Genomic DNA, 57,671 nt, shown 5'->3' with positions numbered 1-57,671 from the left:
GGAGGAATCTCTTTAGTATAAAGTGTGAATTATTGAATCTTATTCACAGATTTAATAATTGCCTTATTCTTGCAATTCTCGATTTCTATTTCAAATTCTCCAGATTCTAACTCTTCAGAAATGAAATAGACCTTACAACGCGCTCTCTTAGTATCACTTTTGCCGAAATCTACGTTTCCGTCCTTTAATATGGTGGTAACTGCGGAAGTATCTAGATTGTTATTGGAGAAATAAGTAAGAGCATTTTCAGAAAATACACGATCTTTATTTCTTATGTTTTTAAGGGTTCTGGCGTTTGGGGAGTAGTCACAAGAAGCTTTTTTACCTCCTAGAAAAAACATGAGCATACCAATACCCATGATTAGACCCACAGAGAAAAACCCTAGTCTTTGAATAAAATTCATAAATTAAAATATAAGTAAATTGATATCACGGTAAGAAAGATCAAACCAGTCTGCAATAGATTTATTGGTTAAAATTCCGTGGTAAAAGTACAATCCATTTCGCAAACCTTTGTCATATCTCAAAGTATTTTCAAGACCGCCTTGTTCTGCAATATGTAAAAGATATGGTGTGAAAATATTACTTATAGAAACAGAAGCCGTTCTGGCATATCTAGATGGGATATTGGGCACGCAATAGTGGATAACACCGTGTTTTTTAAAGATAGGTTTATCGTGGGTAGTGACCTCACTAGTTTCCACACAACCCCCCATATCTATACTAACATCGATAATAATAGAACCATTTTTCATAGTCTGTACCATTTCATCAGAAATTAAGATAGGAGAACGATTCTTTCCTCTAACAGCACCAATAAGCACATCGCATCTTCTTAAGGCTTTTGATAAGTTTTTTGGCTGAATTGTAGACGTGTAAAGGGTTCGTCCAATATTTGTTTGAATATTTCTTAACCTGGTAAGGCTGCTATCAAAAACTTTTACATTTGCTCCCAGTCCAACTGCAGAACGTGCAGCAAATTCCCCTACAGTTCCTGCACCTAAAATCACAACTTCTACAGGTGGAACTCCACTAATGTTTCCAAACATTAAACCGTTTCCTTCAGAATAATTGCTCATTATTTCTGAAGCAATTAAAACAGAAGCCGTTCCTGCAATCTCACTTAAGGCTCTAACTGCGGGATATGACCCATCTTCGTCTTTAATAAATTCGAATCCAAGTGCGGTAATTCTTTTAGTTGCTAGTTTTTGAAAATATTCTTTGCACTGAGTCTTTAATTGCAATGCAGAAATTATAGTAGTTTGCGGATTAATCATTCCCAGTTCCTCGCTAGATGGTGGCTCTACTTTAAGAATAGTAGGGCAGGAGAATACTTTTTTAGTGTCTTTTGTAACCTCTGCACCGGCGTCAGAATAGTCTTTATCACTAAATCTTGCCCATTTCCCGGCATTAGACTCGATAATTACTCTGTGGCCATGTGCGGTAATAGCCGCTACAGCATCTGGAGTTAAACACACCCTTTTTTCTTGATAAGAGGTTTCTCTGGGGATGCCAATAAATAGCTCTCCTTTATGCTTGTAAATTTCCAGGGTTTCCTCCTGCGGAATTAATTGTTCTTTGGTAAATGGAGATGGTTTGTCTATCATGCCTTTAGTTGTACAAAAGATTCAAATTACAACATTTTTGGGCAAATAAAGAAGTGTTATTTAATTAAAGTTTACGGTAGTAATCTTCAGTTGGTTCTGGTCTAAAATTAAAACCTTGATTCCTTATAGTATCTACTTCCTTCTGTTCATTGGTGGACATCGATTTAGTAAAAACAGAAACATCAGTCTCATTTAATTCACTAAGGTCAATCCCGTATATTCTGTCAAATATTTGAATTCTAACTAAATAGACTATTATTAAAATTCCAATAAAAAAAGGAGCTAAATATATTAGTCCATCAGTATCCATGAAAAATTGACTATCTAAGTAAACATCATCATAAACAATAATAACCAGTTGATATAAATACATTATAATCGGTACTAGTATGGAATGATACCACCAATGTTTGCAAGTAAAAAACCAAATAAACAGCAAAAACAAAGGAGTGATTTTACCTAGATAAGTCCAAGCAGCCGTAAGTACATCTTCGTAATACTTACTTTCGTATGTAAAAAAAGAATTTTCCCAAACGGGACCGTTTGGGAAAATTTCATATAAATAAAATATATATGGCGAAAAGGCTATTGATAGAGCTATTATACTACCCAGCAGAAGGAACCCTGATGAGCCTTTTATCAACTGCGGTTTTTTGTATTGCGTCATTATTATCGTTTTCTGTAGTTGAAGTTACAAAAAAAGTTGCTCCAAAAATGGCTGCGGCGAATAAGATAGCTTTGATTTTCATAAGTATAGGTTTTAAAGTTAGTTTCGTATTGATTTCTGAAACAAACCTATAACATTATAATATGCTAATATTAAACGCCTTAATCGTATCTTTGCACCTTTTTTCGAGGCAAAAATAGCCTGTATTTTCGACTATTTTACTTGTCAAAAATAAGCTAAAAATCATCATCTTCCGCTGAATTACGAAAAATATAAAATCCCACCTTTCAAATGGGCTCATTTTGTATTATTTTTCTTACACCGCTATTTGCGTAGGCATTTGACGTTTTATTAAAATCATTAACAAAAATTTAACATTCTCGTCCCTTCATTTAGGGTCAAAACTTCCAATTTTTGAACATCCTCATCTAATAATTTTTCTATTTTTTGAGGCCATTCAATAAATTTCCAGGTATCGAGATTCAAATAATCTTCAATACCCATGTCTAAAGCTTCCATTTCATCTTCAATTCTATAAAAATCGAAATGGAAGATCTTCCCTTCATCTGTTTGATATTCGTTAACTAGCGAGAAAGTAGGGCTGGATGCCAAGTCTGACGCACCAAGGGCTTTTACAAGCGCTTTAATAAGAGTAGTTTTCCCTGCTCCCATATCCCCATAAAATAAAAGCGTTTTGCTTTTTACTTCGGAAAGTATTTGCACAGCAATTCTATCAATTTCTGATAGCTCGTAGGTTAACGTCATTCAAAATTAGATTTAAGGCTCTGTAAAGATATGTAATTTATTATTACCTAGGCAATAAGACCACAAACGGGATGATCATTTCCTCCATAGAAACCCCTCCATGTTGGTAGGTATTTCTAAAATAATTAACATAATAATTATAATTATTTGGATAGGCAAAAAAGGAGTCTCCTTTCGCAAATATGAAAGAACTGCTCATATTAATGGTGGGTAAGTGAATTTTCTTTGGATCTTTTGCAGCCAAAACATCCTTATTCTCATAAGTAAGACTTTTTCCTGTCTTATATCTTAGGTTTAAGCTGGTGTTTTTATCTCCTATTACTTTAGATGGTGTCTTTACATTGATAGTTCCGTGATCTGTAGTTAAGATCAGTTTGAAACCTAATTGTTGCGCTTGTTGAATGATTTCCAGCAATGGAGAGTTCTTGAACCAACTTTGTGTTAAGGATCTATAAGATTTATCGTTAGAAGCCAATTCCTTGATAACTTCCATTTCTGTTTTGGAATGCGAAAGCATATCCACAAAATTATAAACAACTACAGTTAGATCGTTCTCTTTTTGAGTTTTGAAATTTTCTACCAAACGTTTTCCGGCCTTCAGACTGGAAATTTTATGGTATTCATATTTTATATCTAATCTTAATCTTTTTAATTGAGCCTCTAAGAACTCTGCTTCAAACATATTCTTTCCACCATCCTCTGTATCATTAAGCCAATATTGAGGAAATTGCTTTTCCATTTCACTTGGCATTAAACCGCTAAAAATGGCATTTCTTGCATATTGTGTGGCGGTGGGAAGTATGCTGTAAAAGGTTGATTCTTGATCTTTTTTATAATAGTTATTAATAGTTGGTTCAAATGCTTTCCATTGATCATACCTCATATTATCTATTACTATAAGTAAGGTGGGCTGTTTTTTACTGATCTCGGGAACTATTTTTTCCTTAAATAGTCTATGAGACATAATTGGCGCATCAGCATTTTCTTCGAACCAATCTGGATAATTTTTATCTACAAACTTGCAAAACTGATTGTTGGCTTCTAGCTTTTGAGATTCTAAGATCTCGAACATACCGCTATCTTCAATAGTTTCTAATTCCAATTCCCAATAAATAAGTCGCTGATATAATTCTGCCCATCCTTCAAAAGAATTAACATCATTCATATCCATCGAGATCTTACGAAATTCTTGCTGATAGTTAGAAGTTGTCTTTTCAGTAATTAGTCTGGAGTGATCTAAATTCTTCTTCAAACTTAAAAGAATCTGATTTGGATTTACAGGTTTTATAAGGTAGTCGGCTATTTTAGAACCTATAGCTTCTTCCATTATATATTCCTCTTCACTTTTAGTGATCATTACAATAGGCATGTCTGCACGCTTTTCCTTTATTTCAGATAAAGTTTCCAATCCTGTTAATCCAGGCATGTTCTCATCTAAAAAAACAATGTCGAAATTCTGAGTGTCTATTTGTTCAATCGCTTCAGTACCACTTCTACAAGTAGTTACTTCATAATTTTTAGATTCTAAAAAGATAATGTGTGGCTTAAGCATGTCGATTTCATCGTCTGCCCAAAGTATTTTTATTTTATTCATTTAAATTGAATTTATAGGAAAACACAGCTTAATAAATTTGCTGTTTTCTTGCTATTAGTTATCACGTGTCCATTTTGGACATCATATATGTATCTTTGTTATAATTCTAAAGGATTTTAAGCTTGACCAAAAGAACAAAACTCAAAATATTTAACGATCCAATTTACGGTTTTATTACTATTCCATCGGAACGTATCTTTAAGATTATTGCACATCCTTATTTTCAAAGATTACGCCGTATTTCACAAATGGGAATGTCTTATTTAGTTTACCCTGGAGCACATCACACAAGATTTCATCATGCCTTAGGTGGTTTGCATTTAATGCAACAAGCAATAGAGATTCTTCGTTTTAAGGGGATTGAGATCAATGCTGAAGAAGAAGAAGGCTTACAAATAGCTATTTTATTACATGATATTGGGCACGGACCTTTCTCTCATGCAATGGAGCATAGCATTGTAGAAGGTATTTCTCATGAGTGTATTTCCCTCTTATTTATGGAGGAAATGAATACCGAATTTAACCAAAGTTTAACTTTAGCAATCGATATTTTTAAAGGTAGCTATTCTAGAAAATTCATGAATCAGTTAGTATCCAGTCAATTAGATATGGATAGGTTGGATTATTTGAAGCGTGATAGCTTTTATACTGGAGTGCCCGAAGGAAATATTAACAGTGAGCGAATTATTACCATGTTAAATGTGGTAGATGATCATTTAGTGATTGAAGAAAAGGGGATTTATTCTGTAGAAAAATTCTTGGTTGCAAGAAGGCTAATGTACTGGCAAGTTTATCTTCATAAGACGGGTGTTGCTGCAGAACAGCTATTAATAAGAGTATTAAAGAGAGCTAAGGAGTTAATTGAACGTGGAGAAAACTTAACTAGTAGCCCAGCTTTATCATATTTCTTACATAATAAAGTAACTTTAGACAAGTTTGATTCAGATACATTAGGAACATTTGCTAAGTTGGATGATTACGATATTATTTCAGCAATGAAAGAATGGATGGAATATGACGATTTTGTGCTGAGTAATTTATGTAAGATGTTACTTAATAGAGATCTGCTGAAAGTGAAGTTGAAAAAGAAAAAGATCAATCCAGAGAAGCTCAAGAAGTATGCGCTGCCACTTCAGAAGAAATATTCTATAACCGAAGAAGAAGCGAATTATTTTGTGTTTAGTGGTGAGATTTCCAATGTTGCTTATTCAAGTGAAAATGACAAAATTCAGATATTACATAGAAATGGAAAGATCAGTGATGTGGCTAAAGCTTCAGACCAATTAAACTTGGTTGCACTATCTACAGAAGTAACTAAATATTATATCTGTTATCCTAAGACCATACGTTAACAATTTTTTTTACTTTTGCGAGAATGAAATTTACTGCATTACAAATAGCCGAGTTATTAAATGGTACTGTTGATGGGGATCCCGAAACAGAAGTTGATAGGTTGGCAAAAATTGAAGAAGGTACAGAAGGTTCGCTTACTTTTTTAAGCAACCCTAAGTATACCTCTTACATATATTCTACTAATGCTTCTATAGCAATAGTTAGTGATGAGTTTAGCATAGATCAAGAAATCGAGACTACTTTAATTAGAGTTAAAGATCCATATAAAGCCTTTTCTACCTTGCTTGAATATTATAATCAGGTGAAATTGAATAAAACAGGAATAGAACAACCTAATTTTATTGCAGCGTCTTCAACTTTTGGGGAGAATATCTATTTAGGAGCCTTTACATATATAGGTGAGAATGTAAAAATTGGAGATGATGTAAAAATTTATCCAAACACATATATAGGAGATAATGTTACTATAGGAGATAATACAGTCATCTTTCCAGGAGTTAAGATCTATTCAGAAACCACTATTGGGAAATTCTGTGTGATCCATGCCGGAGTTGTAGTTGGTGCAGATGGTTTTGGCTTTAGCCCTAGTGATGATGGGGAGTATCATAAAGTACCGCAAATAGGAAATGTAATTGTAGAGGATAATGTAGACATTGGAGCAGGCACAACTATAGATAGAGCGACATTAGGCTCTACTATTATACGAAGTGGTGTAAAACTGGATAATCAAATTCAAATTGCTCATAATGTAGAAATAGGATATAACACTGCAATTGCCGCACAAACGGGGATTGCTGGTTCAACAAAAATCGGTAAAAATTGTTTGATCGGTGGGCAAGTTGGTTTTGCAGGTCATTTAACAATTGGAGATAGAGTTAAAATTCAGGCACAGTCTGGAATAGGAAGAAATATAGCAGATGATGAAGTAATTCAAGGATCGCCAGCGTTTGGATATGGAGATTTCAATAAATCTTACGTTCACTTCAAGAATCTTCCGAAAATAGTTAATAGATTAAATAAAATAGAAAAAAAAATATAGAATGGGTGAAATCCTTTCAAAACAGCAAACCATAAAGAATGAGATCTCTTTAAAAGGGGTCGGACTTCATACTGGTAAAGAAGTTACACTTACCTTTAAACCTGCAGCTGAAAACACCGGGTATGTTTTTAAGAGAATGGATCTGGAAAACCAACCTACAATTGAAGCAGATGTTGCTTATGTTGTAAATACACAGCGTGGTACCAATCTTGAAAAAGATGGAATAACTATACAAACTTCAGAACATGTGCTTGCAGCTTGTGTAGGTCTAGAAATAGATAATGTTATTATGGAGCTCAATGCATCTGAACCTCCAATAATGGATGGCTCTTCCAAATTTTTTGTAGAAGCACTTGAGGAAGCAGGAATAGTAGCCCAGGAAGCGGAACGAGATGAATTTGTTGTAAATGAGGTTATTTGTTATAAAGATGATGTAACTGGGAGTGAATTAATTATAATGCCATCAGAAACTTATCAAGTGACTACGATGGTTGATTTTGGAACCAAAGTTCTGGGAACCCAAAATGCTACTCTAAATAAATTATCCGATTTTAAATCTGAAATAGCAGATGCACGTACTTTCAGTTTTTTACATGAAATTGAAACATTATTAGAGCATGGCCTTATTAAAGGAGGAGATCTAAATAATGCTATCGTTTATGTAGATAAAGAATTGAGTCCAGCTACAATGGCTAAACTGAGAACTGCCTTTAAAAAGGACAACATTTCAGTAAAACCAAACGGAATTCTGGATAACCTTACCTTACATTATCCAAATGAAGCGGCTAGACATAAATTACTGGATGTTCTTGGAGATCTTGCTTTAATTGGTACTCGAATTAGAGGGAAGGTAATTGCTACAAAACCTGGGCATGAGGTAAATACTCAGTTTGCTAAGAAATTAGCTAGAATTATTAAGACAGAGCGCAGAAATAATGTGCCAAAAATAGATTTTGATAAGGCACCTTTGATGGATGTAAATGACATCATGAATATTTTGCCGCACCGCCCACCATTTTTGTTAGTAGATAAAATTTATTCCCTTACACCAACCTGTGTAATTGGAATGAAAAATGTTACGATGAATGAGCCTTTTTTTGTTGGTCATTTCCCAGGGAAACCAGTAATGCCAGGGGTATTACAAGTGGAAGCAATGGCACAAACGGGAGGGATCTTAGCTTTGAAATCTGTTCCAGATCCAGAAAATTATCTTACATTTTTTATGAAAATCGATAATGTAAAATTTAAGCAGCAAGTAGTTCCGGGAGATACATTGATCTTTAAATTAGAATTATTGGCTCCAATAAGAAGAGGAATTTGCCAAATGCAAGGATATGCCTATGTAAATGGGAAATTAGTAACTGAAGCTATTTTGATGGCTCAAATTGTAAAAAATAAATAAGTCACTATGAATCAGCCTTTAGCTTACGTACATCCTGGAGCAAAAATCGCGAAAAATGTTGTTATAGAGCCTTTTACTACTATTCATAATAATGTGGTGATAGGAGAAGGAACCTGGATAGGTTCTAATGTAACCATTATGGAAGGTGCTAGAATCGGGAAGAATTGCAGTATTTTTCCGGGAGCAGTAATTTCTGCAGTACCTCAGGATAAGAAATTTAATGACGAGGAAACCACAACAGAGATAGGGGATAATACCACTATACGAGAATGTGTGACAATTAACCGTGGGACTAAAGATAGAATGAAGACCGTGGTTGGTAAGAACTGTTGGATCATGGCTTATTGCCATATCGCACATGATTGTATTGTAGGTGATAACTGTATCTTTTCAAACAATAGTACATTGGCAGGTCACATTAATGTTGGAGACTATGTGATATTAGCAGGAATGGCTGCAATACAACAATATGTTAGCATTGGGAACCATGCCTTTGTAACTGGAGGATCTATGGTAAGAAAAGATGTGCCGCCTTTTGTAAAGGCCGGACGCGAACCTCTTTCTTATGTAGGGATAAACTCTATAGGGCTTAGACGCCGTGGTTTTAATGTTGAAAAAATAAGAGAGATACAAGATATTTACAGGATATTGTATCAGAAAAATTATAATAATTCTCAAGCAGTTGCTATAATTGAAGCAGAGATGCAAGCAACAGCAGAACGTGACGAGATCTTGGAATTTATCAAGAATTCTCAACGTGGGATTATGAAAGGATATTTTAGTTCAAATTAAATTATAAAATAATGGCAAGTACAAGTGATATTAGAAATGGGTTATGTATCCGTTATAATCATGACATCTATAAGGTAATAGAGTTTTTACACGTTAAACCAGGAAAAGGACCTGCTTTTGTTAGAACTAAATTAAAAAGTGTAACCTCTGGAAAGGTTTTGGATAATACTTTTTCTGCAGGACATAAAATTGAAGACGTACGAGTAGAAACTCATAAGTTCCAGTTTTTATATCACGATGGGGAATTTTTTCACTTCATGAACGTTGAAGATTATACGCAAATTCGGCTATTGGAAAATGCTTTAGACATGCCAAAACTTCTTAAAGAAGGTGAAGTTGTTACGGTATTAATAAATACTGAAGATAATATGCCTCTTACTGTAGATATGCCTGCAAGTGTTATTCTTGAAGTTACACATACAGAACCTGGAGTTAAAGGAAATACTGCAACAAATGCATCGAAGCCTGCAACTGTAGAAACTGGTGCAGAGGTAAATGTCCCACTTTTTATTAATGAAGGAGATAAGATAAAAATTGAAACAGATAAAGGAACCTACAAAGAGCGAGTAAAGGAATAATTTTATTATATTATCATTATAACTGATTAAAGTTAGGAGCATTTATAATTTATGTTCCTAACTTTTGTTTTTTAATGAATATCGCTTAAGTTTGGTCTACTTTACAATAACTTAATTGTTTCAATTATAATATGAAATTTCCCCAGAAGCATACGCTTCAGCAAATAGCTACAATTATCTCTTCTACTTATAAAGGTGAGCCTGATTTTCCCGTTTTAGGAATGAATGAGATCCATGTAGTTACAGAAGGTGATATCGTTTTTGTAGATCACCCAAAATATTACGACAAGGCCTTAAATTCGGCTGCAACTATTATTTTAATAAATAAAGAAGTGGAATGTCCTCAAGGAAAAGCACTTCTTATTTCAGAAGATCCCTTCAGAGATTTTAATAAGTTAACCCAATATTTCAAACCTTTTGAAAAAGCCGATTCTAAGATTGCAGATTCTGCACTAATTGGAGAAAACACAATTATTCAACCAAATGTTTTTATTGGTAATAATGTGAAAATTGGAGATAATTGTGTGATCCATTCTAATGTATGTATATACGATAATGCCATTATAGGAAATAATGTAATTATACACGCAGGTACGGTTTTGGGAGCTGATGCTTTCTATTTTAAAAAGAGACCCAGCGGATATGATAAATTGCTTTCCGGTGGGAGAGTGGTAATAGATCATGATGTAGAAATTGGAGCATTGTGCACTATAGATAAAGGAGTTTCTGGTGATACTTTTATTGGAGCTGGAACTAAATTAGATAACCAGGTTCAAATTGGGCACGATACCATAATTGGTAAGAAATGCTTAATTGCTTCGCAAACAGGAATTGCAGGTTGTGTAATTGTTGAAGATGAAGTAAGTATTTGGGGACAAGTAGGAATAAGAAGCGATGTTACAATTAAAAAAGGCACAGTTTTGATGGCTCAATGTGGGGTTTCCAAGACTACTGAGGAAAACACAAGCTATTGGGGATCTCCAGCACAAGAATTTAGAACAAAATTAAGACAGATGGCAGCAGTAAAAATGCTACCCGGAATTATAGATAAATTAAAATAGCAATATATGGCTTCAAGCGAAAAACAACTTGTAGAATCATTTTATAATTCAGAATTTTATAAGGATCCTTCTCAAGTATCCAAGCATTTTCACCCTGATGCAGAGTTGTTTTGGAATAGCAGTGCAGGTTTCAATAAAATGAGCGTAAATGATCTAGAAGAGATTTGTAAAGAGATGGGCAAGTCTTTTGAATATATAAGGCCAGAAATAAGTCATTTATTACAAGATGATAAAATGGTTACCATTAGAATCACCTTTTTTACAAAAACCATTGAGAATCCAGATGAAGAAATTCCTATGACCCATATAGTGGCTATCTGGGAAATAAAAGATGGTAAAATGTATAAAGGATATCAAATGAGCCAACCGGCAGATGATTCACCAGATAACCTTGCTTCCTTTATGGCAATAAATTTATAAAAATATTTTAAGGTTTCTATTTAAAAACCTACTTTTGCAAAGCAAATGTAATTACACTTCAAAGGTATCGTTCTTATTAGGATTCTATCCAATCTGTTATTAATGTGTGGTAAAAGTGTGGGTTAATTAAGTAATATTATTATTACCAACACATAAATCTGGGTATAAAAAAACCCCCATAACTTAAATGGGGGTTAAATGGGTAATCAGCCCAGCAAATGAAAATTGAATAAGTTTAAGGCACTTACAAACCTATCTGGCTATATCTTATCAATTAGTAATTTAAGTTCAATACATTCATTGATAATATCAATGTTAGCCATTTGAACAATTTTTATTGACATGCATCATCAGTTGCATTTTGATTGAATCCTTATATTTCAATCCTGATGATAATTTCATTAGCCCATTAATGACTTTACATTTTTAAGAACTTCCAATAATTTTTGTACTTCATCTATTTTATCTTGGTCTGTAATTAAGCAGTTTCTTCATGTTTTAATTCTCCAATTTTTTCTAAGTCTGAACCTAGTGCACAAAGTATTTCTACACATACATCTGAACTATCATGAATTTCATTTATGCAAAAAACCAAATCGATAAGGCTGTACACTTGTATATCATTAGTAGTTATGTACTTTACGAATGCAACATCTAAATAATTAATAGTTGATTCATCTTCTACATATCTTCTCAGTGTTTCCTTAATCTCGAAGTTTTCAAAAATGATATCAGCTAACGGTGTAGATTGTTGTGTAACTTCATTTGGTGGGGTATAGTTATCTCCCAAAACTTCATCATCAGTGACCACAAATAGAGGTCGTAGTGGTGCTTCAATATCTTCATTGGATACCTGTAAAGTTTTGAGTCTCGGTTTAGAAATGCCAATATTATCTGGTGCCAAGACCTCAACATCTGTTACTTCAGATAGAGGTTTTTCGGTTGAGGTAATTTTAACATCTTCAACGGTCTTCACGTCTATGAAAGATTGTATATATTCACACAACACATCTAAATTTACACTTAAAAAGGTCTTACTGCCACCACCATTAGAGCCTTCACCCTTATAATTACTCTTATGGTCAGTTGAAATAAGTTCGAGCTCTTTTAGTTTACTTACTATATTAGCGACACTTCTCCTTGGATTTTTGCCAGATAAACCAATATCTCTAGCTATATTCTCATATCTCTTTTGAAAGACCTTCTTGTTTGATTCGAAACTAAGAACCAACTCTATTAACCTAATTTCAGTAGGGGTGAGGTTTCCAGTTCTTAAAATGGGATAGCTTTTGATGAAGTCATTTCCATGATTTTCTCTATTTAATCTTTCTAATTGTCCTATACTCATTGATTTAAATTAATTTATGTTCCAACCATATTTAAAACCTATTGATAACGTTTTAAATAGTTGTTATTTAATTATATAGACCAATTTATTACACTTTTAAAGTTGCAACAAGTTTCTAATATAAAGTTTTGTTAAGCTGAAATGAGTATATATATCTTTACTTATAGATAGGTCATCAAATACTGATTTCCTAAGTAATGATTTAATTACCTACTAGGTCATTAAAAAATGTTTTACTAGGTCATGATTAAGTTATCCCAGTATTAGAGTAAATTTATTAGAGTAAAAAAATTAGAGTAAAAGAATTAAAGAATAAATATATATTAATAAAAAAACATATCAGGAAAATTCAAAATCAAATACTTTATTTGAATTTCTATTATTTATTTTCTTTGCTTACTTTCTTTAATTTTTTTAAAACCAAGATTACCTCAACATCACCGATAGGTGTTTCCTATTTTTAAGTTATAATTTTGAAGAAACATTAAACTCAAAACCCAAAGGGTTTAACCTATCTGAAGAAGATGTTTTTTAATTCTAGGATACATCAACATCACCGCTAGGTATTTGTTTTTTAATTCTAAGATAACTTCAACCCCCGAAGGGTTACAGTGATTTGAGGTAGTTATTTTTTTTAAAATAAGATACATCAACATCACCGCTAGGTGTTTGTTTTTTAATTCTAAGATAACTTCAACCCCCGAAGGGTTACAATGATTTGAGGTAGTTATTTTTTTTTAAAATAAGATACATCAACATCACCGCTAGGTCTTTATTTTTAAATAATAAGATACTTCAATCCCCGAAGGGTTATAATTGTTGAGATATCTCAATTTTTATTAAACAACAATAATCTTCAATGCCCCGAAGGGTTTGGATAGCACCAAAATTTTAATTCATAAGTTACATCAACCCCGAAGGGATAAGATGGTTTTGGTTTATTATCTATTCTCAATCGCACCGCTAGGTGTAACTCAATGCATTTGCCCCCCGTTGCGCTCACCCCCCCAGATGGGGATTAACTTACTATATAAATCACACATAGATTCAAAATAGGCTTCTATTTGATATCATTATAGCTCACTTCATTAGATTCTGGTATAAGTTGTTATCTTCACATAAAATAGGCTATTAGAAAGCCTTATTTGACTTATATGATTAACCTTAGTAATTCCTAATTAAATGAAAATCATAAGTAGCCATAAAATCAAATGTTGTATGATAACTGAGGCTAAAAACAGATATATTGATTTGATATACTCCATTTCAATTTGAATATTGTGGTAAGAAACAAACACGCATATCCTTAACCTATCAGGCGTGTTAGGTGCATTAACATCAAGATGCTATTACTAGCATTTTATGGCTATTTATGTGTACTATTGACTCGACATTAGACAGGTGAGAAGACCCCCCCACTCCCTGTTTTGCTAAAAGTATTTTATGCACCTCAACGCCAGTATTTAAAAGAGCTGAGGTATTTATTCTTATATATAAGAACTAACAAAAAACACGACCATGTAAACATGATGACGTTAAAAAAAATATTTTATAAATTTTCGAAGTATCTATTTGAGGCTATGTTGGTATTAAAAAATAATAATTATGAGAATGACCATGTTGAAATTAGTATGACATAGTATTCATATTGGTGGAATTTGGGTCGAGCACAATTGTCGGCTTAATGTTTATTTCTTGGTCTCTAAAATATAACTTTTCACCCAATTGCCCGCTATTTGCGCTGAACCGATGTTATATACAGATTTTTTTATTTGGGAGTTTTAGTATTAAAACTTTTCTGCTACAATTATTCCACCATATAATTTCACAAGATGTTTGAATGCCTTTGTTAAGCGTGGACGTAACCCTTCACTATCAATAGACTTCTGGAACATCAATTGATAAGTTGATGTATACTTAGTTTCTCCTGAGATTATGCTCTCATCTTTAATCTCAACTGCATTATTTCTTAATTTCAAGTACATTGATACGTTATCAGTTTTCTCTTTAAAAGTTACTTGCATTAAATTTTTAAGAGGGATAGATATTTTATGGTTTAGATGTCCTCCAACATTATGTATTAATTCTTCATCAATTATAATACTTGTAGCATCAAAATTTACCTTGTAGTTGAAAGCAGTTTCATTATCATTATATGCATACAATTCAATCTTATCTTTTATCCAATCTTGAGTTTCTTTTTTTGTAGCATCTTGAGAAAATAAGAAGAATGGAACCATCAATAAAATAATTAAAAGCACAAAGTTTTTCATAATAGTTATTTTTTAGTAGAAATAAAATAAAATTTATATTTGATAGAGTCGGTTACTAACATACAACGGTCTTGGTTAAGGCAAGTGGCGTGGTGTAGGGACACGAACTTGTCGGCTTTGTTGTTTGTTTATTGGTCTCTAAAATAACACTTTTCACTCAATTGCCCGCTATTTGCGTTTTACCGATGTTGTGATTAGTGTTTTTACTAAATTAATCAATGCTGTTAAAGCCATTTAATAAATCATCTAGTTGTTTCCTTGTTGCATTTTGCGTAATTTCCTTCATACCTTGATTTACTTTATACTTAATATCGCTCTGGTCACTTTTTATATCAAATTCCCATTCATTCTCCAATTTTCCGAGCCTTCCATCTTGAGTCCACTCCACACGTACTTTGTTATTTCGTATTCTTCTTACTGCATATGTGCTTTTAGTGTTACTTTCGGGAAATTCCCAATAGAATTGCGCAAAATCCTCAGTTTCTTGAATTATTTGAGCTTCGTCAGAGTTTTCAAATTCTTGTAATAAAATTTTAAACTCTCCTCGTATTGCATTTTTAGACTTATTACTTGAAGATTTATTGTAGTCTTGAACAAAGTCAGCTATGATGTTTAATTTTCCTTGCTTTTGCTGGTTAGTCCAATAATACTTTTTTGTATTGTTTAAATATTCTTGCATTTTATCAAATGCAAAATATACAGTCTTTTCAAAATCTTTCCTAGAAATGAAAGATTCTCTCACCTTATAATTAAAAAAACGCCATTCTTTAATTTCAACTAAATACGAATTGTCTTTAGTGTCGTTTATGAAGATGTGGAAAAGGGAATGGATTTTTATGCGCCAGGTTTCTCCTCCAAATTTGTTTGAATCAGAATATTTTGAAATCATACTATAATTATTTTTAAATTTTAACCACAACGGTTTATATCGAATCAAATATACATTTTACTCGAGTATATTACGGGATAAACGTAGGTTTGATATTATTTAGAATGTGATATTTTGCAACCAACAACTTTATCAATCTTTTCGAGCTCGAGTAAAGTTAAAATATAAGATTGGTAGATTACATCAATGGTCGAAATGGAATAGTTAATAAAAAAGCATTTGTCTCTGGTAACATCTTAGATTCATATTCTACAATTTAGATTAACTATAAATTATGGTGTCGTTTATAGAGCATGCTTTAACGCTAGCACAATTATATAATTATATTCAACACAACTACTGGTGAATTATTGTGCCAAAAACAACTACCCTAAAATTAGTACAATTTAATAAATTATTATATATTTGTGTTGTAACTGCTAATAAATACCACGCACTATGAAAGCAAGATATGTAAGAATCAGCTCAGCAAGTCAGAATAAAGAAAGACAGCTAGTAAAAAACCACCCCAATGAAAAACTATTTATAGATGTTTGTAGTGGCTCAACACCATTCAATGAACGTACGGAGGGTAAGAATCTATTAGAAGAAGTTAGAGCTAACCAAATTAATTATCTGAGTGTTCATGCGGTAGATAGATTGGGTAGGAATCTGATAGACATACTAAATACCTTAAAGATACTAGATGATAATGGTGTAACTGTTAAGGTTGATAGTTTAGGTATTGAAAGTAGATTGGATAACAGCAAAAGCAACCCAGCGTTTGGTCTTATTACTACTGTGATGGGTCAGATAGCTGAGATGGAGCGTGCAACAATGTTGGAAAGACAGTCTGAAGGTATTGCAATAGCTAAGGCTAATGGTAAATATAATGGTCGGGTAAGAGGTTCTAATGAAGCTAGAGAAGAGTTCTTAGGTAAGTATCCTAATGTAATTAAAGAGCTCAAATCTGAGCTACCTCTAAGAAAGATAGCTAAACTATGTGATGTATCTTTGGGAACTGTACAGAAGGTAAAGAAATACTCTGAAGTCCTATAACACGACTCCTTACAACTTAGTACAACCCCAATTTGGGGTTTTTTTATTTATTGATGCTAGTAGGGTTTATGTAGGTTAGAACCTCATAAAAAGCTTATTCGTTTATTCAATTAGAAATCTATAACTTTCATTACCATCACCAGATTGGTTGGGTTGGATTATATGTATTTCATTTATTTTGGGTCTCAAATAAACTATAAGTAGGGTAGGGTAGAAACCATCTAGTGAGGTTAATGAATACGTGATATTTTCACCAGATGTATTAAAATTTCTAATCACACTTTTGATTCTTAATTGCTGAATATCGGTGCTGGTGCTATCAATGATGGTTTCTATTATTACAAGTTCCTCACTAATCTTAATTGTTCTATCAATTTTTTCAATTTGTTGGGTCTGGAAGTTTTCGGTATATGGTGTAGTGTAAGTGGTCTGGGAATACCCATCCAATGAAATGAGAATTGCAAATAATACTATGAGATGTTTCATTTACCTAATATAAGAAAACTTATCCTTTCTCAAATAAATTTCATTACTTCCATCAATACCAATACGGTCACCATTTGACCTAAGGTCTTCTTTAATGATATGACCTTCTTTTTTTATATCTATATCCCTCACTAACCTCTTAACTATAAGACTATCAACACCCAAAGTATATAAGTGTTCACTTATTCTATTTCTTATTAGTTGTTCCCATTCAAAATAATCACCAATCTGTGTGGTTTTCATTGCGTATACATATCCCTCATTATCTACAATAACAGACCAAAGCCAAATACTTACAATTTCTTTACTACCAGCAAATCTGGAAGCCATGAAATAATAATCTACCTCTATATTTTCAAGTGGGTTAGCAATTTCATTGCGTTCATTCTTTTTAATGGTGCTAAGTGCTCTAAATAGGGTCATAGCTATTGGGAATTATTCCAAACAAATATAGGAAACATTCCAAATTATTCTTTAGATTTTTCCTTTTTAAATTTTTGCTTTATCCATGAATAAGCATCTTTAGCCAATAAAGTAGAAAGTGTAATGAATACAGCACTAATGGCTGGTAGGATAAGTTCAGAAAACATAACTCAAATGTTTTAAATTATGGTTGTACCACCCCCCAATACTACCATAATTATACACTTGTGTTATAATGGTAAATTAATCCACTTATTTGAAGTGGGGGTGTTTTGATTTATAGATTTTCACTAAATATTGCTTCTTGCCCATTTTTCGACCAAATCAATCCTTTATAAATAGGTTATAGATTCGTTTAAAAAACGTTCAGTGCATTATTAATTATTTTAAATAATACTTATGCAATTTAAATATTAAAAGAAGTATAAATGTGGTGGGTGCTGAATTATTGTTAACAAAGTAATTAACAATGAGTGACTTATATAAATAAAAAACCCCATATAAGTTAATATATGAGGATTAGTAGTTGTATTGGATTTGAATTTATTATTGTGAGCAGTAATAGTACCCCGTTGAATTACTAAGGCTATCAATCTTCCTAAAGCTCTTATACATTTCTGGTGTAATTGTATCATAGGGTTTGGATTCAAACAATACCATTTGGTGTTGGGTCTTATCAATTGTGTTTAATTCATTGGGTTGATTACCTTCTGAGGTTCTAACAATAAAGATTAATAATAGAATGGCTGTGATTGCGATAGATGATTTAATAAGTGTTTTCATAATGTTGTTTGTTTAGATTTGCGTACCATCCAACATGAAAAAAGTCAAATTATCTTTAATTATTTATCATCACCTATAAAATCTGATAGGGTGGTTGATAGCTTACCAGCATTATTACCCAGTGTTTGTCTATATTTTTCCATTGTAACCAAATTTGAGTGGGTCAAATACTCTGATATCTCATGATTTGATGCACCACCATCTAGCATGAATTGCGTTGCTGTATGACGAGCCACGTGCGCTGTGAACTTCACTTTGATATCTAGCTTTTTTCTAATTGATTGCAATGCACCATAGTTTTTTGTTGCAGCATTTTTATATCGTTCAAATTCATCTTTATCCCAACCAATAAAATGGGTCAAATCATCAACCTTACCATGATTAAAGATAAATTCATCACCATTATTATTTATAATCATATCCAAAATATTATACATCATTTTATTGGTGTTGCTATCCAACAATTCATTAAATGATTCAGTTTGTTCTGGTGTGTTGGTTAGATATTTTCTATCATCAATTTTCATGATATCTTCCATTGACATGCCTTCATTATATAATTGAAATATTTCTTGTTTAGATAATTCTTTTTTTTCTGGTTGAGATTTACGCTTCTTTTTTTGGATATCATTCTTTGCGACCTTACTCATATATTCTTCAACCAGTTCAGGATAGTATAAAGCCATTTGAGGTATAAGAAGTTCCAACACATTAAATGGTATTTCTCGAAAAACCCTTGTACCATTTTTTGATGTAAAGAAATCGAACATAAAACCATTATCTGTATTAACCACATTGTGCCATTTCATATAGATAACATCTTTAACCCTGAATGCACCCCACAATTCAAATAACCACATCATTTGGGCATGTTTCCATTTGGGTTTGTTGATTGGTGCTTCATATCGTTTGAACCTATAAAATTCAGATTTAGTAAGACCTCTATTAACTTTTTTAACACTCTCTTTTTTGAATTTAAAGAATGGGTTCTTTGTGGTGCTGAACTTCAAATCTTCATCAGCAACACCATTATTATAGCAATTTTTTATTCTATCAAAATATTGATTAGCAGAACCAACACTACAATTCTCTAAAAAGTAATTATACATATCCTTAACCAATCGATTATTTATATCTTTAAACTGAATACCAATCAAATCATTAGCTTCTAAGAATAGCTTAAACTGTCTTATGGCATATTTATCATTTTCTTTGGTTGTAAGGTTTCTAATATCATTCATTTGGGTTTCAAAATACTTAACAAAATTATTTTGACCACCACTAATTGCTTTGTCTTTCTCTACTAGTATTTCTTTGGTGGTAAATCCTTTTAGCTCGGCTTCTAACTGAATCATTAAATCATGTATCTTTTGATTTATAACCCTGTGATTTGGTTCTGAAGTCTTAACCCAGTTTTTTTTATCGGTTGTACCCTTTTTATTCCAATTACTTTTGTTAATTTTGACCCCCTTAACAGAAGGTCTAGCTATTGGATGCTGACCACCATCATGTACATTAATAAAGATGGATATTTTGGTAGGTTGATTTTTTACTGGTCTTGCTTTTGGAGTGATTTCCATGTTAAAAATTTTGTGTGTTAATTGAAATAATTAAATGAAAAATGTGAGGTATAAAGGTAATGAATTTATTGCTACCGCACATTTAAAAAACATAAGTTACTGATTTACAAACAATTAAAAGCTTTGCTTTTTTGCAAAGCAAAAATTATAACAATTATGAGCGTTTTAGTCAATAAAGATTCAAAGATATTAGTTCAAGGTTTCACAGGGAGCGAAGGTACGTTTCATGCTGAACAAATGATAGAATATGGGACCAATGTTGTTGGAGGGGTAACTCCAGGAAAAGGGGGGCAATCTCATTTAAATAAGCCGGTTTTCAATACTGTTTCTCAAGCAGTAGAAGAGACTGGAGCAAATGTTTCCATAATTTTTGTACCACCTGCATTCGCTGCAGATGCTATAATGGAAGCTGCAGATGCTGGAATTGCAGTAATTATTACAATTACTGAAGGTATCCCGGTTGCAGATATGATCAAAGTAAGCAATTATATTAAAAATAAGCCTTGCAGACTTGTTGGACCTAACTGTCCTGGTGTAATCACTCCAGGAGAAGCAAAAGTTGGAATTATGCCAGGTTTTGTTTTCAAAAAAGGGAAAATTGGAATCGTTTCTAAATCTGGAACGCTTACTTATGAAGCTGCAGATCAGGTTGTAAAACAAGGTTTAGGAATCTCTACTGCAATTGGAATTGGTGGAGATCCAATTATAGGAACAACTACCAAAGATGCGGTAGAATTGTTGATGAATGATGATGAGACGGAATGTATCGTTATGATTGGAGAAATTGGTGGTCAATTGGAAGCTGATGCTGCTCAATGGATCAAGGCTAATGGAAACAGAAAACCAGTTATAGGGTTCATCGCAGGAGAAACTGCACCAGCAGGTCGTACAATGGGACATGCAGGAGCGATAGTTGGTGGAAGTGAAGATACAGCTCAAGCTAAAAAAGAAATACTTCGTGAAAACGGAATTCATGTTGTAGATTCACCAGCTGGAATTGGTAAAAAAGTAGCAGAAGTTCTTAATGCAGTGAATGCATAGTTAAGTAAATATCAATATATTTTAAAAAAACCTCTTAATTCCTCAGTAAATGAGTAATTTCAAGAGGTTTTTTTATTTTATTACTTTTTGGTTTTGTTATATTTGAATCAATTAACAAGGTAAGTTTTGTTAATGCTTGTAATCATTGATCTTTAAACCTTATTTTTTGAGAGTTTAGTGCACGATCTCTCAACAAACTCAAGAGGTGTAGGATTTAAACTATTTTGACAATCGGGGGATGCCTCCGGCAATTATAAAACCCTCAAGGAGGGATTAAAAAATTATATATGAAGTTATTAGAAGGTAAAAATGCTATCATCACCGGTGGTAGTAGAGGTATTGGGAAAGGTGTTGCTGAAGTATTTGCGAAGCACGGAGCAAATATAGCTTTCACTTATGCTTCGTCTGTTAATGCAGCTAATGAGTTGGAAAAGGAGTTAACTAGTCTAGGCGTAAAAGCTAAAGGTTATAAATCTAACGCAGCAAATTATGAAGAAGCTCAAGAGCTTATTAAAAATGTTGCCAAAGAATTTGGTGCGATAGATATCGTGATCAACAATGCAGGAATAACTAAGGATAATCTTCTTATGAGAATGACTGAAGAAGATTTTGATGCCGTGATAGATGTGAATTTAAAATCGGTGTTTAATATGACCAAAGCGGTGCAGCGTACTATGTTAAAGCAACGTTCAGGTAGCATAATAAATATGAGCTCTGTGGTTGGTGTTAAAGGAAATGCGGGACAATCTAATTATGCCGCTTCTAAGGCTGGTATAATTGGATTCTCTAAATCTATGGCCTTAGAATTAGGCTCTAGAAATATTAGAACAAATGTGATAGCACCAGGATTTATAGAAACTGAAATGACTGAAAAGCTGGATGAGAAAACAGTTCAAGGTTGGAGAGAGTCTATTCCATTAAAAAGAGGTGGAACCCCAGAAGATATCGCAAATGCATGTGTTTTTCTTGCAAGCGATTTAAGTAGTTATGTTACAGGACAAGTGATTCATGTAAATGGTGGGATGCTTACTTAGAAGATCTGCGGGATTGAAATAATCTCTCACTATGTTTGGGGAATTGATTTTTTAACGGTGAATTAGATTACTTAATTTGTATATCCGTAAAGTATCATAAAATAATAAACAACGTCATTCTGTCCAGACGATTCGGGAATTTTAGAATCTCATTACACTAAGAATCAATACAATAACTGAGACCCTGAAATAAATTCAGGGTGACGAAATAACTAGAGGACAAAAAACGGGTATAAAATAACTTATTTACTGAACTCAATTTTTATAAATGCCAATAGCAACAATTTTATATTTAACCCTAGCTGCAATTCTTGCGCTAGGGTTTGTTTTTTTTTCCTATTTCTTCAAAAATAAAAATCTGAGTAGACAAACCTATTTTCTTGGAGCAATACGCTTTATAAGTATTTTCACATTATTGGTATTACTTATAAATCCTAAAATTAAACAGACAGAATTTGAAACGGTAAAACCTAAATTGGTTCTTGCAATAGATGGATCTGAATCTATTGAGAATTTAGAAAAAAAAGACAGTCTTCAATCTTTGGTCAAGAGATTAAAAAAGAATGAAGCATTGAATGCACAGTTTGAAATTTCAGCATATAACTTTGGAGGTGATCTTGAGATTGCAACTAATGATAGCTTGAAGATCGATAGAAACAAGACAGATATTTATAATGCAATCGCTCAACTCAATAAGTTATACAAAGATAAGCCGACTGCGCTGGTTTTGTTTTCAGATGGAAATTCCACATATGGACAGGATTATGAATTCTTTGAGCTCAACGAAAATATTATTTTAAATTCGGTTGTAACAGGGGATACCGCAACTAATTTCGATCTTTCTATTAATGCTCTTAATATTAATAAATATGCATTTTTAAACAATCAATTTCCTGTAGAGATTTTTCTTAATTATTCTGGGAACGATGCTATAAAGACTAATTTTCAGTTAAAGGCAGGAAACAGTATTCTCTTTAGTAAAACCATAGATTTCGATAAAGAAAGTTCTTCAGAAATTATAAATACCACCTTAACCGCTAAACAACTTGGAACAATAATTTATGAAGCGAGCATTACTTCCTCTCAAAATGAAAAGAATGAAGTTAATAATAAAAGAAAGTTTGCGGTAGAAGTGATAGATGAAAGAACTAATATTCTTTTGCTCTCTGATATTTCCCATCCTGATCTTGGAGCACTTAAGAAATCTATCGAAAACAATAAGCAAAGGGAGGTAATGTTGAAGGATATAGATAATTTTAATATTTTGAAATTAAATGATTATCAATTAGTTATACTCTATCAGCCAAATAATAAGTTTAATTCAGTTTATAAAGAATTAGATAAGCGAAAAATTAATCGTTTTATCATTACAGGCACCAAAACAGATTGGGGTTTCCTGAATAAAGTCCAACAATATGTAATCAAAAACACTTCAAATCAAACTCAAGACCTGTTTCCTATTTATAATGAAAACTTCCTTCAATACCAATTTGAAGATATTGGATTTGAGGATTTTCCTCCTATAGAAGACTCCTTTGGAACTTTAAATATAATTGCTGTAAATTCTAATACGCTCCTGTATCAAAAGATAGAAGGGATTGCCACTCTGCAACCACTATTGAGCATATTTGAAACAAACACTTTAAAAACAGGTGTACTGTTTGGCGAGAATTCTTGGAAATGGAGATTAGATAATTATAGAACAAGAGGAAGCTTTGAACTTATAGATGACTTTTGGGGCAAGTTTGTTCAGTATTTATCCTCAACTAAAAAGCGGGATCGGTTAACTTATGAATCGGAGCCTGTTTATTTGGAGAATTATGAAATAAAGATAACTGCACAGTTCTTTGATGAGAATTATATTTTTTCACCAGATGCGAATCTTAATATTTTCCTTAGAAAATTAGATTCTAATGAGACATTTGAAGCTCAGATGCTACCTAGCTCCAATTTTTATAAAGTAGATTTAGATGCGCTTAGTACTGGAGAATACGAATTCACAATTAAGGAAGAGGTGTCGGGAATACAGAAACAAGGGAGTTTTGAGGTTTTGGAATATAATGTAGAGCAGCAATTCTCGTCCGCAAATTTTGATAAAATGGAATTTCTGGCTAAGAACAATTCCGGACAAACCTATTTGTTAGGGGAGGAGCTAAAAATAATTCAAGACTTAGCACAGGACAAAGGCTTTGTTTCAGTGCAAAAGAGCCGTGAAAAAAACGTACCTTTGATAAAATGGAAATTTTTATTGATTCTATTAGTGTTAAGTCTTAGCACCGAGTGGTTTACAAGAAAATATTTCGGTTTAATTTAATAATCACAAAAAATAAGTTTATGGATAAATTACCTAAAATTGGCTTACCAATTTTAATTTTAGTTGTTATTTTAATTATTATCATCGCAAAATCTACAGTTACCATAGATTCTGGTGCAGCTGGAGTTTTGTATAAAACCTTTGATGATGGAGTTGTTACCTCTGAGCCACCATTGGGTGAAGGATTTCACGTAGTAGCACCTTGGAACAAAGTAATTGTTTATGAAGTAAGGCAACAAGCTTTAGAAGAAAAAATGCAAGTTCTTTCTTCTAATGGGTTGGAAATAAAGCTAGACGTATCGGTTTGGTATGAGCCTTTATATGCAGATCTAGGATCTTTACACCAAGAAAAAGGGGAAATGTATGTTGCAAGGGTATTACAACCTGCAGTTAGATCTGCTGCTAGAGCAGTAGTGGGAAGATATATTCCAGAACAATTATATGCTAGTAAAAGAGAAGCAATTCAGAGAGAGATTTTGGAAGAAACCAGAATTCTACTGAAAAATCAATATGTTCAGGTAAATGAAGTTTTGGTAAGGGATGTTTCTCTTCCACAAAACATTAAGGAAGCAATTGAAAGAAAGTTGAGACAAGAGCAAGAATCTTTAGAATATGAATTTAGATTAACCAAAGCTACTCAAGAGGCACAACGTCAAAAAATTGATGCTGAGGGTAAAGCTAAAGCCAATGAAATTCTTAGTGCTTCGTTGAACGATAAGATTTTAAGAGAAAAAGGAATTCAGGCAACTGTAGAGCTATCTAAATCACCGAATGCGAAAGTAGTAGTGATTGGATCTGGTGAGGGTGGAATGCCTTTGATTCTTGGAAATAACTAAAAATCGATTATTCAAGTCATAAAATTTTCGAAACGTGTTTTAGTTTCTAAAAAAATGTACTAGATTTGCTTTAATTATGAGAACAATTCAGCTACATCATCATCATTTTCACTACTCCGTTTTGGCGAGGTGATTTTGATATGTAGTAAATTTAACATATTTAAAAACCCGTTTGAGCGATCGAACGGGTTTTTTGTTTCCTGTTCGGTTTTCAAAATCAAGAACCACGGGGCTAGCCCACGAGGTATGACTTGGAAATACTTTTAAAATTCGAGGAATCCCGAATCATCGGGACGGGGAATTAAACCCTCAATGAGGGATTAAAATTTAAGAAATTAAAAAGATGAGTAAAGAAAAACTAAGAATTGCAATTCAAAAGGCAGGAAGATTAAACGAGGATTCCCTTAAAATACTTAAGGATGCCGGGATCTCTATAGATAACGGAAAAGAACAACTAAAAGCGACCGCTTCCAATTTTCCATTAGAGGTGTTATACCTTCGTAATGGAGATATTCCACAATACCTTAGAGATGGGGTAGTAGATATCGCATTTTTAGGAGAAAACGTTTTGGAAGAAAAAGGGGAAGATATTATTCATTCACTAAAACTGGGATTCTCAAAATGTAAAGTTTCCATTGCTGTTCCAAAATCAGCTAAGTATAATGGACTAGAAGATCTTGACGGCAAGAGAATTGCGACTTCCTATCCAAATACCTTGAATTCATTTCTGAAGAAAAAAGGCATCACTGCCGATCTTCATATAATTAATGGTTCGGTGGAAATTGCCCCTAATATTGGTTTGGCAGATGCTATTTGTGATATTGTGTCTAGCGGAAATACTTTATTTAAGAACAATTTGAAGGAAGTGGAAGTGATGATGAAGAGTGAAGCTATTCTAGCGGTTGCTCCAAATATTTCTGAAGATAGAAGAGAGATCTTAAACAAACTGGAATTCAGGTTAAAATCTGTACTAAATGCTAGAACTTCAAAATATATCCTTTTGAATGCCCCAGATGATAAATTAGAGGAAATTATCGATTTATTACCAGGTATGCGAAGTCCTACAGTACTTCCATTGGCAGAAAAAGGCTGGAGTTCTATTCATACCGTAATTCAGGAAAATAGATTCTGGGAGATCATACATGAGCTAAAAGAGCTAGGAGCAGAAGGAATTCTAGTTGCACCAATAGAAAAAATGGTTTTATAATTTAACTCTGGAGATTATGAATAAAATATATAAGCCAAAGCAAGAATTTTGGCAAGCTTTACTGAAAAGGCCAACCCAAACCCTGGAAGATATAGAGTTAACAGTAAACGAGATTTTTTCTGAAGTAAGAGCAAAAGGAGATGTTGCTGTGGTAAAGTATACCGATATTTTTGATGGTATAAAATTAGATGATTTTAAAGTTTCTACTGAAGAAATTGAGAATGCTAATAATTCTGTGTCTGAAGAATTGAAGAATGCAATACAACTAGCAAAATCTAATATTGAAAAATTCCACGAAGCCCAAAAAACACCGAAAGTAGAAGTAACTACTTCTAAAGGAGTAGATTGCTGGCAGGAGAAACGTCCTATTCAAAAGGTGGGGCTTTATATTCCTGGAGGAAGCGCACCATTGTTTTCGACTATTCTAATGCTCGCAACCCCTGCTAACATTGCTGGTTGCAAGGAGATTGTATTATGTACCCCACCAAATAATAATGGAGAGATCAATCCGGTTATTCTCTATACTGCTGCACTTTGCGGAATAAGTAAAATTTTTAAGATCGGTGGGATTCAAGCTATTGCAGCTCTTACCTTTGGGACAGCGACTGTACCCAAAGTTTATAAGATATTTGGTCCTGGGAATCAATTTGTGACAGTAGCAAAGCAATTAGCTACAAAGTTCCATGTTGCGATAGATATGCCAGCTGGGCCTTCTGAATTACTTGTGGTGGCAGATAATACTGCCGATGCAGCTTTTGTTGCATCAGATCTTCTTAGCCAGGCAGAACATGGTTCAGATAGTCAGGTGATCCTTATCTCGACTTCGGAAAAAATGATTGAAGCCGTGGAGCGAGAAGTGGAACTTCAGCTAGAGGAATTACCAAGAAAAGAAATGGCTCAAAGATCTATTGCTAATTCTAAACTCATCTATTTAGAGAATAAAGAATTAGCGATGGAAATTATAAATGAGTACGGTCCAGAACATTTAATTATATGCACTACAGATAATGATTTTTATGTAGATAATATCGCAAACGCTGGATCCGTATTTATTGGTAATTATACGCCAGAAAGTGCAGGAGATTATGCTTCTGGAACTAACCATACGTTGCCTACCAATGGTTTCGCAAAACAATACAGCGGTGTAAATCTGGATAGCTTTATGAAGAGTATGACTTTCCAGAAGATATCGGAAGAAGGCATCAAGAATATTGGTCCGGCAATAGAGATCATGGCAGAGGCAGAGGGGCTTCAGGCTCATAAAAATGCAGTAAGTCTGCGATTGAAGAAATTGAATGAAAACAAGATGAAATCTGTTTAACGATGGAGAAAATTATAGATATTAATAAGTTAGTGAGACCTAACGTATTGGCTTTAAAAGCCTATTCTTCAGCTAGAGATGAATATACCTCTATAGGATCAAAAATGATCTTTTTAGATGCGAATGAAAACCCCAACGAAACAGGGGTTAACAGATATCCAGACCCACAGCAGAGGAAACTAAAAGCTAAGTTATCTGAGATCAAGAATATCTCTACTAAAAATATTTTATTAGGAAATGGTAGCGATGAAGTTCTAGACCTTATTTACAGGGCTTTCTGTGAACCAGCATTAGATAACGTAATTACATTGCCTCCAACTTACGGCATGTACAATGTTTTAGCTGGGATCAATAATATAGAAAGTAGAGAAGTTTTATTGACAGAAGATTTTGAGCCAAATATTGAAGGGATCTTTAAGAAAGTAGATAATAATACAAAATTGATCTTTTTATGCTCTCCAAATAATCCGACAGGAAACTCTTTCAGTAGAGATAAAATCACTGAAATATTAGAGAAATTTGAAGGCCTTGTGGTTTTAGATGAAGCCTATATTGATTTTTCTGAACAAGTTAGTTGGATTGAAGAATTGGATAAATATCCTAATTTGATCATTACCCAAACACTTTCAAAAGCCTATGGGATGGCAGGAATTAGATTGGGAATCTGTTATGCTTCAGAAGAAATTATTACAATCCTAAATAAGATAAAGCCGCCTTATAACGTAAATGAATTAACTCAGAATAGAGCTCACTACCGACTTCAAAACATTTCAGAAGTAAATAGTGAAATAGCTGATATAGTGTATGAAAGAGGCGTGTTATCTAAAGCTTTACTTGAAGTTAAATTTATCGAAAAAATTTACAGATCTGATGCTAATTTCGTTTTAGTGAAAGTAGATGATGCTTTAAAAAGATATGATCAACTTTTAGATAAAGGTGTGGTAATTAGGAACCGAACTAATCAACCACTTTGTGAAAATACATTGCGTTTAACGGTAGGCACCAAAGAAGAAAATTTGAAATTAATTAAGGTTTTAAAAAGTTTAGATTGAACTAAGGTATTTCGAGGATTGTAATTATTATGATACTTGAGAGGAGATTGATTAATCTAAATTAAGAAGAGAAAAACATGAAAAAAATACTTTTTATAGATCGGGATGGCACACTTATTCATGAGCCAGAAGATTATCAGATAGACAATTTAGAGAAATTAGAATTCTATCCGCAGGCATTATTCTATTTATCCAAAATAGCAAAGGAGCTGGATTATGAATTGGTAATGGTCACTAATCAAGATGGTTTAGGAACCGATGCATATCCGGAAACTGCTTTTTGGCCAATTCAGAATTTCGTTTTAAAAACGTTTTCGAATGAAGGAGTTGTTTTTAATGAAGTTCTCATGGATAGAACCTTTGCGAAGGATAATTCTCCAACCAGAAAACCCAATACTGGTTTATTGGAAGAAAATTATCTAAATAATGAAGCCTATGATCTTGCCGGATCTTATATGATTGGAGACCGAATGACAGATATGGAATTTGCCTTAAATTTTGGTGGAAAAGGTATTTTTATTGATACTCATGAGGAGCTTGCAAAAGATGAGTTGAAAAATAGTCAGGAAGAAATTGATAATTCGATTGCCATTAGAACTTCCAGTTGGGAAAAGATCTATGAATTTTTAAAGCTGAAAGAACGCTCTTCAGAAATCAACCGAAAAACCAATGAGACAGATATATTTATTCGTCTTAATTTAGATGGAACCGGAAAATCTGATATTTCTACTGGATTAGATTTCTTCGATCACATGCTAGATCAAATATCACGTCATGGCCAAATGGATCTGGAGATAAAAGTGAAAGGTGATCTGGAAGTAGATGAGCACCATACCATAGAAGATACAGCCATTGCGCTTGGAGAAGCTTACCGTTTAGCACTGGGAAACAAACTCGGAATAGAACGTTATGGATTTTGCTTACCTATGGACGATTGCCTTGCACAGGCGGCTATAGACTTTGGAGGTAGGAACTGGTTAGTTTGGGATGCCGAATTCAAACGAGAAATGATAGGGAAAATGCCGACAGAGATGTTTCTTCATTTCTTCAAATCATTTACAGATGGTGCTAAAGCGAATTTGAATATCAAGGCAGAAGGCACCAACGAGCATCATAAGATAGAAGCAATTTTTAAAGCATTTGCTAAAGCTATCAAGATGGCAGTAAAAAGAGATACGGAAAAGATGATCCTTCCTTCAACAAAGGGGATGCTATAATATTTAATGGGTGAGAATCCTAGATTAAGTACTAAGAATGAAAATAGTAATTATAGATTACGGAGCAGGAAATATCCAAAGTATCAAATTTGCAATTCAACGTTTGGGTTTTGAAGCTGTTTTGAGTAGTAATGAAGCTGAAATTAAAGCTGCAAATAAAGTGATCTTTCCAGGAGTTGGCGAGGCGAGTAGTGCAATGCGAATGCTTAAGCAATCCAAATTGGATCTACTTATTCCTACTTTAAAGCAGCCAGTTTTGGGAATATGTTTGGGAATGCAATTGATGTGCACCAAAAGTGAAGAAGGTGATACTACCGGATTAGGCATTTTTGAGGCTCCGGTAATAAAATTCAATACTTCCGTTAAAGTTCCACAAATAGGATGGAATCAAATTTCTGAATTGAGCTCATCTTTATTCAAGAATATTAAGGAGTTGGAATATGTGTATTTGGTGCATAGCTATTACGTAGCCGAATGTGAACAAACAATAGCAACTTCAGAGTATGGGGTCAAATATAGCACAGCGCTGAAAAAAGATAATTTTTATGGAGTTCAGTTTCATCCTGAAAAAAGCAGTAATGCAGGAGAGCAAATTTTAAAGAATTTTTTAGAACTATAATTTAAAAGTATAATGAGAATTATTCCCGCAATAGATATTATAGACGGTAAATGCGTTAGACTCTCTAAAGGAGATTATAATACCAAAAAAATATATAATGAGAATCCACTTGAGGTTGCAAAGGAGTTTGAAGCCCATGGTATTAAATCTCTTCATCTTGTAGATTTGGATGGTGCAAAGTCTAGCCACATTGTAAATTATAAGGTTTTAGAGCAAATCGCTAAAAACACCAATCTTAAAATTGATTTTGGAGGTGGTCTGAAATCCAATAAAGATCTGGAAATCGCTTTTGAGTGCGGAGCACAGCAAATTACGGGAGGAAGTATCGCTGTGAAGAATAGAGATTTATTTCTTTCCTGGATAGAAAAATATGGAAGTGAGAAAATAATTTTAGGAGCAGATGCTAAAGATGAAAAAGTTGCTATTAGTGGCTGGTTGGAAGAATCTAAAGAGGAATTAGTCCCTTTTATAGATAATTATTTAAAAGATGGTTTGCAGTATGTGATTTGTACAGATATTTCTAAAGATGGAATGCTGGAAGGCCCTTCTTTTGATCTATATGAGAAGATACTAACGAAAACCTCTGGAAATGACAAGGCTATTAAATTGATCGCTTCCGGTGGTATTTCGACTTTTGATGAACTTCCAAGGCTTGCAGAAATGGGCTGTGAAGGAACCATTATAGGAAAAGCTATCTATGAGAACAAGATTAGTATGAAGCAACTAGAGGGCTTTATTTTGAATTACAAATAACTCAACACTATGTTAACTAAAAGAATAATTCCTTGTTTAGACATCAAAAATGGAAGAACTGTAAAAGGGATAAATTTCGTAGATCTTAGAGATGCAGGAGATCCAGTTGAATTGGCAGCAATTTATGCAGCATCTGGAGCAGATGAGTTGGTTTTCCTAGATATCTCTGCTACAGAAGAGCGAAGAAAAACCTTAGCTAATTTGGTTTTAAAAGTAGCTGAAAAAATCAATATTCCATTTACGGTTGGAGGTGGAATTTCCTCAGTAGAAGATGTTGATATTCTACTTCAAAACGGCGCAGATAAAGTATCCATTAATTCTTCCGCGGTTAAAGATCCTGATCTTATAAATAGATTAGCCGCTAAATTTGGCAGTCAGTGTATTACTGTTGCTATAGATGCCAAACTGATAGATGGCGAATGGATAGTGCATTTGGTAGGAGGGAAGGTTCCCACAGAGTTGAATTTATTCGAATGGGCTAAAGAAGTTGAAAAAAGAGGAGCTGGTGAAATTTTGTTTACCTCTATGAATAATGATGGCACCAAGAATGGTTTTGCAAATGAAGCCTTGGCAAGATTATCTACAGAATTAAATATTCCGATAATTGCTTCTGGTGGAGCCGGAAATATGCAGCATTTTTGTGATGCATTTATAAAAGGAAAGGCAGATGCCGCTTTGGCAGCGAGTGTTTTTCATTTTAAGGAGATTGAAATAAAGGATTTAAAAGAAGAATTAAAAAATAAAGGAATTCCAGTAAGGATCTAATCATTCTTCAGAAGAAAATATAAGACAATGGAAATAGATTTTAATAAAAATAACGATGGTTTAGTACCGGTAATCATTCAGGATAATTATACAAAAAATGTGTTGATGTTGGGGTATATGAATGAGGAAGCTTTTTTGAAAACCAATGAAATTAATAAAGTCACTTTTTATAGCAGAAGTAAAAACCGACTTTGGACTAAAGGAGAAGAAAGTGGAAATTTCTTAGAAGTAGTGAATATCAAGAATGACTGTGATAATGATACTCTGCTGATTTCTGTAATTCCACATGGTCCTACCTGTCATAAAGGAACAGATACTTGTTGGGGAGAAAATAATGATCAAAACTTTGGATTTCTTTCTGAGCTCGAAGGAATTATTGAAGACCGTAAGAAGAAAAGCGAGATAGCACCGGAGTTGAGAGCTAAAGAGGATGCTAGTTACGTGGTTTCCTTATTTGATGATGGCATGAATAAGATTGCACAAAAAGTGGGAGAGGAAGCTATAGAAACGGTTATTGAAGCAAAAGATGATAATGATGATCTTTTTTTGAATGAAAGTGCCGACTTACTTTTCCACTATATAATTTTACTAAAAGCCAAAGGTTTTGGTTTAAGCAATATTGTTGATGTGTTGGAAAAGAGACATGCTAAGAAGTGATTTTGCCTGTTACACTGAGCCTGTTGAACTTTGAGTGCTTCGACATGTACCATTGACGTAATTTTAAAATGTCATTCTGAAGGAGTACAACGAACTGAAGAATCTCAATGAAGTTTTAATATTCACTGAGATTCCTCCTTCGTCGGAATGACAATCAACTGTCATTCTGAAGGAGTACAACGACCTGAAGAATCTCAATGAAGTTCTAATATTCACTGAGATTCCTCCTTTGTCGCAATGACAAAAAAAACTGTCATTCTGAAGGAGTTCAACGAACTGAAGAATCTCAATAAAGTTCTAAATTTCATTGAGATTCCTCCTTCGTCGGAATGACAATCAACTGTCATTCTGAAGGAGTGCAACGAACTGAAGAATCTCATTAAAGTTCTAATTTTCACTGAGATTCCTCCTTTGTCGGAATGACAATCAACTGTCATTCTGAAGGAGTACAACGACCTGAAGAATCTCAATGAAGTTTTAATTTTCACTGAGATTCCTCCTTCGTCGGAATGACAATCAACTGTCATTCTGAAGGAGAGCAACGACCTGAAGAATCTCAATGAAGTTCCAATATTCACTGAGATTCCTCCTTTGTTGGAATGACAAAAAAAACTGTCATTCTGAAGGAGTGCAACGACCTGAAGAATCTCAATGAAGTTCTAAATTTTCATTGAGTTTCCTCTCCCGATAGCTATCTGGACGGAATGACAATAGGCAAAAACAAAGTGTTTTAAGCTCTGTTTCTTACATAGATCAATTTGAATCTACCATTTTGATTCTCTCTAGATTCCAATTCAAAATTACTTATGGAGCTTATCATAGGAGTTAATTTTTGAAATCCATAGTTTCTGGAGTCAAAGTTTGGTTGTTTTTTCTGAAGCAAGCCTCCAACATCTCCTAGAAACGCCCAGCCATCTTCATCTGCAACATCAGAAATAGTGCTGGATATTAGGTTAATTACTTTAGGAGTAACTTTATCTACGCTTTGCTTCTTTTTATCTTTATCAACGTTATTTTCAGATTCTTGTTGTTTTGGATGAGATCCCAAAATTTCGATATAAATAAATCTATCGCAAGCAACGATAAAAGGTTCCGGAGTTTTCTTTTCTCCAATTCCAATTACATTTAAGCCAGATTCTCTTAATCTGGTTGCTAATTTTGTAAAATCACTATCACTAGATACCAAACAGAATCCTTGTACTTTATTAGAATACAGAATGTCCATAGCATCGATTATCATCGCTGAATCTGTCGCATTCTTTCCTTGAGTATATCCATATTGCTGAATTGGATTAATAGCATTTTCCAACAACACATTCTTCCATTTAGAAAGCTGTGGCTTGGTCCAGTCACCATAAATCCTTTTAATTGTAGGATTACCGTATTTAGCGATTTCTTCCATCATCTCTTTTACATATGCTGAAGGAATGTTATCTCCATCTATAAGTACGGCTAAGTTATTTTCCATTTTTTTAAATTTTATATGCTAAGTTAAGATTTTAATCCCTTATTGAGGGTTTAGAATCTTGACGCCTGCCGTGATTTTATATTTTTAATTATTATTATTATTTAGCGCCGTGCGCATTGTTTCTCCGATTGTCTCGATGTTCTTGAATGTAAAAGAAAATAATTCCTCTTAGTAAACATCAGTTAGTAAATTGATTAACTAATAATACTTATCTTCTAAAAAGCTACTCAACGCCATATTTTCAAACTGGTTCTATATGAATTAGAACATCTGCAATTTGTGGCATCTTCAACAATATTTCATTTTTTACATTATGTGAAATATCATGTCCTTCTTCTACAGTAATAGTTCTGGTTACTCCAATGTGAAGATCCACATGATAGGTCATTCCTGCTTTTCTAACAAAACATTTTTCGGTTTCCTGTACTCCGGGAATATTTTCTGAATACTTTCTTATCTCTTCAATAAGATCGTCATACATATGTTCGTCCATAACTTCTCCCAAGGCAGGTCTCATAATAAGATATGCATTATACAAAATGAAGCCAGAAGCAAATAATGCAGCCCAATCATCTGCTGTTTCGTAACCTTTCCCCATAAATAAAGCTATAGAGATTCCAATAAATGCCATTAGAGAAGTGATAGCATCACTTCTATGGTGCCAGGCATCAGCTTTTAGAACCGTGCTATTTATTTCCTCACTTTTTTTAGAGACAATTCTATAAAAGACCTCTTTTATTATTATGATGATTCCAAGAACTATAAGGGTATAGGACTTGGGAGCTTCATGAGGAGTTCTAATATGTGCAATACTTTCATAAGCAATTATAGTTGCCGAAACTACCAAAAAACCAACAATAGCGAAGGTTATAAGCGGTTCTGCTTTTCCATGTCCATAAGGATGATTGTCATCAGCAGGTTTATTAGCATATCGAATCCCTAATAAAACTAATATGGACGAGAATACATCTGTAGTAGATTCAATAGCATCAGCGATTAATGCATAAGAGTTTCCGAAAATCCCTGTAATTCCTTTTGCAATTGCAAGAAATATATTCCCTAAAATACTAAGATAAGTTGTTTTTACTGCTTCGTCAAAATTAGAATTCATAGAACTATTTCAGTACAGGTTAGGGTGAGAAGGGGTTAAAGATATTATATTTAATTCTTCAAAGAAAATAAAGATTACCACCAAACCACAATAATTCTTTCAAAACTTCCATCTATCTTCTTTATCCATATAATTGGAGATTTTTTTCTTAAATGCAGATTTTGGATTTGTTCACCAACTTCTTTAAAACTAAACCATTCATCGCCGTTTTTTGGATCTATAGGCCAGTCTTGCTTTTCTGGAGCAAAGAATTCCAAACCATCTTGATTGTATTCGCTGAAATCTTTTAAATGAACCCAAAATCCAACAATACACTCTTTATTGATATGTGAGAAATTATATGATTTTAATTTTTTAGGAATGAATAAGCTAGACTTAAAACAAATTTCTTGCTGAATATCTTTAGAGCCTATATCTATGGATTTTAGATATTTTTCAGTTTCAGGAGTATGTAATAATGGAAATTGATTTGTTTTAACCTTCTCGATCTTCTGAAGCAAAGAATCCCTTCTATTGGGACCTATCCAACGTTCCATTTCAATTGGAACTTCAGGATCGTAGACATAAAATTTATACATTAATTCAATATGAAGGATTTTTGAAGTTTCAAGTTCCATCACAATAAAATCCAACTCTCCTAATGTTCGATGCTTATCGCTTATTTGAATATTGTTTGCAATTATTTGATGTTCTGACGAATCTTTTATTGCTGCCAAGAAAAAGTATTCTACCCTTTTTCCTAGAACCAAATTTTCAGAAAAATCCTTTTCCAAAATCTTATTAGAAGAAGTATAAGATATTTTATCTGGAAATTTAAATACCTTGAATCCATTATAATTTGAGTTTTCAAAGATAGAAGGAGTCTTGATAAAACCTTCAAATTGATTTTCAATTCTATTATACATACATGATAATTAGCTGTTTAATATCTTTTTTACGAAAAAATAGCATTTTATTGTTTAACAAAATTGATTAATTTTTTAACGTTTTTAATACAGTGTTAACATTTTTCAACGATTTTAAGTAATTTTACACTTTAATTTTTTTCAATGATAGAAAAGATCACAGAGTTTTATAAAATGGAATTTTATGACTCCTATGTTATAATAGAGGCTAATGCCAATATTGTAGTAAATTCAGCCATTGCAGAAAAGACTATACAAACCATAGTAGATCAATTTAATGGAAAAAAATTTGTGCTTATTTCCAATAGAATATCTAATTATACTTTAAAATTAGATGCTTATTCCCCTGGTATTTTAAAAAAAGTAAAAGGTATTGCTATTGTTTCAAAAAATGAAGAAGTAAGAAAAAAAGCTATTTTAGAGCAGGAAAAATTTAATAGTTCCTTTGCTTTTTTTCAAAATTTAGATGATGCTAAACACTGGGCAGAAAACTTTTTTGTTAGTTATTGATTTTTTTTCTTTTTCCCAAATAGTTTATTAAAGAAGCCTTTTTTCTTTTTATCATCATTTTCACGATCTCTTTTTTTATCAGATTTCCCGAATAACTTATCAAAGAAACCATCTTTTTCGCTTGCTTCGCAATCCATTAACGAAACCACTTCTGCAGAAGGATTACCAAATCTTGCATTACTAATAGCACCAAAATTAGGATCCTCATTTATTTTCTGAAGGAATAAAGCAAAGATGGGTAAGGCAGAATTTGCGCCTTGCCCTATACTCGTATTTCTAAAGCCAATTCTATGATCATCAGCTCCTACCCAGGTTACGGCTAAAAGTTCTGGCGTTAGGCCAACAAACCATCCGTCTTTATTAGATTGAGTGGTTCCTGTTTTCCCGGCGATATCATTCTGTAATCCGTAGGTACTTCTAAGCCTTGTTGCTGTACCCTCATTAACGGTTGCTTTCATAATCTCGATCATTATTTCACGAGTGGTTTCAGAATAAGCCGCCTTATTTTGAGTTTTAGGTTTAAATTCTACTAATAAATTACCTTTTCCATCTTCTATTCTTGAGATATAATAAGGTTCAGAGGATCTTCCATTATTAGCAAAACCAGTATAGGCCTTAGCCAATTCTTTTAAGCTGATCTCTGCTGTACCTAAGGCAATGGAAGGAACTTGAGGCAGTTTAGATTCAATCCCCATTTTCTCTGCTTGAGAAATAACATTACCAACCCCAGTTTCCATCAGCACTTTTACGGCGATGGTATTTATGGAATTGCTTAATGCATATTTCATGTTATAATTCATATCTGGATCGTCTTCGGTGGGACCAGAATTTGAAGGAGTCCATCCATCTTGATAGGTTACCTCCCGAATAGAAAAATAGGAGCATGGTGGGATCCCATTTTCTAATGCTGCTGTGTATACTATAGGCTTAAAAGTAGAGCCTACTTGTCTCTTACTTTGCGAAATATGATCGTACTTAAAACTTTCGAAATCTACCCCTCCAACCCAGGCTTTTACAGCTCCTGTTGAAGGTTCTACAGCTAGAAACCCAGTATTTAAAAATTTAAGATAATGTTTAATACTATCTAAAGTTGTTCCTTTTACCAGTTCTTCTTTACCATAATTAAAAAGTTCTCTTTCTCTCGGGTTTTTATCTAATTCTACTAATATTTCATCATCAGATAATCCTTCTTTATTTAATTTTTTATAGGATTTGGTGCGCTTTACAGCATCTAAGATCAATGTTTTATTTGTAAGCCAAGGAGCTCTTGTCCCGTATGACTGTTCATGGGATTGCTGTAATTTAGACATATGGGAATTAACTGAAGCTTCAGCATATTCCTGCATTTTGGAATTTAATGTAGTATGGATTATTAATCCGTCTCTATAAATATTAAAACTCCCGCCATCTTTGTTTTTCAAAGTATCTAAAATATCAGTAACATCTTTTCTAAGTTGTTCTCTAAAATATGGAGCCAATCCCTGATCATGATTATAATATTGATAATCTAATTTAATATCAGATTGTTTTGCCTGTTGCATTTGTTCTTCCGTCAAATACCCATATTTCTCCATTTGCTGAAAAACAACATCACGACGGAATCTACTTTTTTCAGGAAAAATTCTCGGGTTATAAGAATGATTAGCCTTTAGCATGCCTATTAATACAGCCGATTCTTCCAATGAAAGATTCTTGGTACTCTTATTAAAGAATTTCATGGCGGCACTTTCTATCCCAAAAGTATTGTCGCTAAAAGGAACCGTATTAAGGTAAAGTGTTAGAATTTCTTCTTTATCGTAGATTTCTTCCAAACGACTGGCAATTATAGATTCTTGAAACTTATTTATTACAATCCCAAAATATCCGTAATCTTTCCTGCCATATAAGTTTTTTGCAAGTTGTAGTGTTAAGGTACTCCCACCTCCAGAAGATCTATCTTGTAGCATCAAGGATTTGAAAAATACTCTTAGCAAACTTCGGCTATCAATTCCATTATGTTCATAGAATCGAGCATCTTCAGTAGCTACCAATGCGTTTTTTAAATGTTTGGGGATTTGGTTTGATGTGACTGGTTGTCTATCAAAAATATAATATTTACCAATTAGATCTCCATCAGAAGACAAAACCTGTGTAGCTTGATTTTGTTTAAGATCTTTTAGATTTTGAGTAGAGGGAATTTCGCCAAAAACTCCAAAATAAATGCTGAAATAAAATAGTATAAAAACAGCAAATATAGCTGCCATTATTATCAATAACCACCTTAATTTTGGGGACCTTTTAATTCGTTGAAACATAGTATAAGTTAAGGTTTACAAATAAACGAATACTAATAAAATTTATAGATGGTGTTTTGTTAATTTTAAGAATTTTGAAAACTAATATTTCAATAAATAAAAAATAGGGGCGGGGTAAAGATTTAAAACGAAAAATTTAATCCCTCATTGAGGGTTTAATTCCCCGTCCCGATGATTCGGGATGCCTCAAATTTTTAAAAGTATTTTCCTCCCGAACCATCGGGACATATCTCGTGGGCTTGCCCCGAGGTTCTTGATTAAAAGGAGACAAAAAAAATAGCCGAAACAGAATTTGTTCGGCTATTTTATAATTCTAATGGCCTTGGATAAATTTATACTCCAAATCTTCTTCTGCCATACCAGGTATGTCTGGTGGATTTTCCAAGATTCAAGAAGTGTCTTTTGTGGGTTAGATCTCCTTCTTTGATTCCGCTAAAATTCTGACTGATGTTTTCTGATGTTCTCATGATGAATGTTTTAATTGTTATATACTTAATAGACGAGCCGAAATTAAATTTGTTACAGTACTATGTATAAAATAGTACTATTTAACACTTATTTAACTATTAAAGCCTTCTTTTAGGAGTTTATATAGGTGAAATCTATAGTAACTTTTGGAATACCTTAACTTCACGGTATCATTAAATGTTTATTTTTGGATTATGAATAAAATAGCAATCTTTATTATTCTGGGTGTGTTTGCATTGGTAGCCCTGATTTATTACTCTTTTGGTGGTATTGCACCCAATAGAGATTTTCCTGGAGCAAAATTTGTTCAAATAGATAAAAAATGGGACATGCCTATTATTTTGGAAGAAATTTCTGGAATTTCTTGGATAGATAACCAGCACATTGCATGTGTAGAAGATGAAGAAGCAATTATTTTTATTTATAACACAAAAACTTCCCAAATAGATAAACAAATAGTTTTTGGAGAGGATGGAGATTACGAAGGAATTACATTAGTAGGGAAAGATGCGTACGTTCTTAGAAGCGACGGGGTAATATTTGAAGTTTTAAATTTCCAGAAAGATTCTTTAGTAGTAAATGAATATTCTACTGGAATGTCAAAAGAATTTGAATGGGAAGGAATTGCTTGGGAAAAAAAAAGGAATAGGTTGCTCCTTAGTATTAAGAACAAAGCCGATAAGAATTCAAAACCTATTTATGCTTTCAATTTAAAAACTAAGACAATAGAGGAGAAGCCTGCATACGAGATTAAATTTAACGATCCTGCTTTTAAGATCCTTGAACAAAAAATAGATCAGCAAATCATAGAGCCTTCTGAAGTCACGGTGCATCCAATTACTGGAGACATTTATGTTTTAGAGTCAACCAATCCTAAGATCTTAATTTTAAATTCCAGTGGATCAATTAAAAAACTTCATGTACTTAAAGAAGAACAATTTGGACAACCAGAAGGTTTAACATTCGACGATCAAGGACATATGTATATCTCTAATGAAGGCTCTGGAGGTTTAGGAAATATCCTTAAAGTAACTTTAGATAAAAAACCAGAGAAAAAGTGATTTCTAGCTTTTCTGAATTTCTTTAGCTACTGCTTCAACTTCATCTAAAACTCTCAAAAGATTTTCTCCCCACAATTTTGCTATTTCTTCTTCAGTATATCCTCTTTTCACTAATTCCAGTGTTACATTAAAAGTTTCCGAAGCATCACGCCATCCTTCAACTCCGCCACCACCATCAAAATCGGAGCTAATCCCTACGTGGTTAATTCCTGTTTTTTCAACTAGATAGTCTATATGATCAATATAATCTGATACATCTACCGGGCCATTGGTTTGTCTTAGTTCTTTAATTTTTTGAGAAGATTTGTTTACTATTTTAGAATAGTCTTCCTCGTAAATAGCTTTTTCTGCTTCATCTAAACTTCTTATACTGTCTCTGGACAATACCATAAACCCAGATTCCTTTCCTTCCTGATTATAAATTGCATTTACAGCAGCGTAATAGGCATTGTGTTTATTGGTGTTTACATAAGAACTAAAAGCAACGGTTTGTATCACTCCACCATGTTCTTTAAATAATCCTAAAAGTTCATCATCTAAATTCCTACTATGATCACACAATGCTCTTGCAGAAGAATGAGATGCAATTAATGGAGCTTTTGAAAGTTCGAACATCTGTTTAATGGCTTCTTTGGAAGGATGCGAAACGTCTATCATGATACCCAATCTATTCATTTCGGATATTGCTTCTTTCCCCAACTCACTTAAACCATTATGCAGCCAAACATTATCTGCTTCTCCGGTATTAGAATCGCTTAACTGGCTGTGACCATTATGAGCTAAAGACATATATCTAGCACCAAGGTCGTAGAATTTCTCTATGTTAGAGAGGTCTTCGCCAATTGGATAAGCATTTTCTACCCCAATCATAGCCACCAATTTCCCCTCGTTCACCAAATTTCTAACCTCACTAGAAGAAGTTGCCAGTCCAATTTTATCTGGCGCGATCTCCTCTGTTAATCTATGGATCGCTTCAAATTTGGAAATCGCATTATTATAGGCTGCAGTATATCCAGCTTCATTCAATTCTCCTTGACCGGTATATACTATAAACCAAGCCACATCTAAGCAGCCATCCATCATTTTTGGGAGGTTTACTTGTGTATTAAGATCTTGTGTGTAATTACGATTAGCAGTGAAATTATTGATATTTATATCGTCATGAGTATCTATAGTAATCACTTTTTCATGAATTGCTTTCGCTTTTTTCCACATTTCTGATTGTTCTTTATTCTGGCCATAAAAAGAATGAATACTTAAGATACTTATTATAAGAATGAGAGTGAATTTCATAGAAAGTTTGTCAATTATTAATTTATTCGGAATTTAATAATTATATTTTACATGCTATCATAATTTTTAATATTGAATGTATTTTTCAATTAAATTTGATCTGTTCTTAAATCTATAAATGAAGAAATTAATTGTAGTAAGCCACCCTGAAAAATGGAAAATTGCTGTAGATAATATTGCGGTGATCTCTGCTCAGGATTATCTAACGAATTCTGAATATTCCAATCTTAAAAAGGCCAGAGTTTTTAATTTATGCAAAGACTATTCGTATCAATCTAAAGGATACTATGTCTCTCTACTCGCAGAAGCTAGAGATCATAGAGCCATACCCACAGTAAAGAATATAGTAGATCTTAATCAACCTAAATTGGTGAAAATTGTAGCCGATGATTTTGATGATCTTATTCAAAAAAGTCTTAAAAACATAAAATCCAAAGAATTTATTCTGAGTGTTTATTTTGGGCAAAATGTAGCACAGAAATACAAAGAATTGAGCACGATGTTCTTCAGATCTTTTCAGATTCCATTTTTAAGGATACATTTTAACTTTACTACAAAATGGCATATAAAAAGTATACGAGCAATTTCAGAATCTGAAATTCAAGAAGATCATAAAGAAAGCATGTATTTATTCGCTTCAGAATATTTCGCAAAGAAACGTTATGATACCGCAAAATCAAGCGCTGCAGAATATGACCTCGCAATTTTGGTGCAATCTGGAGATCCTGCTCCACCAAGTAATGTTAAAGCTATCAAGAAATTCACAGAGCTGGCAGAAAAGATGAACTTCTATGTAGAAGTTATTTCGCCAAAGGAGCTTTCCAGGTTATCTTCTTTTGATGCTTTATTTATAAGACAAAGTACAGAGGTGAATAATGAAGCTTACGCCTTTGCCAGAAAGGCGCAACAGGAGGAAATCGCATTAATAGATTATCCAGGAGCAATTTTAAAGTGTTGTAATAAAGTATACATGGCAGAAGCTTTGCAAAATGCCAATATTCCAACGCCAAAAACGGTTATTGTACATAAGCATAATAAAGAGGAGGTTTTAAAAATCACCGGATTGCCTTGTGTATTAAAATCTCCCGATTCAACTTTTTCTTTTGGAGTTAAAAAAGCAAAGACAGTAGAAGAATATAATGAGTTGGTTAACTCTATGCTCAAAAAATCTGATCTTATCATCGCTCAAGAATTTTCTTTTTCAGAATATGACTGGAGAATTGGTGTTTTAGATAATGAGCCTTTTTTTGCCTGTAAATATTATATGGCTAAGGGGCATTGGCAAATCTATAATTGGGATGCTTCCAAGAAAGATGATCAAGATGGAAATGCAGATTGTTTAGCTATAGAAGATGTGCCTAAAAAGGTAATGGATGTGGCTTTAAGATCGGCTAAACTTATGGGATTGGGTTTATTTGGAATAGATGTTAAGGAAGTAGATGGGGAAGCTTTGGTCATAGAAATTAATGATAATCCAAATATCGATGCGGGAGTAGAAGATAGATTTTATGGAGATGAAGTCTATATTAAAATCCTTTCGGCATTAAAGAACAGATTAGAAAAAAAATAATATGAGTTATCGGCTTTTTGAAGTTTTTGGGATAGAATTGGAATATATGCTAGTAAAAGCTACCAATCTTAAGATCACCCCAATAGTAGATAAATTAATGATCCTTAAAAATGGTTCAATAACATCTGACGTTTCTAATGGAAAAATAGAATGGAGCAATGAGTTGGTAGCTCATGTGGTGGAGCTGAAGACTAATGGTCCTACAAAGCAATTAGAAGATCTGGATGAATTATTTCATAAAAACATCAAAGAGATCAATAAATTGCTACTCGTAGAAGACGCTAAATTAATGCCAAGCGCTTCTCATCCACTTATGGATCCAGAAAAGGAAATGAAGCTGTGGGCTCATCATTATAGTGAGATCTACGCTTTATATAACAAGATCTTTGATTGTAGAGGACATGGTTGGAGCAATGTGCAAAGCATGCATCTTAATTTGCCATTTTATGGGGACGAGGAGTTTGGTAAATTACATGCTGCAATCAGGATTTTACTTCCAATTATCCCCGCTCTTAGTGCCAGTTCTCCTATTTTTGAAGGTAAGAATACTGGGTTTTTAGATAGTAGAATGGAAGTTTATAAGACCAATCAGAAAGAAATTCCCGAAATGACGGGTAAGGTAATTCCAGAACAAGTTTTTAATAAGGAGGATTATAAAAAACAGATCTTTGATCCCATTAATAATGCAATAGCACCTTTTGATACTGATAATATCCTCGATAAACATTTTCTTAATTCACGCGGTGCAATAGCCAGGTTTGATAGAAATGCGATTGAAATAAGAGTTATAGATATACAGGAATGCCCAAAAGCAGATATAGCAATAGCTGTTTTAATTATTGAAACTCTAAAATTGTTAGTTTCGGAGGAATTAGTTTCTATAGAAGATCAGAAGAATTGGCATGAAGATGAACTCTTTGCCATTTTTAATGATATTATAGAAGACGCTGAAAACACCCACATAACTAATTCCCGCTATTTAAATTTGTTTGATGTTCATGCAGAATGTACCGCAGGCGAATTATGGGAAACATTGTATGAAAGAGTATCTGATGGGATTTCTCCTAAACATAGAAAATCGATTGAATTTATTCTATCCCACGGAAGTTTAGCTACAAGAATCCAAAAAGGAATTTTTAATGATTATTCCCCTGCTAATATAAATTCGGTTTATTCTGAATTGGTTACTTGCTTAGAAACCAATAATTTTTACAAGCCTTGAAATTAGTCTTCACCTGTGAGCATGGAGGGAATATAATTCCTGAAAAATACAAAAGCTTATTTGTGAATGCCAAGGTTGCTCTTAATTCTCACCGAGGTATAGATTATGGTTCTTTAGATCTTTTAGATTTTTGTAAATCTTTAAGCGACTTTTCTATATCTAATATTGTGAGTAGATTATTAATTGAACTTAATAGATCTAAACATCATCCTAAATTATTTTCAGAATTCTCAGCTTCATTATCTACAGAAAACAAATCGAAATTGATAAGTGAATTCTACGATCCTTATCGGGATAAAATTGAAGAGGAAATTTTACAACTGATTAAAAAAGGGGAGGAGGTAGTACATATATCATTTCACAGTTTTACACCTATCTTGAATGGCGAGATTAGAAATACTGATATCGGAATATTATACGATCCATCCAGAAATTCTGAAAAATTAAACAGTAAGCAACTGAAGCAAAATTTAATAGCTGAATTGCCCGACTTTAGAATTAGATATAATTATCCTTATCTAGGGACAGCCGATGGTTTTACTACGTATTTAAGAAATAAATTTCCTCAAAATTACACTGGAATAGAGTTGGAGATCAATCAGAAATTCATTTTAGAAGATAAGGTGTTTCCTCTAAAATTAAAATCAGCTATTTTCAATTCTTTAAATAAACTTAAGTAAAACTATAAAATTAAAGACATAAAAAACCTCATAATTAAATTTGTAACATTAGTACGAAATCTAATTATGAGGCGAATAATTAAGAAAATTATTATTACTTAATCTCTACTACTTCAAGATCAAAAACAAGATCTTTTCCTGCTAGAGGATGATTTCCATCTACTACAATAGTATCATCTTTTACTTCAGCAACCAAAAGATTCATTTCTTGACCATCTGGCCCTTTAGAAACTAATCCCATTCCAACTTCTGGAGTGATTTCTGGTGGTAACTGACTTTTCTCTACTTCCTGTACTAATTCTGCACGTGGCTCGCCATATGCTTCGGTCATTGGAATATTGATTGTTTTTTTCTCATTCAATTTCATATCGATAAGACCATTTTCAAATCCAGGGATTAACTGACCTTGACCTAAAGTGAATTCAATTGGATCTTTTCCTTCCGAACTGTCAAAAACCTGTCCGTCTGCTAATTTTCCTGTGTAATGTACTTTTACTGTGTCTTTCTCTTTAACTTGACTCATAAATGTTTTTTTTTCAATTTCTAAAATATGTAAACTTCAATATTGAGATTTACATGTTGTATTATCCAATGTGCCATAACCTTGCCAAAGTCCTGAATGATGGTTTTAGAACAACTTCTTGGTACTTATCACCTAAAAACAAGTCCTTAAGCATTAATACTGACTATAATAGTGATGATTTTTTGTAAATTGATGTTTATGGATGCTATTATTTCAGGTTTAAGCAATAATCGGTAATTATGTCAGTTATAATCAATATTCTAAAAATTAGAGCAATGACTAGATTTTTTCTGGAGATTACATCTATCCCTTTTTTTGCCTTTTTTATGACTTTTTACGTGAGTTGTAAAGAACCTAAAGAAACTGATGTAGAAGCTGTGAATTGGAAAACTATTGAAGTCACTGCTAGTGCATACAATTCTTTGGCTTATCAAAATCAAGGAAACCCAAAGATAACTGCCTGGGGAGATACTTTAAAACCAGGTATGAATGTGATTGCTATTTCTCGAGATCTTATGAAAAAGGGAATGGTGTATAATACTCCCGTGAAGATAGATGGTTTAACTGGAATATTTTTCGTTAAAGATAAGATGCACCATCGCTGGAGAAATAAAATTGATATCTATATGGGCGTGGATGTTAAAAAAGCAAAGAATTGGGGAAGAAAGAAAATAAGTATACAGTATCTCGTCCAAAAGGATACCCTTGTGGAAAACAATAAGTAGAGCATTGCTTTTTATTGTTTTTTAAATATTCTCCAAATATTCAGATTATCGGTTTCTCTCTCTTATTTTAAAAGTCCTTAGATTTTCTTTAGTTTTACTCTTTAAATTAGCGCTTTCTAATTTATGAATTCAGGCTGTTAGCATAACTATATATGAAAGAACAAATTATTGATTTCTTACGCGGATTAGAATCTATTTTAAGAAATAAATTCCATCAGTATAATCATAAATTACCTTTTATAATATCTATAATTTTAGCTTTGATAATAGTTGTGGTTGGCATCAATGTTTTTGTAGAATTAACAAATACACTCAATAGTAATCTTATATCTAAATATGATGGCGCTATCACGAAATATGTGATCTCATTTAGATCACCTAATTTAAATAACATCCTTCAATTTATAACCAATCTTGGAGATCTTTATGGCTACATCGTAGTTACTACAATTTGCTCGCTATTATTCTATTTTAAATTTAAAAACTGGCGTTATGTGGTACAATTAGTATTTGTTATAATAGTTTCTGGGCTTTCAAACCTAGCTTTAAAGGAAGTGATAAATCGTGCACGACCAACCGCAGAGCATTTAGTTTCCGTACAGACCCTTAGTTATCCTAGTGGTCATGCTATGAGTGCAACTGCATTCTACGGGTTTTTAATTTATCTATGTTATTTTCTAAAGATAAATAAGTGGCTAAAAGGAAGCCTGATCTTTCTTTGCTCATTTCTTATTGTGAGTATTGGTATAAGTAGAATTTATTTAGGAGTTCATTTTCCTTCAGATATTGCCGGAGGTATAATTGCTGGAACTATTTGGCTTATGTTTTGCGTTCTAATATTCAATATTATAGATCTATTCCGAAGAGAAGAAGAACGTAAAATTTAATCCCTCATTGAGGTTTAATTCCCCGTCCCGATGATTCGGGATGCCTCGAATTTTCAAAAGTATTTTCCTCCCGAACCATCGGGACATACCTCGTGGGCCCGCCCGTACCGTTCGGGCGGGCTTGCCCCAAGGTTCTTGATTAGTGTTGAATTTATTCTAAGAAATTCTTATTAGTAGATAATTAATTAAGTCCTAGATATCCTAACAGGATCCATAAAATTATAAACACTATAATTATACCGAAACAACCACAACCTCCACCAAACTTTTTCGCACCCCAGCCTGCTAATAGTGCTCTTAAAATATTTTTCATTACCTTATTTTTTCAATTGTGTAAAAATAGAGATATGTTGTAAGTGTTCTTAATTTTTAAGATAAAATTAATTATTTGTAAATTTCACCATTCTCATTTTATAATTTTTTTACAATTCTTGAAGATTAATTTAATTAAATTTGAAAAAAAATTATTTTATGCAAATCAGAGACAAGAAAGACAATCAATCTGAAGATTATATTTTACAAGACAACAAAAAAACAAGATTTGGAGTTGTTTTTATTTTAATAATACTTGTTATATTGGCAGCAGGTGTTGCAATGACAGGGGTTTATTTTGATTACTGGTAGAATTTAAAATCTAATCTTCTAAGAGATTTTTATTTCATTAAGTAATAAAAATGCCTGATTTATGTATTCTTTCTCCAAGAATAAAGCAAAGTAATTCGAGGTAGATATCATCTCAAATACAGGAATTCCTTCATAAGCTAAGAGCTTAAATATATAAAAATATAGCCCTACTGTTTTAGAACTGTTCTTTGGTAATGCAATTGTAATACTAGATAGTTCACTTTTTACAGAAACCAGAGTTTCATCCTTAAAAAAATCTTCTACTCTTTCTTTTAGATCTGTAGATACCAATATATTACTCTCTTGGTAGGTACTGGAGTAATTTAAATATACCCCTATTTGATCTTTTACTGAATTCATGAGCATAGCTTGATTTCCAAGTAATGTGTTAGAATTTAAATAGGTAAATTCTGTAATTCCAGACCTTACCACAATATCTCCCATTTCTCTTAAATTTGCATTTTTTAAAAGGTTTCGTTGAGGGGAATATCTACGCAAAGCCATAATGATAGATCCCTGTTTTACAGGTTTTCTTAAGATCTTTTCAACTTCTGGTTGCAAATGTTCTGCTAACGCACTAAAATTTAATAGATCTTTTGACAGCGCATCATCCAAAAATGGTTGATGTCTTAACATGCCGTGTACACAAGAGGTTATAGTGTTCATTGTTAAATAATATACATTTTGTGTAAATATATATAAATTCTATTTGTTTTTTCTTCATTATTAGAACTCTCACTAATTATGCATTTTAAAATAAATAAAATGAGAGTTTTAAAATTTGGAGGCACTTCTGTAGGGACTGCAGAAAGTATATATAATGTTCGGGATATAATTCAATCCGTTCAAGGACCTAGGATGATAGTCCTCTCGGCAATGTCTGGAGTTACTAACTATTTGGTAACTATTACCGAAATGATCAAAAATGGCGATCAAGGAGAAATACAAGCTTTAAGTAACGAGCTTAAAACTAAACATATTGATCTTCTCGAAAAATTAATAACTAATCCAGCTACTAATAAGAGTGTAAGAACTGGTTTAAATAATTTGTTTAAAGAATTTGATTCCTTATTATTACATGAATATTCGGAAAATAATACAAATAGGATTCTCACTTTTGGGGAAACGCTGCTTACCTATATCTTTTCAGAATATCTTTCTTCTTTCCAAATAAATAATACACTTCTCGATGCAAAACGATTTATGTATGTAGGGAATCTAGAAAACCCCGATACTAGTAAGATCGCTAATAGAATTGCTCCTTTATTACACAAGGCAGAAAGTGACATGATCTACATAACTCAAGGATTTGTAAGGATAGATAAATTTAACCGTGTGAGCACTTTAAAAAGAGGAGGGAGCGATTATACAGCTACCATTCTAGGAGCTGCTCTAAACGCAGATGAAGTTCAAATTTGGACAGATATAGATGGCTTTCACAATAACGACCCCAGATATGTAGAAGATACACATCCTTTAGCTAACTTAACTTTTGAAGAAGCAGCTGAACTTGCATATTTCGGTGCCAAAATATTGCATCCACAAACCATATCTCCAGTAATAGATAAAAATATTCCTATCTATCTTAAAAACACCTTTACACCAAGCTTACAAGGAACTAAAATATCTTCAGAAATTAATGGAAGTGGACTCAAAGCAATTTCAGCAAAAGATGGCATTACAGCTATTAAAATAAAGTCTAATAGAATGTTGATGGCGCATGGTTTTCTAAAGAAAATATTCGAAATATTCGATAATTTAGAAACCGCTATAGATATGATCACGACTTCAGAAATTGCAATTTCGCTTACTATAGACGACACTAAAAATTTAGATCAGATCTTGAATCAACTACAGGAATATGGGGACATTACCGTAGAAATGGATCATAGCATTATTTGTATTGTTGGAGAAGGTCTTATTAAAGACCCAAATACTTTCAAATTATTCGAAATTCTAAATGAAATCCCTGTACGTATGATCTCTTATGGTGGAAGTTTCAATAATGTTTCACTTTTAGTTGCTACAGAAAATAAAGTTAGTGCACTAAAAGCCTTACATAAAAACTTATTTCTTCAGAAAGAAAAAGAATTTGTCCCTACTCACTAGATATAAAAACGATCAAACTGATTGTCTGCATCTAATTAGAAAGTAGTTTTCAACTAATTAATAGCAAACTTTGTGCTCAGTTTGAAAAGCAGAAAATATCATGAAAGCTATCTGAAGGAGTCTAGAATTATCTGATAACAGAATCTCTTTGATAAGAGATCCCTCCTCCCGTCGGGATGACAATGCAATGCTGTCCTTAAGGTTCTGGACGAGGTGACGCGATCATTTCAAAGAGGATAATTGGACGTAGGACATAAAATGGATATCGAATGCTATTAATTTTTATTTGAAGATTTCAAAATTTCCAATTCGGTTTTCACTTCAATATATTTAGATAAATACTGTGTGCTCTTTAGCCTATGATGCATAAGCATGCTGCCTATAAAGTTGTTTTCTCTGTGATGAGAAAGCTTTTCTTTTAGATGATTCAATTTTTTATGTAAGACCTTATAATAATCGTCTTTATTATAGAGCTTATTTATAAGTTGATATCCATTTAACTGAGATTCTTGCCAGAGAGCTTTTGTAGTATAAAGTTTAATGGCAGCTTCAGCAAAGAGTTTTGGATCATTTTCTATAAAGCCATTCCATGCGAGTCCTCCTTGCATGCCTTCGGCTCCTACACTTGTTGTAACTGCTGGAGTGCCACATTGCATTGCTTCGGTAAGTTTGCCTTTTAAACCAGCTCCAAATCGCAGTGCAGCAAGACTAACTTTAGCACTTTTCACAATTACTTCAGCATCCTTGACCCAGCCTTTTACATAAAAATTTTCCTTCGGATTATTTAATTGAAGAACAGATGCCGTAGGATATGCTCCATAAACGTGGAGTTCTTCATTTGGAAGTTCTTTTCTAATTAGAGGCCAGATGTCTTTTTTTAAATACTTAACAGCATCTACATTTGGCTTATGTTTAAAATTCCCGATGCTAACAAAGTGCTGTCTTTCTTCGAAAGAGGGGAGAAGTTTAATTTCTGAATCTATCAGCCTGTTGAATAAAAAAGGAATATAAAGCAAGAGACTTTCTGAAACATTAAAAGTTTCTTTTAATAGATTCATCTCAACTTCAGAAATAATAAGACTTAGATCGCATCTATAAATACTTGCTACTTCCCGTTTAGCTAACTCAGAATTGGTAATAGAATCTGTGCTGTTCAAATCTTTCTCTCTATAATTCCGCAGAAAATGTAGATCTTCGGTATCTAATATTTTTATAGAAGAAGGAGAATTTTTGCTTACCCGCCATCCAAATTGTTCCTCCATCATAAATCTATCAAAAAGAACTATTTCCGGCTGAAGTTCATTAATATAGGAATCAAAACTGCTATTATTTAATTCAATTTTTACTGAAGTGATTCCAAGTTCTAAAAGATTTGCAGCATTTGTTGAAGGAGCAGCTGTGGTTCCAAAAATCACTTTGTAGTTAGAGGAAGTGAAGTATTCCAATAACTGAAGCATCCGTTTACCTGCTGCAGAAGAATTGGGCTCTGGCCACACATATCCTATTACTAAAACCCTAATCATTTTTTTTATTCAAAAATACTTGATTATTATCAAGCGATGGAAGCTAAACTGTGAAAGTTCCTGAAAGGAGTAAAGAAGCAACAATCCAAAGTACCAAAGAAACTGACCCCCCAATTATTAAAAAATGCTTGAATTTATATATTCCCATTCCATAAATTAAGGTGTTGGTTTGATAACCCACTGGAGTGAAAAAACTGAAATTTGCTGCAAACATAATAGCCATTATAAAAGGTTTTGGATCTAGTTGCATCGTGCTTGCTATGGTAATCGCGATTGGGGTAATGATAATTGCCGTTGCATTATTAGAAACGAAGCCGCTCAAGATCATAGTAACTAGAAATAGAATTCCAATAATAATAGTGCTGGATTGTTCTGTAAAAAGTGCCAATAAATGATCAGCGATCCACATATCTGCACCGCTATTGCTCATGGCTATTCCAAGCGGTATCATTCCCGCCAAAAGAAAGATCACCTGCCAATTGATTTGAGAATAAGCTTTCCCTAGATCCAAACATTTTGTGAAGATCATAAGAAAAACACCAACCAAAGCACTTTGTAAAATTGGAAATATAGAAAATGCTGAAAGCGCAACTACTATCACTAATATTCCAAGTGAAATTAGTCTTTTGGATTTTTTCTTTACTTCTATTTCATGATGTTGTTGCAGGATGGTAATGTTATCTATCTTTCCAAGATCAGAAAGCGCTTTCGTAGAAACTTCTACTAGCAAACGATCTCCCACCCGAAGCTCTATCTCATCCCGTTTATTACGAAAAACTCTGTCTTCGGGATGCCGGAAACTATTCCTTTTTTTAATAGCCAATGGTACGGCTCCCTGTAAATCGAAATTACCAACAGATCGTATACTTTTTCCTATCAATGGGGAATTAGGAAGCATCAAAATTTCCACTACTTGAATATTCTCTTCCAAACCTTCAGCATCTATAATTGGAAGTGTCATTTTTTTGCTATCCTTATTAATTACAGAGAATCCTTTCTGCTCTTTAAGCTTCACCAAATTCTCAAGATTACATCTTAAAAGTAATTGGTCTTTTGCCTTGAGAATGGTGTATTTACCTGGGCGATCATTAATGATCCCGTCCCTATTTAATCTTAAGATCTCCACCTCCATATTATCATGAAAAAAGGTGTCTAATATCTTTTTGCCTATTACTTCGGAACCTTTGTTGATTATAATCTTGGTAATATATTCATCCAGATTATAATCTTTGCTGATATCAATTTTTCCTTTGCTCGGTAAAAATTTATATAATAGGCTAACAATAAGTATTGTGATTCCTAAAAATATTACTCCATACTTGGTGAACTCGAAGAATGTAAAGCGCTCTACACCTTTCTCAATTGCAATTGCATTTACAATAAGATTGGTAGAAGTCCCCATTAACGTGCAACTTCCACCAATAATTCCTGCAAAGGATACCGGTAATAGTAACTTTTCACTTGGGATATCATATTTTGCGGAGAGTTCTGTGATTACTTTAATAAAAACAATAACCACAGCTGTGGTATTTATAAATGCAGAAATACTTCCTGCTATGAGCATAAAAATGGGGATCATTAAATAAATAGGGAGTCCCTTTAAATTTTTTAAACCATTGGAAAGCCAACTAATTACTCCATTAGTCTCTAGTCCAATAGCAATGATCATTAAAGCTAAAACGGTAATTGTAGCGGGATTAGCAAAACCAGATATTGCTTCCTCTGGGGTGATCAATTTAGCTAGCAAAAGACTAACCATAATGAAAAACGCAATTTTATCTACAGGGAAAACCTCGAGCGCGAAAAGGATGATTACGATGCCAAGAATTATAAAAATCAAGATAATTTCAATAGACATACCCTATAATATTTAACGTTAAGTTAAGTGGAACTTGGCATAGATAAAATAAAAATTACAGTTCAAATATAAAGAGGCTATTGTAAGTTAGTGCTTATATTTTTCATGTCTTTCTTTAAGCATTTTACAATTGAGATCTTTTCTATTGTTTAGTACTGTTTTACCAAACCAAGTATGATATTTCTGGGTGTCTAAAAAGTCTACATTCAAAGCAAACCATTCTTCATCTGAAAATTGATTATTAAAAAAAAGTTCCCATTCTGCTCTAAGGCGCTCATTTCTAAAAATATAGCTCTCTAATCCTAAGTGATATAGATCTGCGTCACAAAGAATTTTTTCAGCCTTTGTTTTTGGGTTCTGTGGCATTTTAGTTGCCATTATACAATTTTGAACAATCTCTAACTTGCTTGATGGATAATCATTTTCTTTGAGAAATTCTGTAGCGTGTATAACACTTTGTTCTTCATGATCTATGTAGGTTTCTGCCATACCGGTATCATGGAATAATGCAGCTATAAGAATTGGCTCAAGGTCAGATCCATAAACCTCCTCATAATTTGCTATTGTTCTTACATATTGATAAACATCATCTGTATGCTGTACGCTATGAAAAGGAAGGGTTTTACATCTGCTATTATTTAAAAAGTCGATGCAGTACTCATAGGTTTTAGAAACTAAATTCGTTTTATTAAATCCTTTTAAAAAATTAAGAGCCATTTGTAAATATTATTTCAGTTTCTAAAATATTTTCTAGATTTTATTCTATAAAATGATTGAAGATTTAGCAATAAAACTTCGTTTCTAAATTTACGAGATTTCAAGTAATACTTCAATCAAATATTTTTTTTAACCTTTTATTATGTTATTACATTTTCATCTTAAATATTATAACTTTTACATTTACAGTGCAACATCTTTATGTTGTAATTATATTAAATATTTCCTAATTTCAATAATGCAAAGAAAATTGAATTATGAGTAGAGGATTTGTAAAAGAAGATGATCAAGAAGAAGCACCTTTTATACCTGCAAGATCAGTTTTACCTCTTGGAGAAATAAATTATGTCACTCCTTTTGGTTATGAAAAGCTGATCAAGGAGAGAGGTGAGTTGGAGCATAGTATTTCTACTTTAGAAATTGATGAAGATAAAGAGCGGAGGCATACATTGGCAATCTTAAATGGTAAATTGAATTTATTGATCGATAGGATCTCATCTGCCAGAATATTAGATCCAAAAGAGCAACCACAAAATGAAGTAAGGTTTGGAGCCTTGATCTCTTTTAAATTTTTAACAGGAGACCAAAAAGGATCAGTAAAAGAATTTCAGATAGTTGGAGTAGATGAAGCAAATATCAAAGAAAATAAAATTGCATTTGTAGCACCATTGGCAAAGGCTTTAACAGGAAAGAAAGTTGAGGAAAAGGCCGAGGTCTTTATGGCAGGAAAACTGCAGGAATTAGAAATAGTTACCATAAAATATTAGTTGGATTTCTTTTCTAAAATGAATTCCAGATCATCTACAATATCACCGAATTCAGATTGTTCTATAGTAAACTCTATTTCAGCAGGATTTGCTGTATAGCCTATATTTTCTAATTGTTCTGGATCTATAACTGCTTTGTACTTTCCTGTCTTTAATCCTAAATAGGTAAAATAACCGTCACCTTCGGTAAGTAGTTCCCCTACCAGCTCATTGTTACTATTTAGAATATTAATGGATATTCGGCCTTGTCCTTTAGTTCCATTTTCATCTTTTATATAAACCATACCAGCAACTTCTCCAATCACCTTAACTGGGATGTATATCGTTTTAAATTGATTTGGTACGGTTTCTAGTGCAACTATAGGCTTTTCAATTTTCCAGGCAATATTATCCAAACTCAACGGATCAGCCTGAATTATTAAATTAACATATGGTTGTAGGTCATAAATTCGGAGTTGAGTTCGGTCTTGATTATAAGTGACATTTCCTCCCATGTTCTTCACCTCTAATCCTGGAACTCCAGGTTCCATTTTATCAAATTTATCGTTCCCATTCAAATCAAGGAACGGTATAATTGTTACTGCTCCTTTTCCCACACTACTTCTATCATTGGCAGTAATATAACCGGTTTGATCATCAAAAAGGAAACTCCCTCTGGCAGATTCAACAAAGGTGGAGTTTAAATTACCAATTCTAGAGGTAAGGGAGGTTTGAGTAAAATTCAAATTATATCTCAAACCAATCTCAAAAATGTGAGACTTTCTCAAAAAGTTATTTTCAAAACCTACATTTACAAATCCGCGTTTTAAAAATGGTCTTTCTAACCTCACAATTAAATTAGTAACAGCATTATTGCTAAAGTCGTATTGCAATTGAGGTGATAAAAGCAATTGATAGGGTAGTCTGTAAGTTTGGGATAAGGTGCTGTAAATTGTTGGGTTTTTAGATCGTTCAGTGAACAATCCATAGGTAGTTAAATTGGTGCTTATTCCAAATAAGGCTCCGGACATTAAAAGTTGAGCTGACGTGAATTTTGTTGTTGGGAGAACGATCTGGTTTATACTAAATCTGGAATATGCTGTAAATAATTTAGTTCTTATAGGTAATGAAAGACTTATTTTACGTTCTTCCAAATAATTGTAATTAATAGCAGTCTGATCTTTGTCATAATTAACGTAATTGAGATCTATCTGGAAGTTGGAAGGAGTTCTATAGCTTAACAATCCTTCAGATTTAACATTATACATATATTCCCCAGAAAAAAGCAATCCAGATGCAATCCTTATTGAAGTATTTACAAATGGCATAAACTCTCCCGAAGTAACGTCGGATAAATATTCTACACCACCTCCTACGGTAAAACCATTAGTAAGTCCATAATTCAAATTAAATCTGGAAAACCGATCATTCCCTTCGTTTTCCACTATTCCGGCACTAAGCGTATATTCTAGCTCTTTTTTTGGTATAAAGTTATATGGAATATTAATTATACGTTCTTCAGTACGTTCTTCTCCATAGGGACCATAAAATCTAAGATTCACTATAGTATTTCCATACATCAAGGGAACCTCAAAGGTAAAAAATCCCGAAGCATCTGCTTCAGTAAAATCTATCATGACATTATTTACATAAAGCTCTACCGTCCATCGAGGATCAGTAACATCGGTAAGGGTATAGGAACCAAAAGATCTTCTGTTAGTTACAGGCGTATTGGTTAATTGAACTCCAACTACAGGGGCAAAAAGAGAAGAAGTAGATCTGGTAAAGATCTTACCTGCAGTTACTTGTTTGAAAACCGTACTATTATTGTTCACATATTTCCACTGATAGAATTGATTTTTGGAGGTAAATGGTATCCGAGTAGAATAATTTAAAAGCACATTGGTTTCTCCTCCAGCTATCATAGTTCCTAATCCAAGAGCTAATCTATTATCATTAAAACCATCGGTTTGCTGCGTAGATACTACAGACCAATCTGCCATACCAGCTCTAAAAAACGGGTATTTCCTTTCCATTAAAGTGTCAGGATTTATTACCCCTTTAACCTTATTAAGGTTTTTACGCATGTTTACAAGGCGTAATTCTTTAACCTTGGGTAATTCAATATCTGTAGTTAGATCTATAGATAGATTTCGATAATTGAAATTAGTGTTAAGTCCGAAGATCTTTCCGAAAAGTGAAGATCTTAAATAGAGCGTGGTAGGAGTTAGTATATAATCATTTTTAGATATAGGATAACTATCTCCTTTATACTGAATTTTGTATTGAGGAATATCGAATTTAAAAGAGTTATTAGGATTGATAATGAAACCTGAAATAGCTGTAGGGTTATTCCCTACTTCATTTTTTAAATTAAGATAATCGAAGAGATCTGGGATCAAGGTGAAAACTTGGGGAGAAATGTATCTTTGCAAGCAAAACACTTAGAACTTGGATAAAGAA

At 33.1% G+C, this 57,671-nt stretch carries 55 protein-coding genes; 30 read left to right on the top strand and 25 right to left on the bottom strand.

Annotated elements, in window-relative coordinates; translation table 11 throughout:
- Nucleotides 1-29: 29 nt before the first annotated feature.
- The 6 genes from H033_RS0113175 to H033_RS0113155 all read right to left on the bottom strand — a co-directional run bounded on the left by H033_RS0113175 (nucleotide 30) and on the right by H033_RS0113155 (nucleotide 4,633).
- Nucleotides 30-404 carry a DUF4258 domain-containing protein gene (locus H033_RS0113175; protein WP_026838729.1) on the bottom strand — a complete coding sequence of 125 codons (375 nt, stop codon included), beginning with the start codon at nucleotides 402-404 and terminating at the stop codon, nucleotides 30-32.
- 3 nt (nucleotides 405-407) lie between these two features.
- A complete protein-coding gene (locus H033_RS0113170) occupies nucleotides 408-1,607 on the bottom strand; it encodes an alanine dehydrogenase (protein ID WP_026838728.1) in 1,200 nt (399 codons plus the stop codon).
- A 64-nt stretch (nucleotides 1,608-1,671) separates the two neighbouring features.
- The gene (locus H033_RS22150; RefSeq protein WP_231367619.1) at nucleotides 1,672-1,980 is read right to left on the bottom strand and encodes a hypothetical protein; all 309 of its coding nucleotides are present in this window, start codon (nucleotides 1,978-1,980) and stop codon (nucleotides 1,672-1,674) included.
- A gap of 232 nt (nucleotides 1,981-2,212) precedes the next feature.
- On the bottom strand, nucleotides 2,213-2,356 hold the full coding sequence (locus H033_RS21650; RefSeq protein WP_155827816.1) for a hypothetical protein: 144 nt from the start codon (nucleotides 2,354-2,356) through the stop codon (nucleotides 2,213-2,215).
- 278 nt (nucleotides 2,357-2,634) lie between these two features.
- Nucleotides 2,635-3,039, bottom strand: a complete 405-nt coding sequence (gene tsaE, locus H033_RS0113160) for a tRNA (adenosine(37)-N6)-threonylcarbamoyltransferase complex ATPase subunit type 1 TsaE (protein ID WP_026838726.1) — start codon at nucleotides 3,037-3,039, stop codon at nucleotides 2,635-2,637.
- 43 nt (nucleotides 3,040-3,082) lie between these two features.
- Entirely contained in the window at nucleotides 3,083-4,633 is a 1,551-nt protein-coding gene (locus tag H033_RS0113155) for a bifunctional response regulator/alkaline phosphatase family protein (protein ID WP_026838725.1), read from the bottom strand.
- Nucleotides 4,634-4,755: 122 nt separating this feature from the next.
- On the opposite strand from H033_RS0113155, the gene H033_RS0113150 reads away from it, so the two are divergent.
- The 7 genes from H033_RS0113150 (at nucleotide 4,756) to H033_RS0113120 (ending at nucleotide 11,278) form a co-directional block, all read left to right on the top strand.
- Nucleotides 4,756-5,985, top strand: coding sequence for an HD domain-containing protein (locus H033_RS0113150; RefSeq protein ID WP_026838724.1), 1,230 nt, complete (start codon nucleotides 4,756-4,758; stop codon nucleotides 5,983-5,985).
- A 23-nt stretch (nucleotides 5,986-6,008) separates the two neighbouring features.
- Complete coding sequence (lpxD, locus tag H033_RS0113145) at nucleotides 6,009-7,025, top strand: UDP-3-O-(3-hydroxymyristoyl)glucosamine N-acyltransferase (protein ID WP_026838723.1); 1,017 nt, start codon at nucleotides 6,009-6,011, stop codon at nucleotides 7,023-7,025.
- Nucleotide 7,026: 1 nt separating this feature from the next.
- Nucleotides 7,027-8,427 (top strand): bifunctional UDP-3-O-[3-hydroxymyristoyl] N-acetylglucosamine deacetylase/3-hydroxyacyl-ACP dehydratase, encoded by a 1,401-nt coding sequence (locus H033_RS0113140; RefSeq protein WP_026838722.1) that lies wholly within the window; start codon nucleotides 7,027-7,029, stop codon nucleotides 8,425-8,427.
- Nucleotides 8,428-8,433: 6 nt separating this feature from the next.
- Nucleotides 8,434-9,219, top strand: a complete 786-nt coding sequence (gene lpxA / locus H033_RS0113135) for an acyl-ACP--UDP-N-acetylglucosamine O-acyltransferase (RefSeq protein WP_026838721.1) — start codon at nucleotides 8,434-8,436, stop codon at nucleotides 9,217-9,219.
- 11 nt (nucleotides 9,220-9,230) lie between these two features.
- Complete coding sequence (gene efp / locus H033_RS0113130) at nucleotides 9,231-9,797, top strand: elongation factor P (RefSeq protein WP_026838720.1); 567 nt, start codon at nucleotides 9,231-9,233, stop codon at nucleotides 9,795-9,797.
- Nucleotides 9,798-9,928: 131 nt separating this feature from the next.
- The gene (locus tag H033_RS0113125; protein ID WP_026838719.1) at nucleotides 9,929-10,858 is read left to right on the top strand and encodes a UDP-3-O-(3-hydroxymyristoyl)glucosamine N-acyltransferase; all 930 of its coding nucleotides are present in this window, start codon (nucleotides 9,929-9,931) and stop codon (nucleotides 10,856-10,858) included.
- 6 nt (nucleotides 10,859-10,864) lie between these two features.
- Nucleotides 10,865-11,278, top strand: a complete 414-nt coding sequence (locus tag H033_RS0113120) for a nuclear transport factor 2 family protein (protein ID WP_026838718.1) — start codon at nucleotides 10,865-10,867, stop codon at nucleotides 11,276-11,278.
- 478 nt (nucleotides 11,279-11,756) lie between these two features.
- Here H033_RS0113120 and H033_RS0113115 read toward each other — a convergent pair whose 3' ends face one another.
- From H033_RS0113115 to H033_RS0113105, 3 genes are all read right to left on the bottom strand, one after another.
- Complete coding sequence (locus tag H033_RS0113115) at nucleotides 11,757-12,626, bottom strand: hypothetical protein (RefSeq protein WP_026838717.1); 870 nt, start codon at nucleotides 12,624-12,626, stop codon at nucleotides 11,757-11,759.
- 1,787 nt (nucleotides 12,627-14,413) lie between these two features.
- Nucleotides 14,414-14,899: a hypothetical protein gene (locus tag H033_RS0113110; protein ID WP_026838716.1), complete on the bottom strand. Its 486-nt coding sequence runs from the start codon at nucleotides 14,897-14,899 to the stop codon at nucleotides 14,414-14,416.
- A gap of 211 nt (nucleotides 14,900-15,110) precedes the next feature.
- The gene (locus H033_RS0113105; RefSeq protein ID WP_026838715.1) at nucleotides 15,111-15,788 is read right to left on the bottom strand and encodes a hypothetical protein; all 678 of its coding nucleotides are present in this window, start codon (nucleotides 15,786-15,788) and stop codon (nucleotides 15,111-15,113) included.
- A 438-nt stretch (nucleotides 15,789-16,226) separates the two neighbouring features.
- On the opposite strand from H033_RS0113105, the gene H033_RS0113100 reads away from it, so the two are divergent.
- Nucleotides 16,227-16,826 (top strand): recombinase family protein, encoded by a 600-nt coding sequence (locus tag H033_RS0113100; RefSeq protein ID WP_026838714.1) that lies wholly within the window; start codon nucleotides 16,227-16,229, stop codon nucleotides 16,824-16,826.
- Nucleotides 16,827-16,928: 102 nt separating this feature from the next.
- On the opposite strand, the gene H033_RS0113095 is transcribed toward H033_RS0113100, so the two are convergent.
- The 4 genes from H033_RS0113095 to H033_RS0113080 form a co-directional block, all read right to left on the bottom strand.
- Nucleotides 16,929-17,312 carry a hypothetical protein gene (locus tag H033_RS0113095; protein ID WP_026838713.1) on the bottom strand — a complete coding sequence of 128 codons (384 nt, stop codon included), beginning with the start codon at nucleotides 17,310-17,312 and terminating at the stop codon, nucleotides 16,929-16,931.
- Nucleotides 17,313-17,735, bottom strand: coding sequence for a hypothetical protein (locus tag H033_RS0113090; RefSeq protein ID WP_026838712.1), 423 nt, complete (start codon nucleotides 17,733-17,735; stop codon nucleotides 17,313-17,315).
- Nucleotides 17,736-17,779: 44 nt separating this feature from the next.
- Nucleotides 17,780-17,902, bottom strand: a complete 123-nt coding sequence (locus tag H033_RS22310; protein ID WP_262489309.1) for a hypothetical protein — start codon at nucleotides 17,900-17,902, stop codon at nucleotides 17,780-17,782.
- A 675-nt stretch (nucleotides 17,903-18,577) separates the two neighbouring features.
- Nucleotides 18,578-20,098 (bottom strand): site-specific integrase, encoded by a 1,521-nt coding sequence (locus H033_RS0113080; RefSeq protein WP_026838711.1) that lies wholly within the window; start codon nucleotides 20,096-20,098, stop codon nucleotides 18,578-18,580.
- 156 nt (nucleotides 20,099-20,254) lie between these two features.
- Between H033_RS0113080 and sucD the strand changes: the two genes are divergently transcribed.
- The 12 genes from sucD to hisIE all read left to right on the top strand — a co-directional run bounded on the left by sucD (nucleotide 20,255) and on the right by hisIE (nucleotide 32,914).
- Nucleotides 20,255-21,139: a succinate--CoA ligase subunit alpha gene (gene sucD, locus H033_RS0113075; protein WP_026838710.1), complete on the top strand. Its 885-nt coding sequence runs from the start codon at nucleotides 20,255-20,257 to the stop codon at nucleotides 21,137-21,139.
- Nucleotides 21,140-21,426: 287 nt separating this feature from the next.
- Nucleotides 21,427-22,173, top strand: a complete 747-nt coding sequence (fabG, locus tag H033_RS0113070) for a 3-oxoacyl-[acyl-carrier-protein] reductase (protein WP_026838709.1) — start codon at nucleotides 21,427-21,429, stop codon at nucleotides 22,171-22,173.
- A gap of 268 nt (nucleotides 22,174-22,441) precedes the next feature.
- Nucleotides 22,442-24,487 carry a VWA domain-containing protein gene (locus H033_RS0113065; protein WP_026838708.1) on the top strand — a complete coding sequence of 682 codons (2,046 nt, stop codon included), beginning with the start codon at nucleotides 22,442-22,444 and terminating at the stop codon, nucleotides 24,485-24,487.
- 20 nt (nucleotides 24,488-24,507) lie between these two features.
- On the top strand, nucleotides 24,508-25,323 hold the full coding sequence (locus tag H033_RS0113060) for a prohibitin family protein (RefSeq protein ID WP_026838707.1): 816 nt from the start codon (nucleotides 24,508-24,510) through the stop codon (nucleotides 25,321-25,323).
- A gap of 343 nt (nucleotides 25,324-25,666) precedes the next feature.
- The gene (hisG, locus tag H033_RS0113055; protein WP_026838706.1) at nucleotides 25,667-26,530 is read left to right on the top strand and encodes an ATP phosphoribosyltransferase; all 864 of its coding nucleotides are present in this window, start codon (nucleotides 25,667-25,669) and stop codon (nucleotides 26,528-26,530) included.
- A 16-nt stretch (nucleotides 26,531-26,546) separates the two neighbouring features.
- Nucleotides 26,547-27,851 (top strand): histidinol dehydrogenase, encoded by a 1,305-nt coding sequence (gene hisD / locus H033_RS0113050; protein WP_026838705.1) that lies wholly within the window; start codon nucleotides 26,547-26,549, stop codon nucleotides 27,849-27,851.
- A gap of 2 nt (nucleotides 27,852-27,853) precedes the next feature.
- Nucleotides 27,854-28,903, top strand: a complete 1,050-nt coding sequence (hisC, locus tag H033_RS0113045; RefSeq protein ID WP_026838704.1) for a histidinol-phosphate transaminase — start codon at nucleotides 27,854-27,856, stop codon at nucleotides 28,901-28,903.
- Between the two features lie 77 nt (nucleotides 28,904-28,980).
- Nucleotides 28,981-30,120, top strand: a complete 1,140-nt coding sequence (gene hisB, locus H033_RS0113040; RefSeq protein WP_026838703.1) for a bifunctional histidinol-phosphatase/imidazoleglycerol-phosphate dehydratase HisB — start codon at nucleotides 28,981-28,983, stop codon at nucleotides 30,118-30,120.
- A 37-nt stretch (nucleotides 30,121-30,157) separates the two neighbouring features.
- The gene (hisH, locus tag H033_RS0113035) at nucleotides 30,158-30,739 is read left to right on the top strand and encodes an imidazole glycerol phosphate synthase subunit HisH (protein ID WP_026838702.1); all 582 of its coding nucleotides are present in this window, start codon (nucleotides 30,158-30,160) and stop codon (nucleotides 30,737-30,739) included.
- Nucleotides 30,740-30,751: 12 nt separating this feature from the next.
- Nucleotides 30,752-31,492, top strand: coding sequence for a 1-(5-phosphoribosyl)-5-[(5-phosphoribosylamino)methylideneamino]imidazole-4-carboxamide isomerase (hisA, locus tag H033_RS0113030; protein WP_026838701.1), 741 nt, complete (start codon nucleotides 30,752-30,754; stop codon nucleotides 31,490-31,492).
- Nucleotides 31,493-31,501: 9 nt separating this feature from the next.
- The gene (hisF, locus tag H033_RS0113025; protein WP_026838700.1) at nucleotides 31,502-32,257 is read left to right on the top strand and encodes an imidazole glycerol phosphate synthase subunit HisF; all 756 of its coding nucleotides are present in this window, start codon (nucleotides 31,502-31,504) and stop codon (nucleotides 32,255-32,257) included.
- A 27-nt stretch (nucleotides 32,258-32,284) separates the two neighbouring features.
- Nucleotides 32,285-32,914 (top strand): bifunctional phosphoribosyl-AMP cyclohydrolase/phosphoribosyl-ATP diphosphatase HisIE, encoded by a 630-nt coding sequence (hisIE, locus tag H033_RS0113020; RefSeq protein WP_026838699.1) that lies wholly within the window; start codon nucleotides 32,285-32,287, stop codon nucleotides 32,912-32,914.
- 730 nt (nucleotides 32,915-33,644) lie between these two features.
- On the opposite strand, the gene H033_RS0113015 is transcribed toward hisIE, so the two are convergent.
- The 3 genes from H033_RS0113015 to H033_RS20265 form a co-directional block, all read right to left on the bottom strand.
- A complete protein-coding gene (locus H033_RS0113015; protein WP_026838698.1) occupies nucleotides 33,645-34,382 on the bottom strand; it encodes an NYN domain-containing protein in 738 nt (245 codons plus the stop codon).
- 241 nt (nucleotides 34,383-34,623) lie between these two features.
- Nucleotides 34,624-35,493 carry a cation diffusion facilitator family transporter gene (locus H033_RS0113010; RefSeq protein WP_026838697.1) on the bottom strand — a complete coding sequence of 290 codons (870 nt, stop codon included), beginning with the start codon at nucleotides 35,491-35,493 and terminating at the stop codon, nucleotides 34,624-34,626.
- A 74-nt stretch (nucleotides 35,494-35,567) separates the two neighbouring features.
- The gene (locus H033_RS20265; protein ID WP_051227916.1) at nucleotides 35,568-36,398 is read right to left on the bottom strand and encodes a DUF1853 family protein; all 831 of its coding nucleotides are present in this window, start codon (nucleotides 36,396-36,398) and stop codon (nucleotides 35,568-35,570) included.
- A gap of 144 nt (nucleotides 36,399-36,542) precedes the next feature.
- On the opposite strand from H033_RS20265, the gene H033_RS0113000 reads away from it, so the two are divergent.
- Nucleotides 36,543-36,908, top strand: a complete 366-nt coding sequence (locus H033_RS0113000) for a hypothetical protein (RefSeq protein WP_026838696.1) — start codon at nucleotides 36,543-36,545, stop codon at nucleotides 36,906-36,908.
- On the opposite strand, the gene H033_RS0112995 is transcribed toward H033_RS0113000, so the two are convergent.
- Entirely contained in the window at nucleotides 36,902-39,202 is a 2,301-nt protein-coding gene (locus tag H033_RS0112995) for a penicillin-binding protein 1A (protein ID WP_026838695.1), read from the bottom strand. The two genes, H033_RS0113000 and H033_RS0112995, sit on opposite strands and share 7 nt — an antisense overlap.
- A gap of 332 nt (nucleotides 39,203-39,534) precedes the next feature.
- Nucleotides 39,535-39,669 (bottom strand): hypothetical protein, encoded by a 135-nt coding sequence (locus H033_RS22305; protein WP_262489308.1) that lies wholly within the window; start codon nucleotides 39,667-39,669, stop codon nucleotides 39,535-39,537.
- Between the two features lie 195 nt (nucleotides 39,670-39,864).
- Between H033_RS22305 and H033_RS0112985 the strand changes: the two genes are divergently transcribed.
- Nucleotides 39,865-40,731, top strand: coding sequence for an SdiA-regulated domain-containing protein (locus tag H033_RS0112985; protein ID WP_026838694.1), 867 nt, complete (start codon nucleotides 39,865-39,867; stop codon nucleotides 40,729-40,731).
- Between the two features lie 3 nt (nucleotides 40,732-40,734).
- Here H033_RS0112985 and H033_RS0112980 read toward each other — a convergent pair whose 3' ends face one another.
- Nucleotides 40,735-42,024 (bottom strand): dipeptidase, encoded by a 1,290-nt coding sequence (locus tag H033_RS0112980; protein ID WP_026838693.1) that lies wholly within the window; start codon nucleotides 42,022-42,024, stop codon nucleotides 40,735-40,737.
- Nucleotides 42,025-42,142: 118 nt separating this feature from the next.
- Here H033_RS0112980 and H033_RS0112975 point away from each other — a divergent pair, with 118 nt between their 5' ends.
- The 3 genes from H033_RS0112975 to H033_RS0112965 are packed head-to-tail and all read left to right on the top strand — an operon-like array spanning nucleotide 42,143 to nucleotide 45,496.
- Nucleotides 42,143-43,594: a RimK family protein gene (locus H033_RS0112975; RefSeq protein ID WP_026838692.1), complete on the top strand. Its 1,452-nt coding sequence runs from the start codon at nucleotides 42,143-42,145 to the stop codon at nucleotides 43,592-43,594.
- 1 nt (nucleotide 43,595) lies between these two features.
- Entirely contained in the window at nucleotides 43,596-44,816 is a 1,221-nt protein-coding gene (locus H033_RS0112970) for a glutamate-cysteine ligase family protein (protein WP_026838691.1), read from the top strand.
- Nucleotides 44,813-45,496, top strand: a complete 684-nt coding sequence (locus H033_RS0112965; protein WP_026838690.1) for an N-formylglutamate amidohydrolase — start codon at nucleotides 44,813-44,815, stop codon at nucleotides 45,494-45,496. Before H033_RS0112970 ends, H033_RS0112965 begins: the two co-directional genes overlap by 4 nt.
- Nucleotides 45,497-45,590: 94 nt before the next feature.
- Here the strand turns inward: H033_RS0112965 and H033_RS0112960 are convergent, their stop codons facing one another.
- Nucleotides 45,591-46,019, bottom strand: a complete 429-nt coding sequence (locus H033_RS0112960) for a peptidylprolyl isomerase (RefSeq protein ID WP_026838689.1) — start codon at nucleotides 46,017-46,019, stop codon at nucleotides 45,591-45,593.
- Nucleotides 46,020-46,345: 326 nt separating this feature from the next.
- Here H033_RS0112960 and H033_RS0112955 point away from each other — a divergent pair, with 326 nt between their 5' ends.
- The 3 genes from H033_RS0112955 to H033_RS21840 all read left to right on the top strand — a co-directional run bounded on the left by H033_RS0112955 (nucleotide 46,346) and on the right by H033_RS21840 (nucleotide 48,255).
- Nucleotides 46,346-46,744 (top strand): 3D domain-containing protein, encoded by a 399-nt coding sequence (locus tag H033_RS0112955; RefSeq protein ID WP_026838688.1) that lies wholly within the window; start codon nucleotides 46,346-46,348, stop codon nucleotides 46,742-46,744.
- Between the two features lie 152 nt (nucleotides 46,745-46,896).
- The gene (locus H033_RS0112950; protein WP_026838687.1) at nucleotides 46,897-47,631 is read left to right on the top strand and encodes a phosphatase PAP2 family protein; all 735 of its coding nucleotides are present in this window, start codon (nucleotides 46,897-46,899) and stop codon (nucleotides 47,629-47,631) included.
- A 471-nt stretch (nucleotides 47,632-48,102) separates the two neighbouring features.
- A complete protein-coding gene (locus H033_RS21840; protein WP_196809442.1) occupies nucleotides 48,103-48,255 on the top strand; it encodes a hypothetical protein in 153 nt (50 codons plus the stop codon).
- A gap of 18 nt (nucleotides 48,256-48,273) precedes the next feature.
- Here H033_RS21840 and H033_RS0112935 read toward each other — a convergent pair whose 3' ends face one another.
- Nucleotides 48,274-48,921: a hypothetical protein gene (locus H033_RS0112935; protein ID WP_026838685.1), complete on the bottom strand. Its 648-nt coding sequence runs from the start codon at nucleotides 48,919-48,921 to the stop codon at nucleotides 48,274-48,276.
- Nucleotides 48,922-49,020: 99 nt separating this feature from the next.
- On the opposite strand from H033_RS0112935, the gene H033_RS0112930 reads away from it, so the two are divergent.
- Nucleotides 49,021-50,364 (top strand): aspartate kinase, encoded by a 1,344-nt coding sequence (locus H033_RS0112930; protein ID WP_026838684.1) that lies wholly within the window; start codon nucleotides 49,021-49,023, stop codon nucleotides 50,362-50,364.
- 275 nt (nucleotides 50,365-50,639) lie between these two features.
- Here H033_RS0112930 and H033_RS0112925 read toward each other — a convergent pair whose 3' ends face one another.
- The 3 genes from H033_RS0112925 to H033_RS0112915 all read right to left on the bottom strand — a co-directional run bounded on the left by H033_RS0112925 (nucleotide 50,640) and on the right by H033_RS0112915 (nucleotide 54,462).
- Complete coding sequence (locus H033_RS0112925; RefSeq protein ID WP_034886218.1) at nucleotides 50,640-51,887, bottom strand: glycosyltransferase; 1,248 nt, start codon at nucleotides 51,885-51,887, stop codon at nucleotides 50,640-50,642.
- 43 nt (nucleotides 51,888-51,930) lie between these two features.
- Complete coding sequence (locus H033_RS0112920; RefSeq protein WP_026838682.1) at nucleotides 51,931-53,745, bottom strand: SLC13 family permease; 1,815 nt, start codon at nucleotides 53,743-53,745, stop codon at nucleotides 51,931-51,933.
- 87 nt (nucleotides 53,746-53,832) lie between these two features.
- Nucleotides 53,833-54,462: an HD domain-containing protein gene (locus tag H033_RS0112915; RefSeq protein WP_026838681.1), complete on the bottom strand. Its 630-nt coding sequence runs from the start codon at nucleotides 54,460-54,462 to the stop codon at nucleotides 53,833-53,835.
- A gap of 257 nt (nucleotides 54,463-54,719) precedes the next feature.
- Here H033_RS0112915 and H033_RS0112910 point away from each other — a divergent pair, with 257 nt between their 5' ends.
- The gene (locus tag H033_RS0112910; RefSeq protein ID WP_026838680.1) at nucleotides 54,720-55,229 is read left to right on the top strand and encodes a GreA/GreB family elongation factor; all 510 of its coding nucleotides are present in this window, start codon (nucleotides 54,720-54,722) and stop codon (nucleotides 55,227-55,229) included.
- Here the strand turns inward: H033_RS0112910 and H033_RS20260 are convergent.
- A complete protein-coding gene (locus H033_RS20260) occupies nucleotides 55,226-57,643 on the bottom strand; it encodes a hypothetical protein (RefSeq protein ID WP_051227914.1) in 2,418 nt (805 codons plus the stop codon). The genes H033_RS0112910 and H033_RS20260 overlap by 4 nt on opposite strands.
- Nucleotides 57,644-57,671 lie beyond the last annotated feature (28 nt).

Origin of the sequence: Gillisia sp. JM1 (genome assembly GCF_000424645.1) — a bacterium.
Lineage (GTDB): Bacteria > Bacteroidota > Bacteroidia > Flavobacteriales > Flavobacteriaceae > Gillisia.
This window is presented reverse-complemented; position numbering and strand designations above follow the sequence as displayed.

What these genes read in the sequence shown, in the direction of transcription:
- H033_RS0113175 (WP_026838729.1), bottom strand. Translation starts at nt 404, where the DNA reads ATGAATTTTATTCAAAGACTAGGGTTTTTCTCTGTGGGTCTAATCATG.
- H033_RS0113170 (WP_026838728.1), bottom strand. Translation starts at nt 1,607, where the DNA reads ATGATAGACAAACCATCTCCATTTACCAAAGAACAATTAATTCCGCAG.
- H033_RS22150 (WP_231367619.1), bottom strand. Translation starts at nt 1,980, where the DNA reads ATGTATTTATATCAACTGGTTATTATTGTTTATGATGATGTTTACTTA.
- H033_RS21650 (WP_155827816.1), bottom strand. Translation starts at nt 2,356, where the DNA reads ATGAAAATCAAAGCTATCTTATTCGCCGCAGCCATTTTTGGAGCAACT.
- tsaE (WP_026838726.1), bottom strand. Translation starts at nt 3,039, where the DNA reads ATGACGTTAACCTACGAGCTATCAGAAATTGATAGAATTGCTGTGCAA.
- H033_RS0113155 (WP_026838725.1), bottom strand. Translation starts at nt 4,633, where the DNA reads ATGAATAAAATAAAAATACTTTGGGCAGACGATGAAATCGACATGCTT.
- lpxD (WP_026838723.1), top strand. Translation starts at nt 6,009, where the DNA reads ATGAAATTTACTGCATTACAAATAGCCGAGTTATTAAATGGTACTGTT.
- H033_RS0113140 (WP_026838722.1), top strand. Translation starts at nt 7,027, where the DNA reads ATGGGTGAAATCCTTTCAAAACAGCAAACCATAAAGAATGAGATCTCT.
- lpxA (WP_026838721.1), top strand. Translation starts at nt 8,434, where the DNA reads ATGAATCAGCCTTTAGCTTACGTACATCCTGGAGCAAAAATCGCGAAA.
- efp (WP_026838720.1), top strand. Translation starts at nt 9,231, where the DNA reads ATGGCAAGTACAAGTGATATTAGAAATGGGTTATGTATCCGTTATAAT.
- H033_RS0113125 (WP_026838719.1), top strand. Translation starts at nt 9,929, where the DNA reads ATGAAATTTCCCCAGAAGCATACGCTTCAGCAAATAGCTACAATTATC.
- H033_RS0113120 (WP_026838718.1), top strand. Translation starts at nt 10,865, where the DNA reads ATGGCTTCAAGCGAAAAACAACTTGTAGAATCATTTTATAATTCAGAA.
- H033_RS0113115 (WP_026838717.1), bottom strand. Translation starts at nt 12,626, where the DNA reads ATGAGTATAGGACAATTAGAAAGATTAAATAGAGAAAATCATGGAAAT.
- H033_RS0113110 (WP_026838716.1), bottom strand. Translation starts at nt 14,899, where the DNA reads ATGAAAAACTTTGTGCTTTTAATTATTTTATTGATGGTTCCATTCTTC.
- H033_RS0113105 (WP_026838715.1), bottom strand. Translation starts at nt 15,788, where the DNA reads ATGATTTCAAAATATTCTGATTCAAACAAATTTGGAGGAGAAACCTGG.
- H033_RS0113100 (WP_026838714.1), top strand. Translation starts at nt 16,227, where the DNA reads ATGAAAGCAAGATATGTAAGAATCAGCTCAGCAAGTCAGAATAAAGAA.
- H033_RS0113095 (WP_026838713.1), bottom strand. Translation starts at nt 17,312, where the DNA reads ATGAAACATCTCATAGTATTATTTGCAATTCTCATTTCATTGGATGGG.
- H033_RS0113090 (WP_026838712.1), bottom strand. Translation starts at nt 17,735, where the DNA reads ATGACCCTATTTAGAGCACTTAGCACCATTAAAAAGAATGAACGCAAT.
- H033_RS22310 (WP_262489309.1), bottom strand. Translation starts at nt 17,902, where the DNA reads ATGTTTTCTGAACTTATCCTACCAGCCATTAGTGCTGTATTCATTACA.
- H033_RS0113080 (WP_026838711.1), bottom strand. Translation starts at nt 20,098, where the DNA reads ATGGAAATCACTCCAAAAGCAAGACCAGTAAAAAATCAACCTACCAAA.
- sucD (WP_026838710.1), top strand. Translation starts at nt 20,255, where the DNA reads ATGAGCGTTTTAGTCAATAAAGATTCAAAGATATTAGTTCAAGGTTTC.
- fabG (WP_026838709.1), top strand. Translation starts at nt 21,427, where the DNA reads ATGAAGTTATTAGAAGGTAAAAATGCTATCATCACCGGTGGTAGTAGA.
- H033_RS0113065 (WP_026838708.1), top strand. Translation starts at nt 22,442, where the DNA reads ATGCCAATAGCAACAATTTTATATTTAACCCTAGCTGCAATTCTTGCG.
- H033_RS0113060 (WP_026838707.1), top strand. Translation starts at nt 24,508, where the DNA reads ATGGATAAATTACCTAAAATTGGCTTACCAATTTTAATTTTAGTTGTT.
- hisG (WP_026838706.1), top strand. Translation starts at nt 25,667, where the DNA reads ATGAGTAAAGAAAAACTAAGAATTGCAATTCAAAAGGCAGGAAGATTA.
- hisD (WP_026838705.1), top strand. Translation starts at nt 26,547, where the DNA reads ATGAATAAAATATATAAGCCAAAGCAAGAATTTTGGCAAGCTTTACTG.
- hisC (WP_026838704.1), top strand. Translation starts at nt 27,854, where the DNA reads ATGGAGAAAATTATAGATATTAATAAGTTAGTGAGACCTAACGTATTG.
- hisB (WP_026838703.1), top strand. Translation starts at nt 28,981, where the DNA reads ATGAAAAAAATACTTTTTATAGATCGGGATGGCACACTTATTCATGAG.
- hisH (WP_026838702.1), top strand. Translation starts at nt 30,158, where the DNA reads ATGAAAATAGTAATTATAGATTACGGAGCAGGAAATATCCAAAGTATC.
- hisA (WP_026838701.1), top strand. Translation starts at nt 30,752, where the DNA reads ATGAGAATTATTCCCGCAATAGATATTATAGACGGTAAATGCGTTAGA.
- hisF (WP_026838700.1), top strand. Translation starts at nt 31,502, where the DNA reads ATGTTAACTAAAAGAATAATTCCTTGTTTAGACATCAAAAATGGAAGA.
- hisIE (WP_026838699.1), top strand. Translation starts at nt 32,285, where the DNA reads ATGGAAATAGATTTTAATAAAAATAACGATGGTTTAGTACCGGTAATC.
- H033_RS0113015 (WP_026838698.1), bottom strand. Translation starts at nt 34,382, where the DNA reads ATGGAAAATAACTTAGCCGTACTTATAGATGGAGATAACATTCCTTCA.
- H033_RS0113010 (WP_026838697.1), bottom strand. Translation starts at nt 35,493, where the DNA reads ATGAATTCTAATTTTGACGAAGCAGTAAAAACAACTTATCTTAGTATT.
- H033_RS20265 (WP_051227916.1), bottom strand. Translation starts at nt 36,398, where the DNA reads ATGTATAATAGAATTGAAAATCAATTTGAAGGTTTTATCAAGACTCCT.
- H033_RS0113000 (WP_026838696.1), top strand. Translation starts at nt 36,543, where the DNA reads ATGATAGAAAAGATCACAGAGTTTTATAAAATGGAATTTTATGACTCC.
- H033_RS0112995 (WP_026838695.1), bottom strand. Translation starts at nt 39,202, where the DNA reads ATGTTTCAACGAATTAAAAGGTCCCCAAAATTAAGGTGGTTATTGATA.
- H033_RS22305 (WP_262489308.1), bottom strand. Translation starts at nt 39,669, where the DNA reads ATGAGAACATCAGAAAACATCAGTCAGAATTTTAGCGGAATCAAAGAA.
- H033_RS0112985 (WP_026838694.1), top strand. Translation starts at nt 39,865, where the DNA reads ATGAATAAAATAGCAATCTTTATTATTCTGGGTGTGTTTGCATTGGTA.
- H033_RS0112980 (WP_026838693.1), bottom strand. Translation starts at nt 42,024, where the DNA reads ATGAAATTCACTCTCATTCTTATAATAAGTATCTTAAGTATTCATTCT.
- H033_RS0112975 (WP_026838692.1), top strand. Translation starts at nt 42,143, where the DNA reads ATGAAGAAATTAATTGTAGTAAGCCACCCTGAAAAATGGAAAATTGCT.
- H033_RS0112970 (WP_026838691.1), top strand. Translation starts at nt 43,596, where the DNA reads ATGAGTTATCGGCTTTTTGAAGTTTTTGGGATAGAATTGGAATATATG.
- H033_RS0112960 (WP_026838689.1), bottom strand. Translation starts at nt 46,019, where the DNA reads ATGAGTCAAGTTAAAGAGAAAGACACAGTAAAAGTACATTACACAGGA.
- H033_RS0112955 (WP_026838688.1), top strand. Translation starts at nt 46,346, where the DNA reads ATGACTTTTTACGTGAGTTGTAAAGAACCTAAAGAAACTGATGTAGAA.
- H033_RS0112950 (WP_026838687.1), top strand. Translation starts at nt 46,897, where the DNA reads ATGAAAGAACAAATTATTGATTTCTTACGCGGATTAGAATCTATTTTA.
- H033_RS21840 (WP_196809442.1), top strand. Translation starts at nt 48,103, where the DNA reads ATGCAAATCAGAGACAAGAAAGACAATCAATCTGAAGATTATATTTTA.
- H033_RS0112935 (WP_026838685.1), bottom strand. Translation starts at nt 48,921, where the DNA reads ATGAACACTATAACCTCTTGTGTACACGGCATGTTAAGACATCAACCA.
- H033_RS0112930 (WP_026838684.1), top strand. Translation starts at nt 49,021, where the DNA reads ATGAGAGTTTTAAAATTTGGAGGCACTTCTGTAGGGACTGCAGAAAGT.
- H033_RS0112925 (WP_034886218.1), bottom strand. Translation starts at nt 51,887, where the DNA reads ATGATTAGGGTTTTAGTAATAGGATATGTGTGGCCAGAGCCCAATTCT.
- H033_RS0112920 (WP_026838682.1), bottom strand. Translation starts at nt 53,745, where the DNA reads ATGTCTATTGAAATTATCTTGATTTTTATAATTCTTGGCATCGTAATC.
- H033_RS0112915 (WP_026838681.1), bottom strand. Translation starts at nt 54,462, where the DNA reads ATGGCTCTTAATTTTTTAAAAGGATTTAATAAAACGAATTTAGTTTCT.
- H033_RS0112910 (WP_026838680.1), top strand. Translation starts at nt 54,720, where the DNA reads ATGAGTAGAGGATTTGTAAAAGAAGATGATCAAGAAGAAGCACCTTTT.